The 57,671-nt window shown below is 41.3% G+C and carries 50 protein-coding genes, 1 pseudogene and 1 riboswitch (1 of these 52 running past the window's edge); of the genes and pseudogenes, 37 read left to right on the top strand and 14 right to left on the bottom strand.

The genetic code is table 11. The annotated features are described in order from the left end of the window. Positions 1–545, top strand: partial view of an aminotransferase class I/II-fold pyridoxal phosphate-dependent enzyme gene (locus FWJ32_RS09550; RefSeq protein WP_149545730.1) — the 3' portion only. The gene continues 631 nt to the left of window position 1, outside the view; 545 of the gene's 1,176 nt are visible here — the last part of the coding sequence; its start codon lies off the left edge, out of view; the stop codon is at positions 543–545. Here FWJ32_RS09550 and FWJ32_RS09545 read toward each other — a convergent pair. Then, the gene (locus FWJ32_RS09545) at positions 499–1,278 is read right to left on the bottom strand and encodes a patatin-like phospholipase family protein (protein ID WP_149545729.1); all 780 of its coding nucleotides are present in this window, start codon (positions 1,276–1,278) and stop codon (positions 499–501) included. The two genes, FWJ32_RS09550 and FWJ32_RS09545, sit on opposite strands and share 47 nt — an antisense overlap. Positions 1,279–1,529: 251 nt before the next feature. On the opposite strand from FWJ32_RS09545, the gene FWJ32_RS09540 reads away from it, so the two are divergent. Next, positions 1,530–2,957 (top strand): ADP-ribosylglycohydrolase family protein, encoded by a 1,428-nt coding sequence (locus FWJ32_RS09540; protein ID WP_149545728.1) that lies wholly within the window; start codon positions 1,530–1,532, stop codon positions 2,955–2,957. 168 nt (positions 2,958–3,125) lie between these two features. On the opposite strand, the gene FWJ32_RS09535 is transcribed toward FWJ32_RS09540, so the two are convergent. The 3 genes from FWJ32_RS09535 to FWJ32_RS09525 form a co-directional block, all read right to left on the bottom strand. Continuing rightward, positions 3,126–4,343, bottom strand: coding sequence for an aspartate kinase (locus FWJ32_RS09535; RefSeq protein ID WP_149545727.1), 1,218 nt, complete (start codon positions 4,341–4,343; stop codon positions 3,126–3,128). A 183-nt stretch (positions 4,344–4,526) separates the two neighbouring features. Next, positions 4,527–5,390: a DNRLRE domain-containing protein gene (locus tag FWJ32_RS09530; protein WP_149545726.1), complete on the bottom strand. Its 864-nt coding sequence runs from the start codon at positions 5,388–5,390 to the stop codon at positions 4,527–4,529. Between the two features lie 88 nt (positions 5,391–5,478). Next, the gene (locus tag FWJ32_RS09525) at positions 5,479–5,763 is read right to left on the bottom strand and encodes a hypothetical protein (protein ID WP_149545725.1); all 285 of its coding nucleotides are present in this window, start codon (positions 5,761–5,763) and stop codon (positions 5,479–5,481) included. A gap of 111 nt (positions 5,764–5,874) precedes the next feature. Here FWJ32_RS09525 and FWJ32_RS09520 point away from each other — a divergent pair, with 111 nt between their 5' ends. Further along, positions 5,875–7,260, top strand: a complete 1,386-nt coding sequence (locus FWJ32_RS09520; protein WP_149545724.1) for a GntP family permease — start codon at positions 5,875–5,877, stop codon at positions 7,258–7,260. Positions 7,261–7,290: 30 nt separating this feature from the next. On the opposite strand, the gene FWJ32_RS09515 is transcribed toward FWJ32_RS09520, so the two are convergent. Both FWJ32_RS09515 and FWJ32_RS09510 read right to left on the bottom strand, forming a co-directional pair. After that, positions 7,291–7,512 carry a sulfurtransferase TusA family protein gene (locus tag FWJ32_RS09515; protein WP_149545723.1) on the bottom strand — a complete coding sequence of 74 codons (222 nt, stop codon included), beginning with the start codon at positions 7,510–7,512 and terminating at the stop codon, positions 7,291–7,293. A 9-nt stretch (positions 7,513–7,521) separates the two neighbouring features. Beyond that, entirely contained in the window at positions 7,522–8,415 is an 894-nt protein-coding gene (locus tag FWJ32_RS09510; protein WP_149545722.1) for a LysR family transcriptional regulator, read from the bottom strand. Positions 8,416–8,704: 289 nt separating this feature from the next. Between FWJ32_RS09510 and FWJ32_RS09505 the strand changes: the two genes are divergently transcribed. The 5 genes from FWJ32_RS09505 (at position 8,705) to FWJ32_RS09485 (ending at position 12,699) form a co-directional block, all read left to right on the top strand. Beyond that, complete coding sequence (locus FWJ32_RS09505) at positions 8,705–9,361, top strand: YeeE/YedE thiosulfate transporter family protein (RefSeq protein WP_149545721.1); 657 nt, start codon at positions 8,705–8,707, stop codon at positions 9,359–9,361. Positions 9,362–9,365: 4 nt separating this feature from the next. After that, complete coding sequence (locus tag FWJ32_RS09500; protein WP_149545720.1) at positions 9,366–9,593, top strand: sulfurtransferase TusA family protein; 228 nt, start codon at positions 9,366–9,368, stop codon at positions 9,591–9,593. Between the two features lie 21 nt (positions 9,594–9,614). Then, positions 9,615–10,151, top strand: a complete 537-nt coding sequence (locus tag FWJ32_RS09495; RefSeq protein WP_149545719.1) for a YeeE/YedE thiosulfate transporter family protein — start codon at positions 9,615–9,617, stop codon at positions 10,149–10,151. 49 nt (positions 10,152–10,200) lie between these two features. After that, positions 10,201–11,445: an NAD(P)/FAD-dependent oxidoreductase gene (locus FWJ32_RS09490; RefSeq protein ID WP_149545718.1), complete on the top strand. Its 1,245-nt coding sequence runs from the start codon at positions 10,201–10,203 to the stop codon at positions 11,443–11,445. Positions 11,446–11,559: 114 nt separating this feature from the next. Beyond that, the gene (locus FWJ32_RS09485) at positions 11,560–12,699 is read left to right on the top strand and encodes a glycerate kinase (protein WP_149545717.1); all 1,140 of its coding nucleotides are present in this window, start codon (positions 11,560–11,562) and stop codon (positions 12,697–12,699) included. 327 nt (positions 12,700–13,026) lie between these two features. Here the strand turns inward: FWJ32_RS09485 and FWJ32_RS09480 are convergent, their stop codons facing one another. Beyond that, positions 13,027–13,305, bottom strand: coding sequence for a transposase (locus tag FWJ32_RS09480; RefSeq protein ID WP_149545716.1), 279 nt, complete (start codon positions 13,303–13,305; stop codon positions 13,027–13,029). A 242-nt stretch (positions 13,306–13,547) separates the two neighbouring features. Here FWJ32_RS09480 and FWJ32_RS13525 point away from each other — a divergent pair, with 242 nt between their 5' ends. After that, complete coding sequence (locus FWJ32_RS13525; RefSeq protein ID WP_203227657.1) at positions 13,548–13,706, top strand: hypothetical protein; 159 nt, start codon at positions 13,548–13,550, stop codon at positions 13,704–13,706. A 45-nt stretch (positions 13,707–13,751) separates the two neighbouring features. On the opposite strand, the gene FWJ32_RS13720 is transcribed toward FWJ32_RS13525, so the two are convergent. Beyond that, a complete protein-coding gene (locus FWJ32_RS13720; protein WP_275266289.1) occupies positions 13,752–13,877 on the bottom strand; it encodes a hypothetical protein in 126 nt (41 codons plus the stop codon). 872 nt (positions 13,878–14,749) lie between these two features. Between FWJ32_RS13720 and FWJ32_RS09470 the strand changes: the two genes are divergently transcribed. The 10 genes and pseudogenes from FWJ32_RS09470 (at position 14,750) to FWJ32_RS09425 (ending at position 25,694) form a co-directional block, all read left to right on the top strand. Beyond that, the gene (locus tag FWJ32_RS09470) at positions 14,750–15,184 is read left to right on the top strand and encodes an SPASM domain-containing protein (RefSeq protein ID WP_149545714.1); all 435 of its coding nucleotides are present in this window, start codon (positions 14,750–14,752) and stop codon (positions 15,182–15,184) included. Further along, the gene (locus FWJ32_RS09465; RefSeq protein ID WP_149545713.1) at positions 15,168–15,482 is read left to right on the top strand and encodes a PqqD family protein; all 315 of its coding nucleotides are present in this window, start codon (positions 15,168–15,170) and stop codon (positions 15,480–15,482) included. The genes FWJ32_RS09470 and FWJ32_RS09465 overlap by 17 nt, the downstream gene beginning before the upstream one ends. Continuing rightward, positions 15,469–16,830, top strand: a complete 1,362-nt coding sequence (locus FWJ32_RS09460; protein ID WP_149545712.1) for an MATE family efflux transporter — start codon at positions 15,469–15,471, stop codon at positions 16,828–16,830. The genes FWJ32_RS09465 and FWJ32_RS09460 overlap by 14 nt, the downstream gene beginning before the upstream one ends. Positions 16,831–17,057: 227 nt before the next feature. Beyond that, positions 17,058–17,668 (top strand): annotated as a pseudogene (gene istA, locus FWJ32_RS09455) (IS21 family transposase); the annotation flags it as partial. A gap of 334 nt (positions 17,669–18,002) precedes the next feature. Next, the gene (locus FWJ32_RS09450; protein ID WP_149545711.1) at positions 18,003–19,031 is read left to right on the top strand and encodes a sugar phosphate isomerase/epimerase family protein; all 1,029 of its coding nucleotides are present in this window, start codon (positions 18,003–18,005) and stop codon (positions 19,029–19,031) included. An 8-nt stretch (positions 19,032–19,039) separates the two neighbouring features. Next, a complete protein-coding gene (gene xylB, locus FWJ32_RS09445) occupies positions 19,040–20,527 on the top strand; it encodes a xylulokinase (RefSeq protein WP_149545710.1) in 1,488 nt (495 codons plus the stop codon). 85 nt (positions 20,528–20,612) lie between these two features. Beyond that, on the top strand, positions 20,613–21,737 hold the full coding sequence (gene xylF, locus FWJ32_RS09440; protein WP_162523587.1) for a D-xylose ABC transporter substrate-binding protein: 1,125 nt from the start codon (positions 20,613–20,615) through the stop codon (positions 21,735–21,737). 57 nt (positions 21,738–21,794) lie between these two features. Further along, a complete protein-coding gene (locus tag FWJ32_RS09435) occupies positions 21,795–23,318 on the top strand; it encodes a xylose ABC transporter ATP-binding protein (protein ID WP_149545709.1) in 1,524 nt (507 codons plus the stop codon). A 1-nt stretch (position 23,319) separates the two neighbouring features. Next, positions 23,320–24,489: a sugar ABC transporter permease gene (locus FWJ32_RS09430; protein WP_275266288.1), complete on the top strand. Its 1,170-nt coding sequence runs from the start codon at positions 23,320–23,322 to the stop codon at positions 24,487–24,489. Between the two features lie 11 nt (positions 24,490–24,500). Continuing rightward, entirely contained in the window at positions 24,501–25,694 is a 1,194-nt protein-coding gene (locus FWJ32_RS09425; RefSeq protein ID WP_149545708.1) for an ROK family transcriptional regulator, read from the top strand. Positions 25,695–25,784: 90 nt separating this feature from the next. Here FWJ32_RS09425 and FWJ32_RS09420 read toward each other — a convergent pair whose 3' ends face one another. Then, positions 25,785–27,350, bottom strand: a complete 1,566-nt coding sequence (locus FWJ32_RS09420; protein ID WP_149545707.1) for a tetratricopeptide repeat protein — start codon at positions 27,348–27,350, stop codon at positions 25,785–25,787. Positions 27,351–27,757: 407 nt separating this feature from the next. Between FWJ32_RS09420 and xylF (FWJ32_RS09415) the strand changes: the two genes are divergently transcribed. Genes xylF (FWJ32_RS09415) through FWJ32_RS09405 form a run of 3 tightly spaced genes read left to right on the top strand, consistent with a single transcriptional unit; the run spans position 27,758 to position 31,595 of the window. Then, positions 27,758–28,852: a D-xylose ABC transporter substrate-binding protein gene (gene xylF / locus FWJ32_RS09415; protein ID WP_149545706.1), complete on the top strand. Its 1,095-nt coding sequence runs from the start codon at positions 27,758–27,760 to the stop codon at positions 28,850–28,852. A 60-nt stretch (positions 28,853–28,912) separates the two neighbouring features. After that, the gene (locus tag FWJ32_RS09410) at positions 28,913–30,430 is read left to right on the top strand and encodes a xylose ABC transporter ATP-binding protein (protein ID WP_149545705.1); all 1,518 of its coding nucleotides are present in this window, start codon (positions 28,913–28,915) and stop codon (positions 30,428–30,430) included. A 1-nt stretch (position 30,431) separates the two neighbouring features. Next, a complete protein-coding gene (locus FWJ32_RS09405; RefSeq protein ID WP_149545704.1) occupies positions 30,432–31,595 on the top strand; it encodes a sugar ABC transporter permease in 1,164 nt (387 codons plus the stop codon). Between the two features lie 269 nt (positions 31,596–31,864). Here the strand turns inward: FWJ32_RS09405 and FWJ32_RS09400 are convergent, their stop codons facing one another. Beyond that, the gene (locus tag FWJ32_RS09400; RefSeq protein ID WP_238988847.1) at positions 31,865–33,100 is read right to left on the bottom strand and encodes a dicarboxylate/amino acid:cation symporter; all 1,236 of its coding nucleotides are present in this window, start codon (positions 33,098–33,100) and stop codon (positions 31,865–31,867) included. A gap of 353 nt (positions 33,101–33,453) precedes the next feature. On the opposite strand from FWJ32_RS09400, the gene FWJ32_RS09395 reads away from it, so the two are divergent. After that, positions 33,454–34,341 (top strand): CPBP family intramembrane glutamic endopeptidase, encoded by an 888-nt coding sequence (locus FWJ32_RS09395; protein WP_149545703.1) that lies wholly within the window; start codon positions 33,454–33,456, stop codon positions 34,339–34,341. Here FWJ32_RS09395 and murC read toward each other — a convergent pair. Next, on the bottom strand, positions 34,276–35,694 hold the full coding sequence (murC, locus tag FWJ32_RS09390) for a UDP-N-acetylmuramate--L-alanine ligase (RefSeq protein ID WP_149545702.1): 1,419 nt from the start codon (positions 35,692–35,694) through the stop codon (positions 34,276–34,278). The genes FWJ32_RS09395 and murC overlap by 66 nt on opposite strands. A 145-nt stretch (positions 35,695–35,839) precedes the next feature. Here murC and purR point away from each other — a divergent pair, with 145 nt between their 5' ends. The 6 genes from purR (at position 35,840) to FWJ32_RS09360 (ending at position 41,755) form a co-directional block, all read left to right on the top strand. Then, on the top strand, positions 35,840–36,661 hold the full coding sequence (purR, locus tag FWJ32_RS09385) for a pur operon repressor (RefSeq protein ID WP_149545701.1): 822 nt from the start codon (positions 35,840–35,842) through the stop codon (positions 36,659–36,661). Positions 36,662–36,767: 106 nt separating this feature from the next. Then, positions 36,768–37,046: a septation regulator SpoVG gene (spoVG, locus tag FWJ32_RS09380; protein WP_149545700.1), complete on the top strand. Its 279-nt coding sequence runs from the start codon at positions 36,768–36,770 to the stop codon at positions 37,044–37,046. Positions 37,047–37,176: 130 nt separating this feature from the next. Beyond that, the gene (glmU, locus tag FWJ32_RS09375) at positions 37,177–38,538 is read left to right on the top strand and encodes a bifunctional UDP-N-acetylglucosamine diphosphorylase/glucosamine-1-phosphate N-acetyltransferase GlmU (protein WP_149545699.1); all 1,362 of its coding nucleotides are present in this window, start codon (positions 37,177–37,179) and stop codon (positions 38,536–38,538) included. A gap of 11 nt (positions 38,539–38,549) precedes the next feature. Next, a complete protein-coding gene (locus FWJ32_RS09370; RefSeq protein ID WP_420837948.1) occupies positions 38,550–39,500 on the top strand; it encodes a ribose-phosphate diphosphokinase in 951 nt (316 codons plus the stop codon). A 180-nt stretch (positions 39,501–39,680) separates the two neighbouring features. Beyond that, positions 39,681–40,352 (top strand): response regulator transcription factor, encoded by a 672-nt coding sequence (locus FWJ32_RS09365; RefSeq protein WP_149545697.1) that lies wholly within the window; start codon positions 39,681–39,683, stop codon positions 40,350–40,352. Further along, positions 40,349–41,755, top strand: coding sequence for a sensor histidine kinase (locus FWJ32_RS09360; RefSeq protein WP_149545696.1), 1,407 nt, complete (start codon positions 40,349–40,351; stop codon positions 41,753–41,755). Before FWJ32_RS09365 ends, FWJ32_RS09360 begins: the two co-directional genes overlap by 4 nt. Positions 41,756–41,868: 113 nt before the next feature. Here the strand turns inward: FWJ32_RS09360 and FWJ32_RS09355 are convergent, their stop codons facing one another. Next, positions 41,869–43,002 carry an aldo/keto reductase gene (locus tag FWJ32_RS09355; protein WP_149545695.1) on the bottom strand — a complete coding sequence of 378 codons (1,134 nt, stop codon included), beginning with the start codon at positions 43,000–43,002 and terminating at the stop codon, positions 41,869–41,871. A gap of 340 nt (positions 43,003–43,342) precedes the next feature. On the opposite strand from FWJ32_RS09355, the gene FWJ32_RS09350 reads away from it, so the two are divergent. Then, positions 43,343–44,515 carry a S1C family serine protease gene (locus tag FWJ32_RS09350; protein ID WP_238988846.1) on the top strand — a complete coding sequence of 391 codons (1,173 nt, stop codon included), beginning with the start codon at positions 43,343–43,345 and terminating at the stop codon, positions 44,513–44,515. 165 nt (positions 44,516–44,680) lie between these two features. On the opposite strand, the gene FWJ32_RS09345 is transcribed toward FWJ32_RS09350, so the two are convergent. After that, complete coding sequence (locus tag FWJ32_RS09345) at positions 44,681–45,214, bottom strand: folate family ECF transporter S component (RefSeq protein WP_149545693.1); 534 nt, start codon at positions 45,212–45,214, stop codon at positions 44,681–44,683. Between the two features lie 73 nt (positions 45,215–45,287). Beyond that, positions 45,288–45,383, bottom strand: a riboswitch (THF riboswitch). 66 nt (positions 45,384–45,449) lie between these two features. Continuing rightward, positions 45,450–46,571, bottom strand: a complete 1,122-nt coding sequence (locus tag FWJ32_RS09340; RefSeq protein ID WP_149545692.1) for a helix-turn-helix domain-containing protein — start codon at positions 46,569–46,571, stop codon at positions 45,450–45,452. A gap of 182 nt (positions 46,572–46,753) precedes the next feature. On the opposite strand from FWJ32_RS09340, the gene FWJ32_RS13345 reads away from it, so the two are divergent. From FWJ32_RS13345 to FWJ32_RS09310, 7 genes are all read left to right on the top strand, one after another. Continuing rightward, positions 46,754–46,891 carry a hypothetical protein gene (locus FWJ32_RS13345; RefSeq protein WP_162523586.1) on the top strand — a complete coding sequence of 46 codons (138 nt, stop codon included), beginning with the start codon at positions 46,754–46,756 and terminating at the stop codon, positions 46,889–46,891. Positions 46,892–47,298: 407 nt separating this feature from the next. Further along, positions 47,299–47,853 (top strand): aminoacyl-tRNA hydrolase, encoded by a 555-nt coding sequence (gene pth, locus FWJ32_RS09335; RefSeq protein WP_149545691.1) that lies wholly within the window; start codon positions 47,299–47,301, stop codon positions 47,851–47,853. A 12-nt stretch (positions 47,854–47,865) separates the two neighbouring features. Next, positions 47,866–51,369 (top strand): transcription-repair coupling factor, encoded by a 3,504-nt coding sequence (gene mfd / locus FWJ32_RS09330; protein ID WP_149545690.1) that lies wholly within the window; start codon positions 47,866–47,868, stop codon positions 51,367–51,369. A gap of 40 nt (positions 51,370–51,409) precedes the next feature. Beyond that, a complete protein-coding gene (locus FWJ32_RS09325) occupies positions 51,410–52,387 on the top strand; it encodes a peptidyl-prolyl cis-trans isomerase (RefSeq protein WP_149545689.1) in 978 nt (325 codons plus the stop codon). Positions 52,388–52,426: 39 nt separating this feature from the next. After that, positions 52,427–54,391 (top strand): sigma 54-interacting transcriptional regulator, encoded by a 1,965-nt coding sequence (locus FWJ32_RS09320; RefSeq protein ID WP_162523585.1) that lies wholly within the window; start codon positions 52,427–52,429, stop codon positions 54,389–54,391. A 207-nt stretch (positions 54,392–54,598) separates the two neighbouring features. Beyond that, complete coding sequence (gene iadA, locus FWJ32_RS09315; RefSeq protein ID WP_149545687.1) at positions 54,599–55,762, top strand: beta-aspartyl-peptidase; 1,164 nt, start codon at positions 54,599–54,601, stop codon at positions 55,760–55,762. Positions 55,763–55,787: 25 nt separating this feature from the next. Further along, positions 55,788–57,431, top strand: a complete 1,644-nt coding sequence (locus tag FWJ32_RS09310) for a peptide ABC transporter substrate-binding protein (RefSeq protein WP_149545686.1) — start codon at positions 55,788–55,790, stop codon at positions 57,429–57,431. Positions 57,432–57,671 lie beyond the last annotated feature (240 nt).

Genomic DNA, 57,671 nt, shown 5'->3' with positions numbered 1-57,671 from the left:
ATAAAAGGAGTCCCAGCTTCCTCGAGGTGGACGGGGCAAAGGACATAGGAGTTGAACTGTTTTCACTGTCTAAGATATACAGTATGGCCGGCTGGAGGGTAGGATTTGTGGTGGGAAACAGGGAACTTGTCAAGGCGGTTGAGAGTCTTACAGTGCAGTATTTTGCGGGTGTGTTTTTACCTGTCCAGGAGGCCGCCGTAAGTGCACTGAAAAGTCCATATGAGGAGATACAGAAGGTGGTAAGTATATACCAGGACAGAAAGGAGGTCTTTACAGGGGTTTTGAAGAGTCATGGAGTAGAATTTTTCAACCCTGGGGGGACTATTTACGTGTGGTACAAGATACCGGATGATGCTAGCAGCATGACGTATGCCGCTGAGCTTCTGGACTCAAAGGGTGTGATTGTTGCGCCAGGTATAGGGTTTGGGAGGGGTGGAGAAGGATATGCCAGGGTTTCCCTGACCAAGGATGTGGGGATATTAGAAGAGGCTGCTGGACTTATTGGTTCTTTTCAAGAAGAGAAAACACGGCGGGGTCGACTTTAGAAAGGAAATCTTCCGTGGTCTCTTCACCTATCTTTATACAGTCCGCTGCCTTCTCAAATTGGTTTGGCCTTATGGCGCTTACATCAGGTTTTATTATCAGGTCAGCCTTAATGGGGTTTAACTCATGCAGTTTCTTTTGCATGGTGTCTATGGACAACAGTATTATCTCAAATAGATTGGTTGGTTTTGAGTTGGTGAATGAAAAGCCAACGTCTACTGCAATGGTCAGGTCAACCTCCATCTCATCCAGGAGGTCTACCGGTACATTATCCACAAAACCACCATCAACCAGGATTCTATCCCCGAGGGATACAGGCTCAAATATTCCCGGTATGGCTGTACTGGCCCTTACGGCAGTATGTATGGGGCCATCTTTAAATATGTAGGGACTGGATGTCATGACATCAGTGGCTACAGCTATAAAAGGTATGGGCAAGTCCTCTATGTTTTTTCCGCCAGTCAGTGTGTAGATGAGGGACTCTAATTTTTTGCCGGACATTATGCCGGTCCTGGAAAGGGAAATATCCATCCATTGCCTGGGGCTGATGTTTATCGCCAGTTGTTCTAAAACAGATGCGGATATACCGCTGCAGTATATAGCCCCAAGCAATGCCCCCATACTGCATCCTGCCACGCAATCTGGTTTTATTCCATGTCTTTCAAGAGCCTTTAGTACACCTATGTGAGCATATCCCCTGGCAGCACCACCGCCAAGGGCTAATCCTATTTTCATATGTACGCCTCCTTTATTTCCATTTTAACACTTATTGGTCCAGGATAGGAAGGGCACCCTGTAGATTTATTTAAAAATTTACCTGTATTTGCTGTGTATCCTCATATGAGCCTTAAAATAATCTGCAGGATTCTTGGGAAAAGACCGGTAGACATCATTGCTGCATATAACGAATATGGTAAAATATCTGTGGTGCTGCAAAGGTGTTCTACGCACTTTTAATAAAAAATATTAGGAGGATTTGATTGCGGATGATTGATAGATATGAAGGGTGTCTGGTCGGCCTGGCCATTGGAGATGCATTGGGGATGCCTGTAGAACTTATGGGGGTAGATGAGATAGAAAGGACATATGGACACATAGAGGACATGGTGAATGCAAAAGCGGGGTTGAACTCGGGGCTTTTAAGGGGACAGTATACGGATGACACTCAGATGACCATTGCCTTAGCAGAGGCTATAATAGAGGCCGGTTATGTGGAGCAGTACACGGTATCAGGGAGGTTTGTTAAACTTGATGGTAAGCTTATAGGGCCTGGCCTCGGGTGCATGACGGGCATAAAGAACATGGAGAGGGGTGTACCGTGGGACAGGGCAGGTAGCGACAGCGCAGGGAATGGGGCCGCTATGAGGACAGCACCCGTGGCTTTATTCTATCATGGCGACCCAGACAGGATAATTCGAGCCACAAGGGTCCACAGCATCATGACCCACCGTGATGAACGGGCCGTAGAGGCAGCCGTCATAACATCTCTTACCATAGACTATCTTTTAGATGGCAGAGACCCTGATGAGCTTATAGGATATGTGCTAAAGTTTGCAAGAAATGAGGAAATAATAGAAGAAATAAAGAAGGTAGATTCCATAATCAAGGGCGGTATTGACGAAGGTAAAGCCATAAAGCAGTTTAATATTTCAGGATACTCTGTGGGCACATTGGGAGCTTCCCTGTATATATTTTTAAGGTACAGAAAAAGCTTTAAGGATGCTGTATTGATGGCTGTCAATATGGGAGGTGACTCAGATACCATTGCATCCATAGTGGGTGCATTTTCAGGTGCATATAACGGGATATATGCTATACCGGACAAATGGATTTCAAGTTTGAAAGACTCAGGGTATATAAGGAGTCTTGCCGATACCCTCTATGACTTGAGCCTAAACCCATATAAGCCAGTGCCTGATGTATTGGACTACAACCTCAAGGTCATCTTTGTAGGCTATAACCCAGGGCTGGAGTCTGCAAAAAAAGGCCACTTTTATGCCTCAAATACAAACAGATTCTGGAGAGTGCTCTATGAGAGCGGTATACTTCCCGAGCCATTGACCTATGAGGATGACTGGCGTATGGCAGAATATGGTTACGGGCTTACAGATATAGTGAAATACTGCACAAGAGAGGCTGCAGAGATAACAGACGATATGTATGAGAGAGGAAAGAAGAGGCTTTTGAGAATTTTAAACCAGTACCGGCCGAAGGTAGCCTGCTATAACGGCAAAGGAATATATAAAAAGCTGATGGGGCTTACTGAGGTGGACTATGGGCTTCAGAAAACCAGTGCTGTACCAGGCATAATAGACTATGTGGTTCCATCCACCAGCGGCAGGACAGGGGTAAAGTGGGAGGATAGATTGGGGTATTTTAAGGAGCTTAATAAAATAATTAAGCTGTTGAACTGATGGCATGGCATATAACATCCAAGGCAGCCGTAAAACGAGTCTATGATACTCTTAATGAGATGACAAACGAAGCCGAGGCAGCAGGCAAGGACGCCGAATGGAGGCGTACCCGGTGGAGCGCAGACACAAATCGTACTAAAGGCTGCCCAATGCCGGCAGCCTATAAACTTATATGTTTTCCAATTCAAAGACGCTATGCAGCTTTCTAACTGCTTCTTCTGCCCTATCCTCCCTTACAAGACAGGACACCTTGATATCCGATGTGGTGATGAGTTCTATGTTTATGTCGAGCTCATAAAGTGCCTCAAACATTTTGGCTGCCACTCCTGGATGATTTATCATGCCTGCACCTACGATGGAGACCTTGGCCAGGCCGTCTTCAAAGTTTACGCCATCAGACCCCAGCTCCTCACTGACCTTTTTTAATACTTCCCTGGTTTCACCCAGGTTTTCCTTTGCTATGGTAAACGATATATCTGTCTTTCCCTCTCTGGTCATGTTCTGGACTATCATATCAACATCTATGCCCTTATCTGCCAGTGCAGAGAAAATCCTGTAAGCTACGCCAGGCCTTGATGGAATCCCATAGACCGAGGCCTTGGCCACATTTTTGTCGCAGGCAACCCCCGAGACTACCCTCTCATTTTCCAGTTTCATGTTTGTCACAATGGTCCCCTCCTTTTCATTAAAACTTGACCTTACCATTAGAGGCACATCATACTGCCAGGCCAGTTCTACCGACCTTGGATGCAATACCTTGGCACCTAAGGTTGCCAGCTCAAGCATCTCCTCATAGGTGATGGTGTCCAGTTTTTTTGCGTTAAAGACAATCCTGGGGTCGGAGGTATATACGCCTTCTACGTCTGTAAGTATTTCACACATCTCAGCCTTAAGTACAGAGGCTAAGGCTACAGCTGTGGTGTCAGAGCCGCCTCTACCGAGGGTGGTAATATCGTTAAATTCGTTTACCCCCTGAAAGCCTGCCACAATAACTATACGCCCTCTTTTTAATTCCGCTAAGATCCTTTCAGTATCAATGTCTACAATCCTTGCCCTAGTGTGAATATTGTCAGTATGTATACCAACCTGGGCAGCTGTAAGTGATATCACGTCCTCCCCCATGGACTCGATGGCCATAGCCAGCAGGGCAATGGAGACCTGTTCCCCCGTGGAAAGGAGCATGTCCAGCTCACGGCTGGGCGGATCTGGAGTTATCTGATGGGCCAGGTCAATAAGGTCGTCAGTAGAATCCCCCATAGCTGAGACTACAACCACAATGTTCTTACCTGCTCTCTTGAGGTTTATAATCCTGCCTGCCACATTCTTAATTCTTTCCGGTGTTGCAACAGATGTCCCGCCATACTTTTGCACTATAATATTATCCATGATAATCACCTTATAACTATAAACTGTGATTAATATTTTATCATAGCATAGAAAAAAAGTGAATATCCTGTGGATAACCCTGTGAATATTGTTGAAAACCCTGTGGATAAGATTGACGAAACCATGTAGATTGGCAAGTGGAAATTGTGGAAAGTGAAATAAAGGGATGGAAATTTTCCACCCCTATACCTGAGTCTCTAACCATATAACTAAAGTGGTTGGTACACCCGGTGTACCCGACCTGTAGGCAATCCTTGAATAGTGGGACAACCGATCAATGATGAGGCTTACCGTCTCTCCGGCAGCTACCGTAATGTCACCTGTAACCGTATCCCATCTAACGTTATCTGCAGAAAGCTGGATATTTACAATTGCAGGATTTGCCCCGGTGTTTGATATAAAATAGGTTACCCTGCTTACAGTAGATATATCCCTGGATGTGGTGTAGGCCAGGGTATTGCCGGTGGTTACTGTTTCACTTACCTCGTTAAACTGTCTTGCAGGGATTATGAGCTCTTCTCTGCAGGTGTAGGTCACTGTTAGGTATGGCCTCAGGTCTGGGTTTGCATCCTCCTCTGAGGTAATAAACCTCTTGGTTTCAAAATCTGTGGTCTCGGGCGTCCTGAGGAGCATACCATAGTTGGGATATACACCGTTAAACCAGTTAGACACAAGGTTTGTAATATCCCACTGGTACCAGCCTATATTCCTTAACTGTGTTGTGCCACCGTGTGCAAATGGGTCATAAGCGGGGGCTGTGTTCCATGTCACCAGGTTTTCAGCCCAGTTCTGGGTAACCCTGTATGGTGTCACAAAGGCTGATACCGTAGCATTTGTAACCTCATTCACATACAGGCTTAGTGTGGCACTGGTTATATTTGCACAGTTAGTTAGACCGGAAAGGTCAAACTGTATTAGATCACGGTATGCCGAACCATCATAATATCTTCCAACCCACATGGTAGGATCATTACCTGTATTGGTATTGGGGTAACCCGTTTCTAAAGCTGCGTCTTTTATGGCTGGCTGGATTACGAGTACTGGCATATATAACAACCTCCTTAGATATAGCTTTCCATATAATATATGAAAGATATATCGAGGAGGTTAAAAAAATATGGCCTCAGTGTCGCCTCTACTTTTTACCAGCCCTTATTAAGACATAATCCCATATACAGAGAAGGGCGACAGATCCTATAATAGCGCCTGTAATACTAAAGCTGTGTACCTCAGGCTCAATGCCTTTAAAGAGGGTGTCGCCAAACCATGAACCGGCTATGGATACAATCAGAGGGCCGGCAAACCCACCGTAAATCTTTGTCAATCTATCTGTATAGTTTTTTCCTGCGTTTCTGTTTATAAACGGGTGTATGACGAGAAATATCAGCAAGCCTATGACAATCATCATGAAAAGATACATAATTATCCCATCCTTTCCGGTAATATTTATATTTTCATTGACCTGTTCTAATGCATGATATCCTGATGTATAATTATGATGTAGTTCAAACCTATAGGAAGGAGTGGTTATATGACTGCAGAACAGATTGCACAGATGAAAGAAGGAATGGTGCATGGACCATTGCTGCTTGTCTTTCTCATTCTTGCAATCGTTTTTATAATCTATTCTACGTCAAAATTAAAGCTGCACCCGTTTTTGTCATTACTCTTTGCTGCCTATGGTGTGGCTTTTCTATCGGGTATGCCTCTCAAGTATATAGGTACCATTATTTCCAGCGGTTTTGGCAACCTGATGACCAGTATAGGCCTTGTAATAGTTTTTGGTACAATTATAGGAACAGTCATTGAAAAATCAGGTGCTGCACTTAAGATGGCAGATACCATACTGGGTGTAGTTGGTGAAAAACGCTCAGCGTTAGCCATGACTATAATTGGCTACATAACCAGCATACCGGTGTTCTGTGACTCTGGTTTTGTAATCCTTACACCTTTAAATAAGGCACTGGCCAAGCGAGCTGGTGTACCCCTTGCCACCATGGCTGTAGCACTATCCACCGGTCTCTATGCTACCCATACATTAGTTCCACCTACACCAGGGCCAATAGCAGCAGCAGGCAATGTGGGAGCAGACTTAGGACTTGTAATACTTATTGGTCTTGTTGTAGCTATACCTGCTGCCTTGGTTGGGCTATGGTGGGCAGGTAGAGTAGGCAAGACTATAGAGATAGAGGGAGAAAAAGAAAGCTTAAACTATGACGAACTTAAGAAGCAATATAAAAATCTTCCCAACGCATGGCTGTCCTTTGCCCCTATCGTAGTGCCTATAATACTTATTGCGTTATCCTCAATAGTGAATTTTACAAAATACACCGGCCTTGGAAGCCAGCTTATAATCTTCTTGGGAACGCCTGTAAATGCTTTAATGGTTGGTGTCCTGCTTTCCTTCCTGCTTATGCCAAACCTTTCAGAAGAGACTGTTACCGGTTGGATTGGCCAGGGCATGAAGGACTCAGTTAACATACTATTGATTACAGGCGCCGGCGGGGCACTGGGTACAGTATTATCCAATACCCCTATGGCTGATTACATCAAGTCCTTTGCCACAGGTGGGGTTATGACAGGAGCAATGGCTTTAATACTCCTCTTCATAATCTCAGCGCTTTTAAAGACTGCCCAGGGTTCATCTACGGTTGCACTGGTCACCACATCCAGTATGATGGCTCCAATGCTCCCTCAGCTTGGTATTGTGTCTCCGGTTGACCTGGCATTAGCCGTTATGGCTATAGGTGCAGGTGCCATGACAGTATCTCATGTCAATGACAGCTATTTCTGGGTGGTCAGCCAGTTCTCTGGTATGAAGGTAACTGATGCATATAAGGCACAGACCATGGCGACACTCTTAGAAGGTCTGACAACCATAGCGGTTACGCTGATATTGTTCTTTATAATAGGATAAAAACAGTGAGGTGGTGGACTTTTGAGCCCATCACCTCTTTTCAATGTATATTTCCCACACGCCGTTTATGACTTCCTCTATCTCGACTTTCAGCCTTCTATGTTTCAAGTAATCGGATATGCTGCTCAGGACACAACTGTGGTCGGTGACAAGTTTGATAGAATCACCATCCTTGAGGTCTTTTAAAATGCCTTTGAGCTTTAGCATAGGGACAGGACACATTTCACCAAAGCAATCAATATCATATCTCATATCTCTCACCTAACAAAAACTTTTTTTGCCATGCTCTTTAATGAAATTAATAAAGTTTAACTTCAGTGGGTCAGTAATCTTTTTGTTATATATCAGTGAATAATGGTACTTAAAAACCATATCTTCAACCTCAAGAATTATTAGGCTCTTGTTGTAGAGCTCTTTTTTAATTGATAGATACGGCATTATAGATATTCCCTCACCTGCGAGTACAGATGATTTAATCGCCTCAAATGAAGAGGACTCCATATGAATACTAAAAGAATAGATGTCAAGGGCATGTGAGGAAAAAACATTTTCAATGATTTTACGAAGATAACATTTTTTATCTATTATAAAAAGACTGTACTGTGTTATTTCTTTTTTACTGAGTATATTACTCTTTACAATTTCCGGATTAGCTACAAAATACATCCGTGAAGCACCCAGCGTCATGCAGTCTATATTTTCATTGGTGCATTCTCCCTCTATAAAGCCTATATCATACACGCCCTTCTCAATATTTTTTATTACATCATCTGTAAATGCATATTCTATATCAAAGTCAATCCCCTTGAATCTTCTTTTGAATTCATAAAGACTACAGGGCAGAGAATAGTGGCCAAAAGATGGGCAGGATATCACGGATATATTCCTTCGCGTGTTTATTAATGACTCAAGGTCTTTGTTCATGTGTTCATAGAGTTCCAGTATTTTCTGAGCGTATTCATACACTATATTACCGGCCTCAGTAGGTTTTGCACCCTTGTTGCTACGTTCCAATAGTTTTGTATTAAGTTCCTGCTCCAGGGATTTTATCTGCATGCTTATGGCAGGTTGAGAGAGGTAAAGTTCTTTTGCAGCGGTAGATATACTTCTATAATATACGGTTTTATAAAAAGCCTGGAGGCTGGCAAGGTCCATATTTATACCCCCAATCCATGATATGATAATGACATATCAATCCTAAAAATATTATATATTATTTTAGGTTTAAGCAAAACTTCAATTTTATTGGCAATAGCATATATAATGCCACTGTAATAAATAATGATACGTATCTATTATATCGAACATAACTGTCTTGCTATAAGATATGCTTATGCAGTATTAGTTAAATTTATAACAATTATACCAATCCCCATGATACAATTATATCGAAGGATAGATAGACTCTAAAATGATAAAAAAATAACAAAAAGGAGGGCGCGAAATGGAGGATGTAAAAAAACCCAAAAGAAAGAAGAAAAACCAGGTGCCAGCAGGTATAGGGTTGCTAATTGTTCTTGTGGTGATAGGTATCGTGCTGGCAGGCATTTCACCAATGCTAAGCATTTACTGGATTTTTGGCATTTCCTTTGGGTTTGTGCTTCAAAAAGCAAGGTTTTGTTTTACAGCTGCGATGAGAGACCCTGTACTGACAGGAAGTACATCACTCACAAGAGCCGTCATTGTTGCCTTGATGCTGGCCACTATGGGGTTTGCTGCAATTCAATACAGTGCTGTATCCAAAGGGCTTCCTATACCAGGCAATATTGCTCCTGCAGGTATTTTTACAGCTATAGGGGCTACCATGTTTGGCGTTGGAATGGTTATAGCAGGAGGATGTGCCTCTGGCACCCTGATGAGGGTTGGTGAGGGTTTTGTACAGCAATGGATAGCATTAGTATTTTTCATAATTGGTTCAATGTGGGGTGCCCATGATTATGGTTGGTGGTCAAAGGTATTCTTCTCCAAATCGCCTGCAGTTTTTTTACCCAACATATTTGGTTGGGCACCGGCATTCTTTGGCCAACTTATAGTATTAGCAATACTCTTTGCTGTTGCTGAATGGTATGAAAATAAAAAATTAGGTTCTGAGGAGGAATAAATTTATGGCAGAATACAGATTGGATTGTCTTGGAGAGGCTTGTCCTGTACCATTGATTAAAACACAAAAGAAGATGGAGCAACTTAAGGTTGGTGATACGCTTATTGTGGAAATAGACCACAGTTGTGCTATGAAAAACGTCCCGGAGTGGGCCAGGAAAGTCGGATATAATGTAGAGATAGAGGAAGTTGACGATGGGGAATGGGAGATATATATAGAGAAAACTAAATAATATTTAGAAGGGTGTGGTAACATGAATTTTACAAACTCACCTTTGTATAAAAAGATATTTAAGGATGCATGGTCATATTGGACCGGTGCAATTCTTCTGGCGATACTCAATACTGCAATGCTTGCAATATCAGGGAAAGCATGGGGTATTACAACAACATTTGCATATTGGGGTGCCTGGATATCAAAGTTGTTTGGAGCAGATGTGTCCGGGTGGGACTTCTTCCAGATAGAAGCAAACGCTAAAGCACTTAGCCAGTCAGCATTTACCAACACGGGTTCTGTTCAGAATATAGGTATTATTCTGGGCGCACTATTGGCTACGCTTCTGGCATCACAGTTTAAAATCAAAAAGTTGAAATCATATAAGCAGGTTATTGCAGCGGCGTTGGGTGGTTTGCTTATGGGTTATGGTGCAAGGATTGCATTTGGATGTAATATAGGTGCCTTCTTTAGCGGGGTAGCCTCAATGTCTTTACATGGATGGATATACGCTGTTTTTATATTCTTAGGAGCATGGATAGGAAGTAAACTGCTTGTCCGCTATTTTATGACTTAAAGGTGGGATATCCACCTTTCCTTTTTAATATTTTGTGGGGGTGTAATACATGGAGAAAAAGAAGGAATTTTATGATGTGGTGGTTATCGGAGGCGGCCCGGCTGGCATGACGTCTGCCATATACTGCGGCAGGGCAAGACTGAAAACCCTGCTTATTGAAAAATCACTTATGGGAGGCCTGGCCACCTATACCAGTGAAATAGAAAACTATCCAGGGTTTCCTGAATCCATAAGTGGGAATGACCTTATGAAACTCTTTGACAAGCAGGTTAAAAAATTTGGTGTAGACATAAAATTGACCGATGTGAGAGAATTGAGGTTGGAGGATAGATATAAGGTTGTATCAACATTCAGGACCGATTATTACGCTAAAGCAGTTGTGATCGCTACTGGCGGGAAACCAAGGCTTACGGGGGCCAGAAACGAGGAAAAGTATCTTTATGACAAGGGAATTTCATTCTGTGCCACATGTGATGCAGCATACTATACAGATAAGGATGTCATGGTCATAGGCAGTGGGGACGCAGCCATAGAGGAGGGTATGTTCCTTACAAAGTTTGCCAGACAGGTAAATGTATCGGTTATACATGATGAAGGGATAATGGACGCAAATAAGGTGGCCCAGGAGAAGGCATTGAAAAATGGAAAGATGAAATTTTACTGGAATACGGTGGTAGACTCTTTTGAAGGAGAAGAACGACTTGATAAGGTTGTACTCAAAAATCTAAAGACAGGAGAACTGATACCTGTAAAGGTCGATGGGTGTTTTCTTTTTATAGGCTATGTTCCCAATACGGAAATCTTCAAGGGAATAATCGATATGACTGACAAAGGCTATATAAAGACAAATGAACTCATGGAGACAAATGTAGAAGGGATTTATGCCGTGGGGGATGTAAGGGATAAATTTTTAAGGCAGGTGGCGACATCTGTAGGTGATGGTGCAACAGCGGGTGTTATGGTGGAAAAATATATTGAAGAGACCGATTACTTTGAAAAAGAGGTATTTGGCCAGAATATACCGGTGATGGCATATGTATATAATGCAGTGGAAAGTAGTGACAGAGAATATCTCATTAATCTTGAAAGGCTGGAAAAAAAGTTTGAGGGTAGGATAAAACTCTGCCGATTAGATATTTATAAGTCCAACATGCCATTAAAAAGGCTTAAGTGCGAAAAGAGTCCATGTGTGGTGCTTATAAAAAATGGCGATATTATAAAATATGAATATGACATTGACCACGTAAAAGATGATTTAGAGGCACTCATATCAAATGAAATAAGCATCAGTTAGAGTTTATAGGGATAGGTAAACAGCCTATCCTTATTTTTTATGAAGGATTTTTTATTGTAGTGTCGAATAGTAAAGGTATCAGAAATAGACTATAGGAAGGCGGCATAGAAGGTTATGAGGGTCATCATTTCACCGGATTCATATAAGGGGAGCCTTACATCAAAACAGGTATGCAACGCCATAGAAGAGGGACTTAAAAGATCCGGAAGTTTTGATATAGTAAAAATACCCATAGCTGATGGAGGAGAAGGGACTGTGGATGCCTTCCTGTCTGCTGTGGGTGGAGAACTTGTAGAGGTTACAGTAACAGCCCCACTGGGAGACAGACAGAAGAGCTTTTACGGGATACTTAAGGATGGTACATGCGTTATAGAGATGGCAGCAGCGTCGGGGCTCAGTATGGTAGCTGAAGATAGGAGGAATCCTCTTGTGACCACCACATACGGGACCGGGGAGCTTATAAAAGATGCATTGGATAGGGGATGCAAGAACTTTATTATAGGAATAGGGGGAAGTGCCACCAACGATTGCGGAGCAGGTATGCTTCAGGCTTTGGGTGTAAGGATAACAGATGAGTCTGGCAATGAGATTGGGTTTGGTGGAGGCGAACTTGGTAGGGCTGCATCCATAGATATTTCAGGATTGGATAAAAGGATAGCTAAGTGCCACTTTACGGTCGCCTGCGACGTGGATAACCCGCTCTGCGGCGAGAGGGGCGCATCTGCTGTATACGGCCCGCAAAAGGGTGCCACAAAAGAGATGGTAGCTTTACTGGATAGAAACCTTTCCCATTTTGCTGACCTCAGTGCAAATGCAATTGGTCGAGATTACAGGGACTATCCCGGCGCTGGCGCAGCAGGTGGCCTTGGCTTTGCATTTAAGGCCTTTCTGAATGCAGATATAAAGAGGGGCATTGATGTGGTCATAGAGGCAACCCATCTGGAAGATCTGATAAAAGATGCGGATATAGTTATTACAGGAGAGGGCAATACGGATTTTCAAACGGCCAGGTTTGGGAAAGCACCAGCAGGCATAGCAAAGATAGGGAAGAGATACGGCAAACCAGTGGTAATAATATCAGGCGGGCTTGGAGAGAGTTATAAAGAACTGTATGATGCAGGTGTGACGGCCTTGTTCAGTATAACAAGCAGACCCATGAGTCTCAAAGAAGCAATGGATAGGGGGTATGAACTAATTAGAGATAGGGCAGAGGATATAGGAAGATTAATAGCGAAATTAAAATTCCCGGGATAATCCCGGGAATTTTAATCACCCGCTTTTTATCTTTTCTATCATATCCCGTGTTAACCCCGGGAATTTTTGATATATGTAGTAATCTCTTTTATATACTCGAGGAAATCGTTCAGGTTATTTTGTAAAATCTTATTTATCAATTACTGTCAATTATATTTTATCATTTACATAGTGAAAAGCCAGGTACCCCTTCTCCTCTATTTGTAATACCATCTTTTTCAAGGGTTTTATAGAAAAATGTACTTTTTGAAACCCCTGCAATTTCAAGAAGGAAGTCTAAATTTATGCTCCTGACCCTAAAAGCTTCAATTATTTCAATCTTGTCACTTAACGTTGGCTCGTTTTTTTTAATAATTCTTTAAGATATGCTATTTCAAGGTCTTTATCCACTATTATAGAACGAAGCATAACATTTTCTTTTCTAAGTTTTGCCAGTTCATCTTCTGGATGTTCTTTACTATTTAAAAATTGTTTTCTCCAATAGTCGAGAGTAGCTTTTGATATACCATATTTTCTACATACAGGAATCTTAGCAGTAGAGGAACTTTCTGCTTCTGCTAATATAGCAAGCTTTTCTTCAATGGTAAAGTTTTTATGGGCTGCCATTGCTTTAGAACCCCTTCAAGAGAAATTTTATCATGTTATGCGTTTTAGTCCAATTCTCTTGAGGGGTCAGCAAGCACCCGATAATAATGCAGCTTATATTTGTAAGAATTTCTCTCAAAATCAGCCTTCTCGTCCTTAGACATAGAAGTAATGTTATAGACATAAAAAGGGCAACGCTTATTAACACAAGTATAAACAAAGAACTGTTGACGGTCACGCTTTTTCTGAAGAGGCTTACCACAATGAGGATACTTAAGCGTAAGCTTTTCCAAATAAGTTTTATCAGGGTAAAAAGTAGACCTGCCTACCTTACAACCAAGTTGACCTCTACCACCAGCGTTGTCATATATATACTCATAAGGAACGCCACAAATAGGGCACACAACAGAATCAGGAGGTAAGAACTTGCTTCTTCTATTAACAGGTTTAATGGGTTTATCGTGTTCTTAAAAATACTCATTCAGTAGCTGCCTATAATCATACAACTGTCGCTTTTCAACTATAGGCATAGCATCAACCTTAAGCTTACGGTACCTCTCTGAAACAGGATTATCAGAAGGAGAATTAACCATAACGATATCAACTCCATCACTCCCTCATGTAGTTTATTACATGAGGAAAATTCTATCTTAAAGTGGAGGATTTTTCAACTGAAATACTGGGTTTAGTGTAACATAAACAACATTCTGGCAATAGTCTTTTTACCATAGCCCTTGAAATACAGATTTCGTATCGTATACCATTGCTCTATATTGATCAACCCTTTCTCCTCCCCTTATATTATGCTAAGGAGAATATATGTTTTTTATTTTGAGGGGTCAATATTTATTGTAAATCAACAACGGCAATCAAAACCGTGCCGCCCGTAATAATCACTTCCAGCTATAATCTTGTCATGGTCTATTATTGATGTTCTGGCACATATCTCTTCTCTTTGACTTCTTACCTGTTATCCTCATCTGTCTTTTCAAAGAAGCAGCGGAGCGAGAATAGGTTCAGCGTCTTATTGAATCTCTTCAGCCTGGTAATGGATTTAACCTTGGATATATCATCTATTCCATTTTTATGAATAAAAGCTTATCTACAAAATAGCTGGATTTATAGTATAATTATACTTTGATTATGTAAAATATAAGATTTATAAATATATAAAAAATAAAGAAAAATAAAGAATACAGAAGATATACGGGTTTATATAATACAATTTAATCATATTTGAATATTGAACAGATCTGGTAACTATGCTAAATTCCTATTTAGGATAATTAAATCTATTCAATAATTAGATACATCATTTCCGCGAGATTGCAAGATAATATTTAAACAATACTTAACTTCTAAGTCAATTATGCAGGGCTAAATTTAAAGCTTTACCATGGTATAAATTAAAATAAGCAAAAATCGGCCGATTTGACACTACTTTTAATGAAAGGGGGAAAATTTAATGAAAAAGGCATACAAAAAACCGCTATATGAGGCTGAAATGATTGAAGATATAAATCTTTGGATTTCAACTAATTTAGTTAGTACACTAAATGAAACTGAATTTGGTTGTACAGCAGGAAAAGATAATTTTTATATAGATGATTTTGGAAATGTTTATGGCTGTAGTATGATGGCCACTTATACCGAATTAAAGGCAGGTAATCTAAAAGAAGAGCCTTTATATGAGATATGGAATGAATCAACTGTCTTTAAAAAATTAAGAGAGATTAATTTGCAAGATGTGTTGGGGAATTGTAAAAATTGTAAATTACTGTTAACATGTAAAGCAGGATGTAGAGCATGTGCATTTTCATTTCATAATGACTTAATGTCTTCGGATGAGAGATGCCCAATATGTAAGAAGGAGTTGATACTAAATGATGATAAAAGTTGAAAACTTAGGTGTTCCGTTTTCAATGAGGATAGAAGAAGATGAAACTGGGCTAATATCTACTAATGGCGGAGTTTATTCGGTCGATCAAATTTCTGCTTTTATTTTAAAAGAAATAAATGATGGTATATCTGTTTCAACAATATTATCAGATATTATGATTGAATATGATGTAGGGCTGATAGAATTAAAGAAAGATATTAGAGATTTATTTCTAACATTACAAAAATTAGAGATTATTTCTGAAAATGTTCTTCAGAGGATTCTCGTGGAGTTAGAAGAAAAAAATGACTGTAAATAAAGAAGACATATCAATAATAAATAGAATGGCAATACCTGTAATATCTACATTTGCGATTGAGACAATTTTTACTATTACAGATAAAGCTATAATAGGAAGAACATCAGTAGAAGGCTTTGCTGCAGTGGGTATAGTTTCTTCTTTACTATATGTGCTAACTGGAACATTTGGCATGCTATCTATGGCATTTAATATTATCTTTGCAAAGTCATTTGCAAAGCGTGATAGGGATAAATATTCACAGATATTCAATACATCATTGTCCCTGAGTATTGTTATCGGTTTTGCATTTGGTATCCTTGGAATTATATTTGGGAGAACGATTTTTCAAAAGTTTTATAATCTGGAAGGAAGTACATTGACATATGCTTGTGACTATATGAATATAGCAGGTTTTAGCTTAGAATTAAATTTGATAATTTTTATTTTTTCTGCGTACTTTAAAAATCTAAAAAGAACAACCATGTTTATGTATGGTACTATAACTGCGATAATAGTTAATCTTGCTTTAGATTATATTTTAGTATTTGGTAAATTTGGTTTTCCAAGGCTTGGAGTTAAAGGAGCTGCCATAGGTTCCGTAGTTGGATTGTTGAGCAGTATAGTGATTTATATAATAGGTTTTTTGAAGCATACTGACTTTAGCTATAGCTTTTCAATATCAAAAACAGTGAGTAGAAACCTTATTAAATTATATTTGCCATTATTCGGACAAGATTTCATTGAGTCTTCGTTGTTTATAATGATAATTACAGCATTAGTAGCAAAACTTGGAGTTTATGAAGTGGCAACCTATAATTTAATAGATTCAATTAATAGTATTTTATTATTACCAGTATATGCATATTCAGGTGCAGCGCTCACACTAACAGCACAGGAATATGCAAAGAACAACACCGGAAAAATGAAAAGCCTACCAATAATAGCAAGTGTTTGCTCATACATTTTCGTCTTAATTATAGGTCTAATATTAATCTTGTTTCCCATGGCAGTATTTACACTAATTACAGATAACAGTAAGCTGATTTTGATGTCGAGTGATTATATAACTGTAGCAGTTTTTCCTCAGTTATTTAATGTAATTAATCAGATATACAAATATTGTTTGCAAGGGATTGATCAAGAAAAGTGGGTTTTTATTTATTCCTTAATTGTTTCCTCAATATCAGCCCTTATTCTTTGGAGTATTACTGAATATACAGGTTATGGATTATATGGAATATATTTGGTGTTAGGGTTATCTTATTTTCTATTAGGATTGGGTTATTTCTTGAAATACATTAAGACAATAAAGGGTATTATAGTTCTAACAGATCAGAGCACTTTTAACCCCGACTTTGACAGATAAAGTACCTCAAACATAGTATTTCTAGGAATATAAAAGCGCATTACAGCCTGCTGAGAATGAATATTTCAAGGTAATGAATGAATACCAGCGAAGTGAGGGATACATTCTACTACAATATTTTACTGGTCACTAACGGTATATAATTGATCTAGAAGTAACGAGAGGGAATTGACCCACCCCTGGCGAAATACCCCTCTGATATATCACAAAAGATCGGAGGGGAATATATGATAAAGAGTGGATCTATTATCATGTTACACGAATTAAAAGCAGAAGGCAAGAGCATTCGTGCAATTGCAAAAGAAACAGGACATCCGAGAAATACAATGAGAAAATACCTCAGGACAAATGATATACCGGAAGAAAGACCACATCCTAAGAAAGGGTCAAAGTTAGACCCATACAAAGATATTATCAAAGAACTGATAGGCCAAGGTATATTTAACTGTGAAGTTATCTATGAAAGAATCCAAAAAGAAGGCTATGGTGGTGGCCGTACCATCCTAAGGGACTATGTGAGGGAATTTAGACCTCCAAAACAAGCTATCGCTGTATGCCGTTATGAAACCAAGCCTGGGCAGCAGACGCAGGTCGACTGGAGTGAATACACTTACATTGAAGAAGAAATAGGGGAAATACGTAAACTTTATGTATTTGTTATGGTACTTGGCTACTCCAGGGCAATATATATATAGAATTTACAAACCGCTCAGATGTCAATACTTTTATACGCTGTTTGACTCATGGTTTTGAATACTTCGGTGGGGTAATCGATATAACCCTTACTGATAGAATGAAAACCGTGATACTGGGCACTGATGCAAACAAAAAACCTATATGTTATTTCTCAAAATAAATTGGTCCAAAACTATCAAAATTTTTCAGATTAAATAATCCTGTGATAAAATTAATGCTAAAGTAATGTGAGAAATAATTCTCACGTTGGTTTAGCATTAATTTTATGCAGATGATTTTCCATGTAGAGGATACTGAAGAATATTTGCATAAGAGCAAGGACTACAAGTTCCCGGAGCCTCCGGGCATATGCCCTCATCCTGAAATTCCCGGGATAATCCCGGGAATTTTTTATTTTGAAGAAGGATTTTTTAATTCTATGGAGAATATAATATAATGTAAGTTTGTTGAGACAATAAACTAATGGAGGTGCCTGTATGGAAAGAAAGTTAAAAAATAGTGTTGGCATTTGGGCGTTTGGGCCGGTCGCTACCAGGTTTGTCCCTGGAGGCTACCACACAGAGGTAGTGGAAGAGTCAATGGAAGCAAAAACCGAAAGGGTGGTAAAGGGGTTAGAGGATTATATAGACGGTCTTGAGTATCATTATCCCAACGAGATCAATGAGAAAAATGTCGAAGCTATAAAGGACATAGTTTATGGGAATGGCAAGGATATATACTGTATTGCCTTGGGACATCATGTAAATGCAAGATATGCCCTTGGATCATTCATAAATCCTGATCCTGATATTCGGCATGAGGCTATAGATGTGGCAAAGGATGGTATAGACCTTGCTGCTTCACTGAACGCAAACTTTATAATATGGCCAGGCGGTGAGGGTTATAACTATCCGTTTCAAACTGATTATGAGAAGATGTGGAATGACTTTATTGACGCCATTGCAGAATTAACAGAACATGCAAACCAAAAGGGCGTTACTATATTTCTTGAACATAAAAACAGTGAACCTGCGATGAAGATAGCTATGAGAAATATCGGGATGGTGCTGTATGTTATAAATAAAGTGAAAGAAAAAGGGATAGATACAACCAGCCTGAAGGTTAATATGGACTGGCAGCATCTAATCATGAATGGAGAAAATCTTGCTGAATATGCCAGAATACTTGCTATGGAAAATAAGCTTGGACACCAGCATGCCAACAGTGGATGGGGTTCTTTTGATGATGACAACATGGTGGGGGCATTGTGCTTTATGGAGACCTTAGAGTTGGCTAAAGAACTCCAGTTAGTTGGCTATGGTAAAAATGGCGAAAGGATAGGATATGACCTATTCCCATACACAGAAGACCAAATTGAGGCAGTGAAGGAAAGCGTTATTCACTGGGAGTTTATATACGATCTGGCATCCAAGATTGATACAGATAGACTCTATGAGGCCAAAAAGCACAAGGATGCAGTTAAGGCTTATAGAGAGGTCTATAAAGCCCTGGGTGCAAAGATATAGGTGATATTATGTACTTCATGGGAATTGATATTGGGACTTCTTCAGTCAAGATAATCGTCATGGATGAGGATGGTAATATAAAGGCTGATGTTTCAAAAACATATCTTATATTTTACCCCAAACCAGGGTGGGCAGAGCAAAACCCGGATGACTGGTGGGAGCGTACTAAATCGGGTATACGAGAAGTATTATCAAAGACAGACATATCATCGGATGAAATAAAAGCCATTGGTGTTACAGGACAGATGCATGGACTGGTGCTTTTAGATTCGGAAAACGTTATTTTAAGGCCTGCTATCCTCTGGAATGATCAAAGGACTGAACATGAGTGTGAATATATTACGGATTGCGTAGGAAAAGAAAGGTTATCGGAATTGACGGGGAATAAAGCCATCACTGGATTTACTGCGCCAAAAATACTATGGGTGAGAAATAACGAAATGGAGATCTACAGAAAGATAAAACATATCCTTCTCCCGAAAGACTTTGTTAAATATAAACTTACGGGGGAATTTTCTACCGATGTATCAGATGCATCAGGTACTCTTTTATTTGACGTGAAAGACAGGAAATGGTCAAAAGATATGCTGGAAATATTGGACATACCAGAATCTTGGCTGCCACATGCTTATGAATCCATGGAGATAGCAGGGTATGTAACTAAAGAAGCCGCAGAAGAGACCGGACTTAAAACAGGTACATTGGTGGTTGCTGGTGGTGGTGATCAGGCCTGTGGAGCAGTTGGCACCGGCACGGTAAAAGAGGGAATTATATCTGTGTCACTTGGAACGTCTGGCGTAGTATTTGCATGCCAGGACGGGTATTCTGTCGATGAGATGAATAGGCTGCATACATTTTGCCATGCCAACGGGAAGTGGCATGTAATGGGGGTTATGCTTTCTGCGGCTTCATGCTTGAAATGGTGGGTTGAAAATAACGAACCTCATACATTTGAAGATCTAATTGGTGAGGCAGAAAAAGTTGAAGCTGGCAGTGATGGATTAATTTTTTTACCTTATCTTATGGGTGAAAGGACTCCATACAGTGACCCCTATGCAAAGGGATGTTTTATGGGTCTAAATATGATCCATGGCAGAGGACATTTAACAAGGGCTATAATGGAAGGTGTTGCTTTTGGATTGATGGATTCCATGGAAATAATCAGGAGCCTTGACATTCCGATCAGAGAGGTTAGATTAAGCGGTGGTGGCTCCAACAGTAAACTGTGGAGGCAAATAATTGCTGATGTTTTTGAAACAGATGTAAGTGTGTTAAGCTCATCTGAGGGTCCCTCATATGGTGCGGCAATTTTATCTGCGGTTGGATATGGGTTTTATGATACAGTTGAAGAAGGGTGCAAAAGGACAATAAATATTTCTGAAACCGTTTCTCCCTGTGATGAAAACGTCAACATTTATAACAAAATATATAATATTTATAAAGGTATGTATGCAAAGCTTAAAGACACTTTTTATGAAATTTCTAACCTATGTTGAAGGGAGGGATTGAAATGAGGGAAATATAAGACAGCAGAGAACTGACACAAAGTAATAAAAATTAAATGTTAGAAGGGGTGTAAAAATGTTGAGGAAAACCTTATCAAGAGTTTTGCTTACAGTTTTGTTGGCTTCACTCTTTATTTTTTCAGTAACAGGGTGTACTACAACAGCAAACCAAGAGAATAGTAACAATAATTCAACACAGGATCAGACGCAAAGCCAAAACAATTCAAACACAACAGAGCCGGAAAAAATAAAAATAGGTCTTAGCATGGATGACTTGAGGTTGGAAAGGTGGCAACACGATAGGGATCTTTTCGTTCAAAAGGCAAATGAGCTTGGGGCAGAGGTATTGGTACAGTCCGCTAATGGCGACGATGCAACACAGTTTTCACAGGCAGAGAATTTAATTTCTCAGGGTGTAAAGGTTTTGGTGATAATTCCGCATAATGGCGATGCTATGGCTCCTATAGTAGAGGAGGCACATAAGGCAGGGGTAAAGGTGTTGGCATATGATAGACTTATAACCAATTCGGATGTTGATTACTATATTTCCTTTGATAATGTTAAAGTAGGAGAACTGCAGGCAGATGCAATAGTTAAGCAGGTACCAAAAGGCAATTACTTCCTGCTGGGTGGTTCGCCAACAGATAACAATGCCAAGTTATTGAGGCAAGGGCAGATGAACATTTTACAGCCACTGATTGATAAAGGAGATATAAAGGTTGTAGGAGACCAGTGGGTAAAAGACTGGCTGCCAGAGGAAGCATTGAAAATTGTGGAAAATGCCCTGACAGCCACTAACAATAAAATTGATGCGATTGTCGCTTCTAATGATAGCACCGCAGGGGGAACAATTCAAGCGCTTGCTGCACAAAAATTAGACGGTAAAGTAGCTGTTTCTGGACAGGATGCAGACCTTGCTGCATGTCAGAGAATAGTTGAGGGCAAACAGACAATGACCGTATATAAACCAATAAAACAACTGGCTACAAGAGCTGCGGAGGCAGCGGTTGCCATGGCAAAGGGAGAAACGATAGAAACAAATGGTTCAGTAAACAATGGAAAGATTGATGTCCCATCAATTCTCTTGACGCCTGTTGCTGTAGATAAGGACAACATGGTTGATACGGTAATAAAGGATGGTTTTCAGAAATTAGAAGATGTTTACAAAAACGTTCCCAGGGAGCAGTGGCCAAAACAATAAGCAAATAAGGGGGAATGTTTAGATTCATTCCCCCTTCTTAAAAAGGTGGTGAATGCATTGAGTGGATATATACTGGAAATGAAAAATATATCAAAAGAATTTTCTGGGGTAAGGGCTCTTAATAATGTCTGTCTTAAGGTAAAGAAAGGAGAGATACATGCCCTTTGCGGCGAAAATGGTGCTGGCAAATCTACCCTGATGAAAATATTGAACGGCATATACCCATATGGTTCGTACAGCGGTGAAATAATTTATAACGGTGAGAAATTGATCTTGCGCAGCATAAGGGATGCTGAGAAATATGGTATTGCAATTATACATCAAGAGCTTGCTTTAATTAAGGAACTCTCAGTTGCAGAAAATATTTTTGTTGGTAACGAACCCAATAATAGTGGGATTATAAATTTTAACGAGATGTATGACAAAACTCTTTCACTGTTAAATGAGCTCGGCCTTAATATAAATCCATATACAAAAATAAAAAATCTTGGGATAGGTCAGCAGCAGATGGTCGAAATTGCAAAGGCTTTATCAAGGAAAACAAGTTTACTGATTCTCGATGAACCAACCGCCTCTTTGACTGACCCTGAGGTAGAAATATTAATGGGCATTTTGCGCCAACTTAAAATCAACGGGGTAACCTGTATATATATTTCTCATAAACTGGATGAAATTTTTAAAATAGCTGACAGTGTAACAGTACTAAGAGATGGAAATACTGTGGGCTCTGCTGAAATAGAAGACATTACAGAGGAAGAAATAATAAGGATGATGGTTGGTAGAGAGATAACCGACCTTTTTTTCAGAGAAGAACACATAATAGGCGAAGAAATACTAAAGGTTATGAACTTCAATGTCTATGATATAACACACATAAACAAAAAAATTGTTGATAGTGTAAACTTTACACTAAGGAAAGGCGAGATACTCGGTATAGCAGGTTTAATTGGTGCAGGTAGGACAGAATTGGTATCCAGTATATTTGGGTCTTATCCAGGAAGGTTTTCAGGTGAAATATATCTGGAAGGTAGGCCTGTTAAAATCCAGGGTCCTGTTGATGCCATGAGAAATGGTATTTTAATGGTACCCGAGGATAGAAAGCGGCAGGGATTGGTCAGGTCCATGAGCGTAAAAGAAAATATAACATTGGCTACTTTGGATAACTATAGGACGCTTCTCGGTAAAATTAATGAGGTTGAAGAGATTGTTAACACAAGAAAATATATTAATAAACTGAGGATCAAGGCGGTTGATTTTAATTTCTCGGTTAATAAACTGAGCGGAGGGAATCAACAAAAAGTCGTTCTGGCAAAAACATTATTAGCCGACCCAAAGATATTGATCCTTGACGAACCGACAAGAGGTATTGATGTTGGAGCTAAATATGAAATATACAGGCTAATGTTTGAACTGGTAAAATCAGGTATATCCATAATAATGGTTTCTTCAGAGCTGCCAGAAATCATAGGGATAAGCGACAGGATACTGGTTATGCATGAAGGTAAAATTACAGGTGAATTTGTAAATGAAAATGTAACGCAAGAGATGATCATGAAAAGTGCAATAGGGGGTGCAAGTTAAATTGCTCAATAATGAAAAGAAGGTAAAGAATATTAATGAGGATAACAGGCTTGGTTTTAAATTGGATATTAAAACCTATGCTATGGTGATTGCACTATTAGCAATATGGATAATCTTTTCTGCTACAACGCATGGGTCTTTTTTAACCCCAAGGAACCTTTCAAATCTTTTCAGGCAGATGGCTATAACAGGAATACTTGCAACGGGTATGATTTTTGTAATAATTGCCGGGCAGATAGACCTGTCTGTAGGGTCTATGATGGGCTTATTAGGTGGTATTGCTGCTATTCTCAATGTCTGGTATAATGTAAGTGGAATTATTTCCATATTGATAACTCTGGTTATCGGATTATTATTTGGACTTTGGAATGGCTATTGGGTAGCATACAGGAGGGTCCCGGCTTTTATTGTGACGCTTGCCGGTCAGTTGATTTTTAGAGGTATACTTATTGGGATAAGCAGGGGGCTGACTATAGCACCTCTAAGCCCGGATTTTCGGTTTCTTGGCCAGGCGTATTTTACAACTGTAAGCGGGTATATCTTGGGAGCCATTGCAGTAATTGCGCTTATTTTTAATATGATAAACAATAGAAAAGCCAAGATGAAACATAATCTTGATATGCCACCGTTAATGATTGATGTGCTGAAGCTACTTGGTTTTTCCGTCATAGTGTTTGTTTTTATTTTGGTTTTAAATATGTATGAGGGTGTTCCCGTACCAGTATTTATACTTGTGGTATTGGCATTAATTTTTACCTATGTATTGAATAAGACAGTATTTGGCAGGAGGGTCTACGCAATTGGTGGCAATGTGGAGGCAGCAATACTTTCGGGAATAGACGCAAAGAGGATTACGCTCATAATTTTTGCAATTAATGGTTTAATGGCAGCAACCTCGGGTGTACTTCTTACATCAAGACTGAATGCTGCTTCTGTGGCTGCGGGTCAGAATGCAGAGCTTGATGCAATCGCAGCATGTGTAATTGGCGGTGCCAGCCTTATGGGCGGAATTGGAACGGTGAGCGGTGCCATAATAGGTGCCCTGGTAATGGCAAGCATTGATAATGGGATGAGCATGTTGAATGCCGCTCCATTCTGGCAATATGTGGTTAAAGGTCTTATACTTTTGATAGCGGTATGGATAGACATGGAGGCAAAAAACAAGGAATGAAAGGTGAATAAATGGTTACAGGTGATCAGCTTCTTGTAAAGCAGCTAAATAAGTCAATTGTATTAAATGTAATAAGAAAAAAGCATAATATATCACGGGCAGAGATTTCTAACATTACAGGGCTCAATAAGTCCACTGTTTCTTCTCTGGTAGATGAACTTATCACGGAAGGGTTTGTTGTAGAAAAGGGACCGGGAATTTCAAAAGGCGGCAGAAAACCCATACTGTTGAATATAAACAACAATGTTGGGCATATAATAGGTATTGACCTCGGGGTAAACTATATACTCATAATATTGACAGACTTATCTGCCAACATTATATGGCAAAGACGTATAAAACTTAAAGCTAATGAGACAGAGAAAGAGATAATTGATAAACTGATAACCCTGATACAAGAGGCGATTTCTGCGTCCACAAAAACATTAAAAGGGATACTGGGAATAGGAATTGGAGTACCGGGCATTGTTGACTTTAAAAATGGTATTGTGCTCATGGCACCAAACTTACGGTGGGAGAATATTAAGTTAAAGGCTATTATAGAAGAAAGGTTTGGCATAACGACTTATATAGACAATGAGGCAAATGCAGGAGCTATTGGTGAAAAATGGTTTGGGGCAGGTAGCAAGGTTACAAATTTAGTATACGTGAGTGCAGGTATAGGTATTGGTACAGGAATTATCATTAATGATGAACTCTATAGGGGGTCTAATGGTTTTGCAGGAGAGATGGGCCATATGACCGTTAATTTTAATGATCATGATTGTAGGTGTGGTAACATTGGATGCTGGGAGAACTATGCCTCAGAAAAAGCGCTGTTTAGTTATTTAAAGGATATAGCATCAGAAAATAAGGCGGTTCAGTACAAAGACATTGAGGATTTATCAGTATTCGACGTTATGGAAAATGTAAGAAAAAATGACCAGATTGCCGTTAGGGCTTTAAGAGAGGTTAGTAAAAATCTGGGCATAGGTGTGGTGAATGTTGTAAATACATTTAATCCGGATCTGGTTATAATAGGTAATACACTTTCGCTTGGCGGAGATATAGTCTTGGAAGAGGTTAAAAATATTGTAAATGAGAGATCATTTATTTCCAGCTACTATGATATAAAGATAAGGCTTTCTAAACTTGGCATGTATTCATGTGCTATAGGGGCAGTATCTCTTGTGATTTCAAAGCTGTTTGCATCGCCTCAAATTTAATCATAAAAGTCCCGGGGATTAAGCCGGGACTTTTGATATAATTTAGTTATCTCCTTTACAAATCATTTTATTGCCTTTTGGATCCCCAGCTCAACTACCTGCCTGTATTTTGTTTATCATATCACCGTCAGGATATTCTTGCAATATACGGGTAAAGTATGAATTATTACCTGTTATGAAGCCCAGGGCATACAGGGCGTCATCTGCCATGGTGCTGTGGGGATATTCGTCTACAAAGTATTCAAATGATTTAATAGTATTTTCTTTGTATTTATCATACAGGCCGAGAAGCTGTACCTCTTGACTGTAATTCATTAGATGGGAATAGCATAAGGCTATACTGTAGTCTACCTTTTCTCTAAGCTGGGGTGTGGGGTCTTTGCTTTTTAAGACATCAAAGATGGACAGGGCCTGGCCATAGTTGTTAAACGACATGAAATATTCTGTGTATACATCCTTTTCTTCAGGCACTACCTCATTAATATGCCCTAACCACATATATGTCTGCCTTTCTCCATTCCATATGTGGTTATAAAATACACTTTCATTGTGATAAATAAAGGAAGCCATAGAGTATAGAGAGTCATTATCGCCCTTTTCTCTGTAATTTGCCAGTAACTTATACTGATCTGACTGTATCTTTACGTTTTCCCAGAAGTTATCCTCATATATGTCGGAAACTTTGCGGTTAATGGTGGCTATATCTTTGTTATTATATTTGCTGATAAATCTGTCAAGAAGTTCACTGGCCGTGGCAAATTTGCCATCTCTTGCAGTTTTAACGGCCTTAGTGTATTCAATCATCGGCTTTATTTCTTCAGGCACAGCGTTGCTGTTTAAAGCGCTTTGAAGGTCATCAACGCTCATTTTTACATCCAGTACGTACTTTAGTCTGCCCTCAGCGTCGTAGCGTATATTGTCGCCGTCAGGCAGTGTGGTGGCACTGTATAGATACTTCAAAGCGAGCGGGTAGTTACCCCTTATCTCATAGTTTCTCCCAAGCCTGTATGCTGCATCATCAGCTGCTGGATGGGCAGAATATTTATTGAGAAAGTCAAGTAGCATAGTTATCTCCATATCAGGGTTGTATGACCTGTTGCCATAGGTGTAAAAAGACCATTTTAATGAATTCATAAGGTCTATCATGAAATAGGGTTTACCGGTTATATTTTCATATTCCCTTACTCCATTTGCGAGGAAGCTATCAGGATACCGGTTTAAAGCATCCTTCAATATGTCCCATGGGAAAGGAGTCGTCTCATACCTGAAGGTGCCGAACTGATTTGTGCTGTCAATCAGGCCTTTAAGGGAATCCCTTTCACCGAGGAGGTATAGTTTTATGTATGCAAACTGGGAAAACTTGGGTTTATCATTGGATGCAATGTTGTGCAGTAAATCCTTAGCCTTATCTTTTTGCCCTGAGCTAAACACCCTTTCTATGATGGCCTCTTTTGATAAATCGTTGTCTATTTTCCAGTAAAAGTCCATGAACTCGTCAACTGTATAATGTGACAGGGCTTTATAGGCTTCATCGAGAGTCTTTGCCTCGTTTAAAGCTTTAAGGGTGTCAAAATGTTGGTCGGCAGCAAAAGTCGGGAATAAGGGGGAAAGGACAAGCATAAAGAGTAAAATGATTGATATTGTGATCTTTTTCATAATAAGCTATCGCCTCCAGTACCAATTATACTACTGAATATCAAATAAAAAGTTAACAAATGGTTAAAAATTAACGCTAATAGCAGAAACGGCTTCCGTCACAAAATTATTTTTATGTGGCAACCTTAAAGAACAGGTACAGGGTAGGGGTGATATCTGCTGTGGGATTTATATGAAGAGGCCCTCTAAACGGAAATGATGGTGAGTTTTTAGTTTCAGACCTGGCTGAAAATAGTCATGGACCTATAGCATAGAAATAATCATCTGTCTTAAAGCAGACATTTGAGACACATTTCCCGCAAATATCTGCTACACCATTGAGACACATTGTGGCACGGCTTTTGCTATGTATAATAACGTATTCCTGATTGCAGGAAATTAAATTAAACCAATTAAGGAGGTATAGTATGTCAAAGGTAAAAAGGGCGTTGGTTTTATTATTGGTGCTTATAATGACCGTTTCACTGGTTGCCGGTTGTGGTGGCTCTAACACAAATACACAATCTAATTCCTCTACGGAGACACAGCCTAATTCAAGCAGTAATACAGAAACTGCTAAGAAGATAAAGATAGGTTTCTCTCTGCCAACCTTAAGAGAGGAGAGGTATCAGAGGGATAGGGACGCCTTTGTGGCAAAGGCGGAGTCACTGGGAGCAGAGGTCCTTGTACAGGCTGCAAACAATGACGAGAACGTACAGAACAGCCAGGTGGAAAACCTTATCACACAGGGAATAGATATACTGGTCTTAGACCCGCAGAATGCTGATTCTGCCGCAGCACTGGTGGAAGAGGCCCACAAGGCAGGCATAAAGGTGATATCCTATGACAGGCTCATTAGAAATGCCGATGTGGATATTTACCTCTCCTTCGACAATGAGAGGGTAGGAGAGATGCAGGGTGAGTTTATAACCAACCTGGTGCCAAAGGGCAACTACTTTGTGTTTGCCGGTGCACCGACTGACAACAATGCAACACTTTTCAAGAAGGGTGCTATGAAGTATATCCAGCCCCTGGCAGATAAGGGCGATATAAAGATAGTATTCGATCAGGCCATAAAGGATTGGGACCCCAATGAGGCATTAAAACTTGCAGAAAATGCCCTGACGGCTAATAAGAACAATGTCCAGGCTGTGCTTGCCCCTAACGACGGTACAGCAGGCGGTATTATCCAGGCTTTAGCAGCGCAGGGCCTGGCCGGAAAGGTACCGATCACAGGACAGGATGCAGAACTGGCAGCAATAAAGAGGATAGTGGCAGGAACTCAATCCATGACCATATTCAAGGACGTCAGGAAACTTGCTGAAAAGTCTGCAGAGGTTGCGGTAGCACTGGCACAGGGCAAAGAGGTAAAAGACCTTTCTGAAGCCAACAAGACCGTAAACAACGGGAAAATGGATGTACCGTCAATACTGCTCGACCCTGTAGTGATCACCAAGGACAATGTAGACAGTGAGCTTATAGACAGTGGCTGGTTCACAAAGGACCAGGTCTATAGCAATTAGTATAATAAGGGGCGGGTTTTAACCTGCCCCCCTTTTTCCAATTTAAAAGCGAGGGATATTATGAGCGAATATATTCTGGAAATGAGGAATATAACCAAAGAGTTTCCCGGTGTCAGGGCGCTGGACGATGTTTCTCTTCGGGTAAAAAAAGGTGAAATCCATGCTCTATGCGGTGAGAATGGGGCAGGCAAGTCAACCTTGATGAAGATATTGAGCGGCGCCTATCCATATGGGACTTACGAAGGAGACATTATAATCGATGGCAAGGTCAAACAGTTTCATAATATAAAAGAGAGTGAAAAAGAAGGGATAGCCATAATATATCAGGAGCTCACACTGGTAAAATATATGACGGTTGGAGAGAACATCTTCTTAGGTGAGGAACCTGTAAAGAATGGTGTAATAGACTGGATGAAGGTCTATGCAGATACCACAAGAATACTTAAAGAGCTGAAATTAGATATAAACCCCTATGAAAGGGTAATGAACCTTGGCATAGGACTTCAACAGATGGTTGAAATAGCCAAGGCTATATCCAAGAACGCCAGGATACTCATTCTGGACGAACCAACATCAGCGCTTACAGAGGCTGAGACGGAAAGGCTGTTTGAGATTCTAAGAAACCTTAAGAACAATGGCGTTACCTGTATATATATTTCTCACAAAATAGATGAGATATATGAGATTGCTGATTCTATAACAATACTTCGAGATGGCAAAACGATAGAGACTGAAAAGGTCTCGAACATAGATGAAAATAAGATTATCTCCCTTATGGTGGGCAGGGAACTTACTCAGAGGTTTCCCAGGGTGAAACATACCCCCGGGGATGTGGTGCTTGAGGTAAAGAACTACACACTATACGACCCGGAGATACCGGACAAAAAAATCATAGACAATGTCAGTTTCATTGCCAGAAAAGGCGAGATACTGGGGTTTGCAGGTCTTATGGGTGCAGGGAGGACAGAGCTTGCCTCCAGCATATTTGGTGCATATCCAGGTAGGAGTGAAGGGGAGATATATATAAACAGCAAATTGGTCTCGATAAGAAGCCCACAGGAGGCCATAAAGAATGGCCTTGCCTATCTTTCGGAGGACAGGAAAAGATATGGACTTGTATTGCTTATGGATGTACAGGAAAATATAGCACTACCGAACTACAGGTTGATATCAAGGAATGGGGTTATAAATAATAACGAAAAGGTGAAGTATGCTGATAAATATGTTAGGGAGCTTGGGATTAAGACGCCTACACTGGCCCAAAAGGTAGCAAACTTGAGCGGTGGCAATCAGCAGAAGGTAGTTCTGGCTAAATGGCTCATGTCCGATCCTAAAATCCTGATACTGGATGAACCTACGAGGGGAATAGACGTCGGTGCCAAGTATGAGATATACAACATTATGAATGATCTGGTGGATATGGGTGTATGTGTCATAATGATCTCCTCTGAGCTACCGGAAATCTTGGGTATGAGTGACAGGATATATGTATTACATGAGGGGAAAATAAATGGTGAGTTTAATATAGATGAAGCGGATCAGGAAAAAATAATGTACTGTGCTACTGGAGGTCATTGATATGGTTGAAAATATGAAGCATGATAGGACGGAAAAACTGAAAAGGCAATTCAGGCTTGATGTAAGGTCTTATACAATGATTATTGCCTTATTGGCTATCTGGATTGTATTTACATTTCTTACAGATGGTAGCTTTTTGACACCAAGAAACCTTTCTATGCTCTTCAGGCAGATGGCTATTACAGCCACGTTAGCTGTGGGTATGGTACTGGTGATTGTGGCGGGCCACATAGACCTCTCCGTAGGTTCTGTGGCAGGATTTACAGGGGCAATAGCTGCAATACTGCAGGTGACTTACCGCTGGGATACTGTGCCGGTCATAGTTGTAACCATACTGGTAGGCCTGGCCATTGGTGCATGGCAGGGCTTCTGGATAGCCTACAGGGGTGTTCCAGCCTTTATTACCACACTGAGTTCCATGCTTGTCTTCAGGGGAGGCATACTCCTCATAACTAAGGGTGTGACGATTTCACCTATGAAGGCGGACTTTCGTTTTATTGGGCAGGGGTATATACCGCCTCTATACAGCATCATGCTTGGAATAGCTGCAGGGATACTTTATGTATTATTTGAATTAAACAACCGGAATTCTAGGATAAAGTACGGCCTGCCTGTTGCAGGGTGGTATCAGGAACTAATGAAGGTTATTGGTGTACTGATCCTTATAGCAGTATTTATTGGGGTTATGGTTTCATACGAAGGAATACCTATACCGGTAATTATTACTGCAGTACTGGTCATGATACTGACATTTGTAGCCAATAATACCACGTTTGGGAGATATGTCTATGCCATAGGCGGTAACAAAGAGGCCACAGTATACTCAGGCATAAATATAAAAAAGACTAATATGACCATATTTCTGATAATGGGATTTTTATCAGCCATGGCGGGCATAATACTGACTTCAAGGTTAGATGCAGCAACTACCAGTGCGGGGACTGGCTTTGAAATGGACGCTATAGCCTCTTCTATCATTGGTGGTGCCAGTACCCTGGGTGGTGAGGGTACTGTGCCGGGAGCCATAATTGGCGCCCTGGTTATGGCCAGTATAGACAACGGCATGAGTCTTATGAATATTGACTACTCTGTATTAACAATAGTTAAGGGTCTCGTACTGGTTATTGCCGTATGGGTAGATATAGCAACAAAAAAGCGAGGTTAATACTCCCCTTCTATTTCAGGGTGCCATAAGGCACCCTTTTCATCTCCATGCAGTTATACATGTTACGTTAGAGGTACAGAATGGAGTGGTCTACAATTTTATACTAACACCATTTTATATAAAAACAGACACAAAATACAAATTATGTACTTTGTGTCTGTTTTTTACTGAAATTCTTAATATAAACTCTTTACCGGATGAGCCAAACAGTTTAAAATTAATAATCTAAAAACTTCCCTATGATGTGACCCCTTTATACCGGAATTTTACTATGTACGGGGAGTGTATTTTCTGGTATCTTTGAGTTCTCCTTCAGTAGCAGCTACAACAACTGAACAGGAAGCATCGCCAATAATGTTTATGCAAGTCCTTATCATATCGAGGATTCTGTCTATGCCCGCTATCAGAGCACTGGCTTCCAGTGGCAATCCTACTGACTGGAGTACCATGGTTAGCATTATAAATCCAGCACCGGGTACGCCGGCGGTACCGATTGAGGCTAATGTGGCGCTTAAAATTATGGTTATCTGCTGGGCTATCGAGAGTTCGATCCCGTACACCTGAGCCACAAACAGGGCGCACACACCCTGATAGAGGGCTGTGCCGTCCATGTTGATGGTGGCTCCCAATGGGAGCACAAAGGATGTTATGGAACGGGATACGCCCAGGTTATCTTCAGTGTTCCTCATGGTGACAGGAAGAGTGCCAGAGCTTGAACAGGTGGTAAATGCTACCATGGCAGCCTCAGATATTCCCCTGAAAAAGTGTATGGGGTTCATCCTGGCAAACACCTGAACTGAGAATCCGTAGACTATTACTGCATGTATGATACACCCGGCATATACAGCCAATATAACCTTTAAAAGCGGTATAAGGACTGCTGGACCATTGGTGGCAACTACAGGTACCATCAGTGCAAAGATACCAATAGGTGCATACTCCATAATGATGGCAGTAATCTTATACATCACCTCGGCCAAGCTGTCAAAAACTTCATACAGAGGCTTACCCTTTTCGCCGGCCAGTGTAATGCCAATGCCGAGAAAAATTGCAAATACTATAATCTGAAGCATATTGGCCTTGACCATGGCGTCCACGGCATTAGTAGGTACTATGTTTAGCAATGTGGTAACTATGGATGGCACTTCCCCGGGTCTTACCTCTGTCCCGGTGGGCAATGAAAGTCCGATACCGGGCTGGAATATATTACCCAGCAACAATCCGATGAGTACGGCAAAAGCAGTAGTGACAAGAAAATATACTATGGTCTTTATACCTATTCTGCCAAGCTTTGCTACATCACCCACGCTGGCAGCACCTACCACGAGAGAGCTCAATACTAATGGGACTATTATCATTTTAATAAGGTTCAGGAATAGGGTACCGAAGGGCTGAATATAGGTGGTGGCTATGTTTGGAGCTCTCATAAAAAAGATACCGACGATAATACCCAAAATAAGTCCTATAAAAATCCTGGTTGTCAGACTGATCCTTTTTTTACTCAAAACAGTGCCTCCTTTCCTGTTTCTATTCTAATTATATGAATGATGTGATATTTTTACAAGTTGAATCTGCTGCATAACCTGTTGAGCATGGAGTCAGTAGGGTTGACAGGAGGGTTTGTGAAGATATTATTAATGGTAGCAGGATCTTACCGCAGAAGGTAAAGGTACAGCAGGAAAGATCTTGGTGCCTCCTGTCTGCTGCCCGGGAAAAATCGGACAGGGCAGATTTACTCATGGCTGTAAGGATAACGAAGGCAAAAAATATCTACATTGAGAGACCTCCTGAGGGCCTCTTTGCAGTTGTTTTCTGTTATAATTAAATAAAGCATACAGGTATAGAAAGGGATGGATACATGAGCATCAAGAAGGTAAATATTTTTTATTTGATTGTCCTTTTGCTCTTTATGACTGTGGGTTATCTGGTACAAAGCTGGAATCTGATGTATGGACTTATTATAACAGAGGTTGGACTGGTGCTTATCCCAAGTCTTGTCTTTCTATTTATATCCAATGCGAAACCTGCTGAATTTATTAGATTCAGAGGACTGAAGTTTTCTCTTGTTCCATATGTCGTAGGTATAATGATCTCGGGCTGGTTTATAGCCGAGTTTATTGGCATAGTAAGTACGTTCCTTTTATCCAAAATAATTAATATACCTCCACAGCCTCTGCCTCCTCCTAAAAGTGCGGTGGACCTGGTTGTAGGGCTTTTGATAGTGGCTGGCCTGGCCGCTTTCTGCGAGGAGATTCTCATGAGAGGTGTCATATTCAGGGTCTATGAAAGAAAGGGAGAGACTTTTGCCATAATAATGTCCGGCTTCTTGTTTGCCATATTGCATCTTAACCCCACCAATTTTTTTAGCATATGGTTTTTGGGGATTATCCTGGCATACATGGTATACAGGACTGACTCGATCTTTGCCGGAATGATAGCCCACTTTACCAATAATGGCCTGGCCCTCATCATCCTCTACCTTGTGACAACGATGCTCGGGGGAGAGTTACCTCCTGTGGAAGCCGGCCAGGCCGTAGTGACGCCAGAAGTGCTGCTGGCATGGGTGGTTATCGTCATCCCATTTATAATACTGTTTCTGTTTCTCCTCAGGGGTTTCAATAAGCGCACTGCAAACATTATGAGGGCAGATGTACAGATTGATGGAACTGCGGAGGAGTTATCAGACTACTGGCCCATAGCTCTTGCTGCTATTGTGTATGTTGTAAGATGCTCCTTTTTTGTTTAACAGCATATCACCCAATTTTGTAATATCACCGGCGCCTTGAGTGATTACCAGGTCACCCTCTTTTATATTATCCAGAAGATAAGAGGCTATATCCTCGAATTTCTTCATATATAAAGCATCAACCCCGTTAGCAGCCAACTTTTCTACCAGGTCTTGAGGTTTTACAAGGCCGTTATCCTTTTCTCTGGCAGCATATATGTCTGTGACTATGACATAATCAGCATCGTAAAAAGACTCAGCAAATTCATTTAACAGGGCATACGTCCTGGTATACGTATGTGGCTGGAATATGCACCATATCCGGTTGTGAGGATAATTTTTTGCTGTCTTTAGTGTTGCCTTTATCTCTGAGGGATGGTGCCCGTAGTCATCTATTACAGTGGCACCATCCACCCTGCCCTTTACCTCGAACCTCCTATGGGTCCCTGTAAACTCATCAATGTTTGCTTCAATGACCTCTATGGGGACTCCAACAGCAAAACACACCGCAGTTGCTGCCAGTGCATTGTATATGTTATGTTCGCCCGGAATGCTAAGTTTCATATGCCCTATTCTTTCGTCTTTATAGATCACATCAAAAGATGAACATCCGCTTTCATCAAAGGAGATATTATCCGCCTTCCAATCGTTTTTTGATTGCAATCCAAAGGTCAATGTATTACAATTGACATAAGATAATAGGGTAGAGGCTGCATTGTCACCACATACCACAAGATACCCATCGGGTGGCAGGAGTTTGGCAAACTCGATAAATGAGTGGATTATGGATTCAATATGCTTGAAGTAGTCCACATGGTCCCACTCTATATTTAGCACTACGCCTATATAAGGGTGGAATTTTAAAAAGCTATCCTGATACTCGCAAGATTCGGCCACCATGTAGGGGCTGTTTCCAACACGGACATTTCCGCCAAGAATATCAACTTCTCCCCCCACCAAGACGGTAGGGTCCAATCCTGCTCTTGTAAGGACCACAGATATGAGGGATGTGGTGGTCGTCTTTCCATGGCTTCCGGCTACAGCTATCGACCTGGGGTAATTGAGCATTATCTCACCAAGCAAGGTGGCCCGGTCTATAATTGGTATCCCAAGCTCTTTTGCTCTGACAAGTTCCGGGTTATCCTGCTTTACAGCTGCAGTGTACACTATCAGGTCGCTACCTGCTATATTTTCTGGCTGATGACCTATATGTACGGTAATGCCATGGCCAATCAGTTTTTCAGTAAGGTTTGAGGCCTTCAGGTCAGAACCTGATACCTTGTGGCCTTTTGACTTTAAAAGTATGGCCAGGCCGCTCATGCTGATGCCACCTATACCCACAAAATGTATATTCTTAAATTGGCTTAGTTCCATATTATCACTCCCAGAAGATTTATATGACTTCTATCATAATCTTTGCCATTTATTCTAACAGCTATTCTTGAATAAGGAAATACTACAAGATTATTATATTATAATGCAGGAAAATATGATAGTCTACATTGATTGGAGGGTGAAAATGAGCGAATATAAAAAAAGTGAGAGAGTAGCAGCTATTGTCAGGATGCTGACAGATAGCCCAAACAGGTTATTTAACCTTTCATATTTTATGGAAATGCTTAATGCGGCCAAATCTTCAATAAGCGAAGATTTAGATACAATAGATAATGTATTTAAAAACTTGGGTTTAGGGGAACTGGAGACCGTCACCGGGGCGGCGGGTGGCATACGGTATATCCCTCGAAAAGATAAAAGCAAATACAGAGAATTCATTGATGGATTATGTATAAATTTGTCAAAAGTGGAAAGAATAATACCTGGGGGTTTTCTATATACAGCAGATATCTTGTATACCCCCTCTATATGCTCTGAGATAGGTGAGGTGCTTGCTTCATGCTTTGCCAGCAAAAAGCCAGACTATATAGTGACAGTGGAGACAAAGGGGATACCACCTGCGTTTATGACTGCAAGAGCCCTTGGTGTGCCTCTTGTCATATGCAAACATGATAACAGGGTTACGGAGGGGTCCTCTGTCAGCATAAATTATATTTCCGGGTCGACGAAAAATATACGTACCATGTCCCTATCTAAAAGGTCCATGGAGCCCAACTCCAAAGTGGTAATCATAGATGACTTTATGAAAGGCGGCGGTACAGCCAGAGGCATGATGAATCTCATGAAGGAATTCAATGCGGAGGTTCTTGGCATAGGCGTGGTTATTGCGACAAGAGAGCCGAAGACAAAACTGGTGGATGACTATGTCTCTCTCATTGAACTGGTTGACATAGATGAGGAAAAAGGTACTGTAGAGCTTAAATGTGGCAACTGGGAGAGATTATAATTCAGAAAATTTTTAGCTTCTTGAAGGATTTATAGTATTTATATCGAATATATAACTATGAAACATATATATTACGATAAGATAACTGACGGAAGGTGGTGAACTCATGAAAGTCACTGACGTAAGGGTGAGGAAGGTTACCAACGAGGGAAGAATGAGGGCAGTAGTATCCGTTACCTTTGACAATGAATTTGTTGTACATGATATAAAGGTAATCGAAGGTAATAACGGCCTCTTTATTGCCATGCCCAGCAGAAAGACACCCGAGGGAGAGTATAAAGATATAGCTCACCCAATAAATTCAGAGACCAGAGCTAAGATACAGGATGCTATTCTTAGCGAGTTTGAAAAAGTGGCTTCTCAAGAGGTTCAAGAAGTCGAATAGCTATTATTATTTAGGAGCGGGGACAGAAGTCCTCGCTGTTTTAATTTTATCAATTAGACTTTGCAGATTTACACTATATATATTATAATATTTTTGGGTCTACTGTATACATAGATGAAGGGAGATTTTTATGAGAGATGTATATGCCCTTATCCTGGCAGCAGGTCAGGGTAAGAGGATGAAGTCAAAACATGCAAAAGTGATGCATGTTCTAAATGGAAAACCTATTATAGATTATTGTGTTGAGGCTGTTACGGGTATTACAAAAAATGTTGTTGTGGTGGTAGGCTCTAAGCGTCAGGAGATTATGGAATATTTAGGTGAAAGGGTAAGGTTTTGCATACAGGAAGAACAGCTTGGTTCAGGGCATGCTGCAAAGGTTTCCATGGATTTATTTCCTGATGAGGGTACAATCATGGTACTGCCGGGGGATGTCCCCCTTATAAAAAAAGAAACGCTGGCCTCACTGCTTGAGTATCATAGAGAGGGACACTATGCGGCTACGATCCTCTCCTGCATAATGGAGGACCCATCGGGGTATGGACGTATTGTGAGGGACAATGATGGGAATGTGCTTTCTATTGTGGAGGACAGGGATGCTTCTGAGGATATAAGGAAGATAAAGGAGATAAATTCAGCTGTCTATTGTTTTGAACTCAAATATCTTAAAAACGCTTTAGAAAAGATTAATAACCACAACGACCAGGGGGAATATTATCTTACAGATACCATTGCCATCATTAAAAATGAAAACGGCAGGATAGGAGCCCTTATGGGCAACGCAGACGAGCTTTCCGGTATAAATGACAGGGTACAGCTTGCAGAGATGGAAAAACGCATGAACGATGCCATATTAAAAAAATTGATGAGGGACGGGGTCACCATTATGGACCCTGATCATACCTATATCTCCGGGATGGCTAAAATAGGAAAGGATGTGGTCATATACCCAGGGACTGTAATAGAGGGATCATCTATCATAGGCGAGGACTGCGTTATAGGGCCATATACCAGGATCATCTCCAGCAGAATAGGTAAAGGGACAAACATAAGTTATTCAGTTGTAATAGAAAGTACCATAGGCGATAATACAAATGTTGGGCCATTTGCTTATCTGAGGCCAAATTCCAATATAGGGGACAGGGTAAAGATAGGAGACTTTGTGGAGGTAAAGAACTCCAATATAGGAGATGGTACCAAGGTCCCGCACCTGGCCTATGTGGGTGATGCTGATATTGGCTCTGGCGTGAACTTTAGCTGTGGGGCAATCACAGTTAATTATGATGGGAGGGTAAAACACAGGACAAGGGTTGCTGATAGAGCCTTTATAGGTTGCAATGTAAACCTTATTGCACCCGTAGAGATAGAAGAAGGCGCTTTCGTTGCTGCAGGTTCCACAATTACGGAGAAGGTGCCACAAAAGGCCCTTGGTATAGCAAGATGCAGGCAGACCAATATTGAGGGATGGGTCATCAAAAAATTTAAGGAATAGGGGGTTTAATCTTGCGCGGGGATGGAGTAATCAAGATATTTGCTGGAAACTCTAACAGAAAATTTGCCGAAGACGTGGCAAAACTGCTGGGGCTTCCATTAGGCGCTGCGGAGGTATCCACATTCAGTGATGGTGAGATAAGTGTAAAGATAGATGAGAGTGTCAGAGGGGCCGATGTCTTTGTAATACAGTCCACCTGTGATCCGGTCAACAATAACCTCATGGAGCTTCTTATAATGGTGGATGCATTCAAGAGGGCTTCAGCAGGAAGCATAACAGCAGTTATACCCTATTACGGCTATGCGAGGCAGGACAGAAAAGCGAGGGCGAGAGATCCAATAACGGCAAAACTGGTTGCCAATCTTCTTACAGTGTCCGGTATAGACAGGGCGTTGACCATGGATCTGCATGCCGGACAGATACAGGGCTATTTTGACATACCGGTAGACCATCTTACCGGGATACCAACCCTGGCACAGTACTACATAGATAAGGGTTTCTGTTCCAAGGATATTGTGGTGGTATCCCCGGACCATGGAAGCGTGGGCAGGGCCAGAAACTTTGCAGAAAAGCTCAACGCACCCCTGGCTATAATAGACAAACGTCGTCCCAGGGCCAATGTGGCCGAGGTTATGAATATAATAGGTGATGTCAAGGGGAAGATAGCCATACTGGTAGATGACCTTATAGACACCGGGGGCACAATAACTCTTGGAGCACAGGCCCTTATAGATGAAGGGGCAAAAGAGGTATATGCATGTTGTACTCATGCGGTATTGTCTGGCCCGGCTATAAAAAAATTGGATGAATCACCTATAAAGGAAATACTAATTACAGACACCATACCTCTTACGGAGGACAAGCTTATACCCAAGATAGAGGTTGTCAGCGTGGCTCCGCTGTTTTCAGAGGCCATAAGAAGGATATATGAGCACATGTCAGTAAGCACATTATTTGACTAAAGTATATAAGGCGGCAAAATGCCGCCTTTTTGAATAGACATTTCTTTATCAAAATATATATGGCAAGGATATTCCTGACGTACTTTATAGGATTATCACAAGGAATACAATTTTGCATAGAACGGTGGTATAATTATAATATTTAAATCAGGGAAAAGATTGATAGCAGGGGGAAATATTATGAGGATTATGGTGGTAGACGACGATAAGAATATATTGGAATTGGTCTCCATATACCTGGAGAAGGAGGGATTCGAGATAATTAAGGAGGTGGATGGCGCTGAGGCATTAAGGGATTTTAAAGCTGCCGCACCTGACTTAATCGTACTGGACCTGATGCTGCCAGGTCTTGACGGCATGTCCTTCTGCAGGGAGGTGAGGAGTATATCCGATGTCCCCATAATCATGCTGACCGCTAAAGGAGAGACGTTTGATAAGATTACAGGTCTTGAGAGTGGTGCTGATGACTACATAGTGAAGCCTTTTGAACCCAAGGAACTGGTGGCCAGGGTGAAGGCGGTCCTCAGGAGATATGAGCCCAAGGACAGTGAAGAGGTGGTGTCATACCCTGGTATTATGGTGAACAAAACCCAGTACAGATTGTTGGTGGATGGTGAAGAGGTTAAGGTTGCTCCAAAAGAACTGGAACTGTTATATTTCCTTGCGACACACCCCAATCAGGTATTTACAAGAGAGCAGCTTCTGGATACTGTTTGGGGCTATGGGTTTTATGGGGATTCCAGAACGGTGGATGTTCATGTGAAAAGGCTTAGAGAAAAGATACCGGATACGAAAGTATATGCCCTGAAGACTGTATGGGGTGTGGGGTACAAGTTTGAGGTGAAGCCATGAGGAGAGGCAGGCTGTTTTATCAGTTACTAAGTACCTATATGGTTATACTCCTCCTTACTATAACCATATTGGCAGCCATGTTTTATCAACTTTTACAGAATTATTTCTATAATCAGACTGAGACCATGCTCCTGGACAGGGCAAGGGAAATAAACATAATTTTAAATGATTACAGCAAGCATATAATAGACAGTGAAACCCTTACCTATGAGCTTCAAACCATAGACCGTTCAACAAATGCCAGGATATGGGTTGTTGACTCCAGAGGGGTAATCTTCACAGAAACGGGGCCTATTGGAGAAAGGTTTGGAGGCATAAGGCTTACAGAGGATGAAATAAAAAATGTGCTGAAGGGTCAGACCGTTGTTAAAAAGGGGTATTTTGGCGGCAGGTTTCCAACTCCTATGCTTACAGTGGGCATACCTATAACTACGGAGGAAAAGATAACGGGGGCCATATTTATGCATGCCCCAATATATGAGATAAATCGTACTATGATGGGTGCTTTTCACTTGGCTATAATTTCTGCAATCATTTCTGTATTTATTGCTGGTTTACCAATATATTATGCCTCAAGCAGGATGTCAGTACCGTTAGTGGAGATGAGCAAGGCTGTATCGAGAATATCCTCAGGTGACTTTGATGTGGAGCTTAATGAAAATAGGGATGATGAAATAGGGGAGCTGGCACATGCGTTTAACCTTATGGCCAGAGATTTGAGGAACCTGGAGGAGATGAGGAGGAGCTTTGTGGCAAACGTCTCTCATGAACTGCGGTCTCCACTGACATCAATAAGGGGTTATATAACAGGTATACTCGATGGCACTATAGAGGAAAAAGACAGGGAAAAGTATTTAAATATTGTGCTTCAGGAGTCTAAGAGGCTGACGACATTGATAAATGACCTCCTTGACCTTACCCAGATACAGTCAGGGCAGATACCTTTAAATCTATCGGAGTTTGATATAAATGAGGTTGTGAGAATTACAGTGATTAAATTAGAGTATAGGCTCAATGAAAAGAATGTAGATTTTGTTCCTGAATTTGAAAATGATAGCCTAAAGGTATGTGCAGATAGGAACAGGATTGAGCAGGTTGTATATAACCTTATGGATAATGCCATAAAATATTCTAAGGAAGGCGGCACTGTATGGATAAAGACATTTAAGAGAGACGGCAAGGCCTATGTATCGGTTAAGGATAATGGGGTTGGCATAAAGGAAGAAGACCTTCCCTATATATTTGAAAGGTTTTATAAGGGGGACAAGGCCCGTACTGACACATCAAGTGGACTGGGCCTGTCCATAGTTAAGTCTATAATAGACCAGCACGGCGAGACTATAGAAGTGAGGAGCAAGGTGGGTGAAGGTACAGAATTTGTCTTTACACTTAAAGCAGCATAATTGCTACTTTAAGACATCAGGATACAACCCCTTAGATATGTTTTAAAGTTTAACTTGACGTTACAATCTGAAATGAGAAGGAGCAAAATGTAAAACTCCTTCTCATTTTTTCATTATGCCATCTCAAAATAATCTGCAACTTCTTTAAGATAATCAATTATTGTAAGATGCTGTGGACATGCGCTCTCACAGGTACCACATTCAATACAGAAACTTGCTTTTGCATCATTTAAGTTTTCATAATTCTTGCGGTTGGCTTCATAAGTGTTATGCATATGAGCCTCATTGTAAAGTTCAAAGTTTCTCGGTATATTTACTCCATTTGGACAGGGCATACAGTAGTTACACCCTGTGCAAGCAATTGGGGAAAGCTCTTTGTATTTGTCTCTAACTCTATTTACAATCTCAAGTTCCTCTTCTGTAAGGGTATTTACTCCTGACCTTTTTGCATTTTCTATATTTTCTTTTAGCTGTTCAAAGGTGCTCATACCACTTAATACAACAGAAACTTCTGGCTGATTCCACAGCCATTGAAGCGCCCATTCTGCAGGAGTGCGTTTTACTTTTGCGGAATTCCATATATCCATCACAGCTTTTGGAGGATTAGCAAGTCTACCTCCCCTTATAGGCTCCATTATGACAACCCCTAAACCTTTTGAGGCAGCATATCTTAGTCCCTTTTCTCCTGCCTGTATATCTATGTCCATATAGTTATATTGTATTTGACAGAAATCCCATTTGTCATAATAGTCTATAATTTCTTTGAATACGAGATACTTATCGTGAAAAGAAAATCCTATGTATCTTATTTTTCCCTCTTGCTTTTTCTTCTCTGCCCAGCTTAAGGCATCAACTCTTTTCATGTTCTCCCATCTGCTTTTATCTAAAGAATGTAAGAGATAAAAATCAATATGGTCTGTCTGAAGCTTTTTAAGCTGCTCATTTAAATATTTGTCCAAGTCTTCTTCCGCATTTATTAACCAGGTAGGAAGTTTTGTCGCAAGAAAAGTCTTTTCTCTATAGCCATCTTTTAAAGCTTTACCTGCCACTATTTCACTGTTGCCTCCATGATACGGCCATGCTGTATCAATATAATTCACACCATTATCAATGGCATACCTTATCATCCTTATCGCTTCAGCCTCATCTATTTTGCTGTTATCATTATCAATTACAGGAAGCCTCATTAAACCAAATCCCAAAGCAGATAGTGCTACATTTAGTTTGCCAAGCTGTCTGTATTGCATAACAACCTCTCTCCTTTATTAAGTGTTTTAATTTATTATATCACAGTTAACTTTGTAAACAAAAACCATTTTGCATTCTACTTGTTTAATGAAACAAATTGATAAAGTCACATATGCCAATCATGTATGGGTACCTCTTAAAGCAGTTCAATCTTGACGATAAAACAGTTTTATCAATGGGGTAGGGTTTGCCACCTCCTTTTTGTTACATTTATTTAACACTTTGTTAACAACTTCTTAAAAATTAACTGTTACAATAATAATTGAAGCGTAGGTCAACACTATGCTATCCCCCTGGGGGCTTTGCCCCCCTCCTTTTAAAAACTCTGGAGGTGATATTATGGACAATAATGATGATATATTCAAGGTTGTAGATAATGAGGTGAAGAGAAAAGACAGGTTTCCCTGGACAGTCATCATAGTAGTTGCCATAGTGTCCGCAATGCTGGGCGGCCTTATAGTTACCTATGCAGTGCCCAGGAATTATGACTCTGCTGTGGCTGCCACCGATGTCACTATACCGGAAGACTCTGTTTCTGACCTTATATCCAGTGTGGCTGAGAAGGTAAGTCCGGCCGTGGTCAGTGTAAGCAATATGGCATTGGTGAACAGCAATTTTCAAATAAAATATGTAGAACAAGGAAGTGGCACTGGTGTCATATTTGATAAGAATGGCTATATAGTCACAAACAACCATGTTGTAGAAGGGGCTAAGAGGATTGAGGTGGGCCTTACCAATGGCAAGAAGGTTGTGGCGAAGTTGATAGGTACTGACTCCAAGACGGATCTTGCGGTTTTGAAAATAGATGAGACAAACCTTCCTGTAGCTACATTTGGTGATTCAGATAAAATTAAAGTAGGTCAATTGGCCATAGCCATAGGTAATCCTCTGGGTGAACAGTATGCAGGTACAGTGACGGCAGGGATAATAAGCGGCATAAACAGGGTTTTGAATGTGGGCGATACCAAGCTCAAGCTTATACAGACAGATGCTGCTATAAACCCAGGTAACAGCGGCGGCCCTTTAGTAAACAGCAAGGGTGAGGTTATAGGTATAACAAGTGTAAAACTGGTATCGACTGGTGGGAGCAGTAATCCTTTTGATATCTTTGGATTTGGTACGCCCTCAGGCAATCCGGTAGAGGGTATGGGGTTTGCAATACCCATAAACGACGCTAAACCAATAATAAACCAGCTTATCAAAAATGGATACGTAGAGAGGCCATTAATGGGTGTGGCAGTGCAGGAGATAAGCTCTGACGATGCCAAAATATACAACCTGCCTGTGGGGCTATATGTAGCGCAGGTACAGCCCGGTGGGCCTGCTGAGACTGCTGGTATAATGCCGGGTGATGTGATAACGGCTGTAGATGGTAAGAATGTGACGACCCTGGATGAACTTCAGCAAATTATATACCAGCATAAGGTTGGCGATACCATAACAGTAACCGTGGTAAGAAATGGTAAAAGCATGAACATGAAGGTTAAACTGGCATCCTCAATAGGAAGTTAATTTTAGAAGCATCTCTTTAAGGCAGTGCTCAGATCGATGACAAACCCCACTTTTTATACACATAAAAAGTGGGGTTGCTTTGCGTTTGGATATGATTTATAATCTGCTAAACATCGGATAAAAGTCATGAAAAAGGGGAGGCTACTTGCCCTTATATAATTTTGCCTATCTTGTTTTAAGACCTGGTATATATCTTACCAGCGAGTATATAAGATAGGAATTTACCGGTATCATGATCATCCTGGCTGTTATCCTTGCAGGGAGGAGCACCGATATGGCTCTGTGATACATGATGACAAGCCAGGTGGTATCCAAAAAGAGCGATGTTATTATGTCTGAGATTGCTACGGCAATGATGATTTTTGTAAATTGATAGCTCTTATTTCTGTCGATAAGTCCCAGGAATATCGCAGGCAATGCACCTGATAAAGCTGCTGTTAATGTGAAACCGGGAAAGAATGGCCCGTTTGGAAAGAGCATATACCCTATGACATCTGATGCGGCTCCTACAAGGGCACCAAGGCCAGGCCCCAGGACAATGCCGGATAGAATTATAGGTATTCCGCCGAAACCTATCCTCACTCCCTGTATACCAGCTACAGTTATCATAAAGCTCATGGTCCTTGTAAGGACAATGCTCAAGGCTATAAATAACCCGGCATAGGTAATGCCCTTTGCCGAGAGAGCACTTCGGTTCATTCTGACACCTCCTTTCTCTTTAGCTGTAGGCAATTTTCGTTGCCACACTAAAGAGAAAGGAGTCTCTTAATGTGGCAGCGGAATGCGGCATCAACACCGCAGGGCGAAACCTTTCGTTCAGGAGCAACATCCCATCTCCTGACACTTGACGCGTGATGCCTACTCTGCCTCTTTTTTAATTATACCAGAATACAGCTACAGTTTCTATAATTGATTATATATTAACAATTATGACTCAGCGACTTCTCTTGTCTGCCGTTTCTATCTCTCTTATCAGCATCTTTATCTTTTCTTCTTCCTGACAGTCTTGATGGTTTAATACCTCCAGTGCAGTCTTTGCATAACCCAATGCCTCGTTTGGACGATTGAGTTTCAGATATATCCTGGCTATGCTGTTCAGGTTGTAAGCCATAAAGGTATTATTGTTCAATTTTTTATAGAACTCATAACTGCGCCTGTAATATTTCAATGCCCTATCCATATCGCCCATCAGATAATAGGTCTCGGCAAGGTGGTTGTAGACCAGGGCCAGGCCTCCCCTATCCTCAAAAATGAGACATCCTCTCAGGAATTTATGGAAATAATTGATAGCCTCTAGATGGCTTCCCGTATACATGTCTGCAAGGCCTATAAGATCAAAGGCATCTATTTTCCTATATGAGTAATTAATTTGATTGCAAATTTCTACATATTTAAGCGCGTAAAATTTAGCTGCATAGTAATTTTTCACAGCGAGCAGGGAAGATGCAAAATCAAATAAGGCGTTTGGAGTTATCATAAAAAACTCATTTTCAAATGAATAGGGGTCATTGATTAATTTTTTAAAAAGCAAAGAGGCTTTTCCTAAATTGCCGGCATACCAGTATGACTTGGCGAGATAAAATATCTTTATCTTCTGCACCATGCTGTCATTACTGCCTACTACATGATTCAACCTTTCAATGGCCTTATCGTACTTTTTTAGATTAAATAAAATAACGCCGGCCAACAGGTAGATAAAATCAGTGGTATACGACTGTGCATATGATGTTGCCTCCTCAATTAGGCTCTCTATATACTTTTCAGCCAGGTTGTAGTCTGATGAGATATAACTTATCAGAGTGCTTACAAATAGGTCAAGAAGGTTGTTGCCTTCACAATGAGAGGGTCCTGTCTCAAAATTAAAAAGCTGACTCAGAGTGATGTTGAGACGTTGAGCAATTATCTCAAGCTTTTCTATAGACGGATTAACCTCTCCTTTTTCCAGCTTGCTTATGTATCCCGAAGAAAGACCCTCGCTTATATCCTTCTGCGTGAGCCCATTCTCTTCACGGATACGCTTGACCCTTTCACCCAAAATTTTCTTATTTATAGTCAATCCCCCCTTTGGATAAATTATACAATAAATATGAATATAAAAAAAGATGAGCGCGATTCAAGTTTTCAAGTCATAGGGCTGAGTCACATTCAAATTATTATTATTAATCAAAATTTTATAAAAAAGCATTGACAAATATACACTTGTGATATATTATGAGTTCAAGAAGGGAAGGTGATAATATGGGGAAAAAAGGTATTACGGGTTTGATTGTCCTAACACTTCTTGTCGGCGCAGGATTTTTTCTCAATTTGTTGCCTTTAAGTAATTTGCTGGCAGATGTTATTATAATAATCCGCAGTGCGGGTATGCTGGCATAACATGCCAAAAATAGAGGGCAGGTAACCTGTTCTCTTTTTTTTTGTAATCAAGCAACTTGACTTATCTGAAAAATTATGTATGCATAGTACATAGGGATGACAACGCAAAAATCTTTATTTGCGCTATCAGTTATTTTTACGTCTCCATCTTTGACCATTATCATAGATAAGAGCTGCCACTCCCAAGCTGTAAAGACACCTATCCAGATTATGTTTGGTGACACCTCCCTTTGAATTACCGTACAGGTAAAGGAAGTCATGAAGGAGAATTCAACTATTGATATCAGGATAAATAAAAACTTTTTTTGTTATGGTTATGTGTGACTGCATCTTGTTAAAATGGAGAGATAAACTGTGATTAAATATCTTGACTTCTGGTGTATAATTATATATACGGAGGTGGATTGATGAGAGTCGTTGTAGGGATAGGAAACCCCGGCAGAGAGTATGCAATGACAAGGCATAATACAGGCTTTATGGTTGTAGATGAACTGGTCAATAGATATAATGCTGGTTTTAGGGAAAAGTTTAAGGGACTTATCGGCGAAGCCGTTATAGGCAGTGAAAAGGTTTTGCTGGTAAAGCCTGTGACATATGTAAACAGTTCAGGACACTGTGTACTTGATATATTGAACTTTTATAAGCTTACTCCTCAGGACCTTATTGTGGTCTACGATGATATAAACCTGCCGTTGGGCAAGGTGCGCATAAGAAGGAAGGGCAGTGATGGGGGACATAATGGAATGAAGTCCATAATATATAATATAAAAAGTGAGGAATTTCAACGGGTAAGAGTTGGAATTGGTTCTCCAGAGACGGATTTGGTATCCCATGTGCTGGGCAGGTTTACTGAAGAAGAATTGGCAGTGATGAGGGTGAGCATAAAAAAAGCGGCAGATGCCATAGAGTGTATAATAAAAGAGGGTATTGATACGGCCATGAACCGATACAATCCAGATTAGCGGGGTGGTAATTTGGCATTTAATCCATTTTTGCGGTTGTCTTCCTACGAGAGGTTAAGGGATGCCATCAAATCAGGGGAAAGCCCTATAGCTGTTTCAGGCCTTACCCCTGCACAGACCGTGCCATTGATAGCTGCTTTAAATAATGAATACAAAAGGCAGGTCCTTGTAGTAACTGAGAATGAGAACGAAATGAGAAAAATCTATGAGGATCTCCTTTTTTATTTAAAAAACACGGTATACATGTTTCCAAAAAGAGATCTTATTTTTTACTCCGTGGTGGCCAGCAGTATGGACATAACAGCAAAGAGGCTGGAGACTTTAAGCCACATCGTAAAAGGGGAAGATGTGGTGCTGTGTACATCTATTGAGTCACTGCTGCAAAGGATAATGCCTCCGGAAGTGTTTTTGAAGTCTGTAATGCATATTTCTGTTGGCGATTCCATGGATATGTATGAGCTGATTGATCGGCTTGTATACCTCGGGTATGAGAGGGAGTCTCTGGTGGAAGGGAGAGGGCAGTTTGCTGTAAGGGGTGACATAATAGACATTTTTCCGATGGATACTAAAGAGGCAGTGAGGATAGAGTTTTTCGATGTTGAGGTGGACTCCATAAGGTACTTTGACCCTCTTACCCAGAGGTCTACTGATGAGATGAGAGAGGTGTACTTAACACCGGCTAGGGAGATAATAGCCGGGCCTGAGGATTTTAAGAGGGCTTATAAAGAGATGTCATATGACCTTTCCTCACAGATGGGAAGACTGAAGCTTCCCAATGTACAGGATAGGCTTAGGAAGAAGATAGAGGAGAGGCTTATAAACTTCAACCTGGGCACCTATTTTGAGGGTATGGAGCAGTACATGCCTTACTTTTACAGTGAATTTTATAGCCTTGTGGATTATTTGTCCGATGATGCCATTGTAATCCTTATAGAACCCTCCAGACTGTCTGAAAAGGCGGAGCTGGAGCATAGAGGTTTTGGCGAGACATTGACCGAGCTTTTGGGAAAGGGTGAGGTACTCCCAGGCCAGGCCAACCTGATGATGACGATGAATGGAATCCTATCTTCTGCAGAAAAGAGGATACTTATAACATCATCAGTTTTCCGCAGAAGTTCTGTAATAAAACCAGAGGTTAATGTAGACTTTATTGTAAAGGGTATGCACCCATTTCACGGCAGGCCTGAACTTATCAGGGATGAGGTTATGGGGTGGAGGAAAAAGGCATATACGGTAGTATTGCTCTCGGGTAATAGCGACAGGGGACACGCACTTACAAAGAGCCTTAATGAATTTGGCATCTTTTCCTATTATGCTGAAGATATGGATGGCATAGTGGCAAATGAGATAAACATTGTGCCCGGAAGTGTTTCAGAGGGGTTTGAGATACCTGGGGCAGGCTTTGCTCTGGTATCAGACGTAGAGCTTTTTGGGGTGGCCAGGCAGAGGGTCTTGCCCTCAAGGAGGCAGCAGAGCAGGAAACTGGAACTTTCAGATTTAAAGCCGGGGGACTATGTGGTGCATGAAAATCATGGTATAGGCAGGTTCCTTGGGATAGTTACAATGAAGGTGGACGGTGTGACGAGGGACTATCTGAACCTGGAGTATGCGGGGTCGGATAAACTGTATGTACCTGTTGAACAGATGGACCTGGTGCAGAAATATGTGGGTGAGGAGGGCAGGGCTCCCAAGGTAAACAGACTGAGTGGCGGAGAATGGCAGAAGACGCGGGACAGGGCCAAAAAAGGCATTGAGGAGATGGCAAAGGAACTTGTCGAGCTGTATGCAGTGCGCCAGACTATAGAAGGTTATGCCTTTTCCAAAGATACACCGTGGCAGAAGGAGTTTGAAGAGAGGTTTCCCTATGAGGAGACGCCTGACCAACTGCGCTCAATAGAAGAGGTAAAGGCTGACATGGAAAAGCCACGTCCCATGGATAGGCTCCTCTGTGGTGATGTGGGCTACGGAAAGACAGAGGTGGCGATAAGGGCGGCCTTCAAGGCGGTGATGGATGGAAAACAGGTGGCGTACCTGTGTCCTACCACCATCTTAGCTGAACAGCAGTACAACAACTTTGTGGAGAGGTTTAAAGACTTTCCTGTCTCTATCGATATGCTCAGCAGATTCCGGACGCCAGAACAGCAGAAAGAGACATTGGAAAGGTTAAGGACTGGAGATGTGGACATCGTCATAGGTACCCACAGGCTTTTACAGAAGGATATAAGGTTTAAAGACCTGGGGCTTCTCATTATAGATGAAGAGCAGAGGTTTGGGGTAAAACATAAGGAGCTTCTTAAGAAGATAGCCAAAAATGTGGATGTGCTTACCCTGTCTGCCACGCCCATACCGAGGACGATGCACATGTCTTTGATTGGCCTTAGGGATATGAGTATAATTGAGACCCCTCCAGAGGAACGGTATCCCGTGCAGACGTACGTGCTGGAGTATAATGATGAGGTGGTCAGAGATGCCATATTAAAGGAGATTGGGAGGGGAGGACAGGTATACTTTCTATACAACAGGGTTTATGACATAGCCAAAATGGCAGAGCGGCTCAGAAACCTCGTGCCGGAGGCCAGGGTATGTGTGGCCCATGGAAAGATGTCTGAGAGGGAACTGGAGAAAGTGATGAAGGCCTTTTATAACAGGGAGTACGACGTTCTGGTCTGTACCACTATTATTGAGACGGGACTTGACATACAGAATGTAAATACAATTATCATAAAGGATGCAGACAGGATGGGCCTGGCCCAACTCTACCAGTTGAGAGGCAGGGTAGGCCGTTCCAACAGGTTGGCCTATGCCTATTTTACTTATGATAAGGATAAGGTGCTTTCAGAAGAGGCTGAGAAAAGGCTCAAGGCCATAAGAGAGTTTACAGAGTTTGGATCAGGATTTAAATTGGCCATGAGGGACTTAGAGATAAGGGGTGCGGGAAACCTGTTGGGGCCTGAGCAGCATGGGCATATGATGGCTGTTGGTTATGACCTGTACTTTAAGATGATGGAAGAGGCCATAAGGAAACTCAAGGGAGAAAAGGTAGGCAGAGAGGTGGATACTACTATAGATCTTGATGTAAATGCCTATATAGACGATGAATATATAGGAGAGGAGGCACTCCGTATAGAGATGTATAAAAAGATGGCATCTATAGAGTCCCCAGAGGATGTGATAGATATACAGGAGGAGCTTATAGACAGGTTTGGGGATATACCTGGACCCGTTTTAAACCTCATAAAAATTGCATATATGAAGTCTATTGCCAGGCTACTTAAGATACCATCCATAGAACAGAAAGGCGACAGCATCATAGTGAGGATTTCGGAGGAAAAAGGGTCAGATATTGAGTATATAAGCAAGGTGATGGCGAAATGCATGGACGTTCTTTATTCAGCTACGGAACCCCCATATTTTACCTTGAAATTAAAAAGCAGGCGTGAAGATGAGGTTTTGAGCAGACTGGAGGATTTCTTAAAGGTATTAAAAGAAATAGAGGATTTGAAGGTTGCAGTGTGATGGTGTATAATAGAGTCATTACTAATGGGGAGTGGTGGGATTGAAAAAAAAGATACTTTTATTAGGTCTTGTGTTTGTCTTGGTTATGGGGTTGGCTGCATGCTCCAGCAAGCCGCAGGACAAGGTTGTTGCAACAGTAAATGGAGAGGATATAAAGAAGTCTGCCTTTGATGAGACACTTAATAACTATAAGAAGTCCTATGAGGCACAACCCAATGTGGATGAGAAATATTGGGAGACAGAGTCTCAGGGCAAGAAGATGATAGATATATTAAAAGAGAATGTCTTAGATGAGATGATATATGAGACAATATTAAACCAGCAAGCCAAGAAGAATAATATAGATGTCAATTCCAAGGAATTTCAGGATGAGCTGAAGTCCCACATCGATTCAGTTAAAAGTGCCTTTGGTGGTGATGAAAAGTTCAAGGAATACCTGGACAGCCAGAAGGTATCTGAAGAGTTTTATACGAGCCTGATGCGGGTACAGCTCCTTCAGTACAAGCTGTGGGAAAAGACCACAGCAGACGTCAAGGTGACCGATGAAGAGGTAAGACAGTATTTCAACCAGCACCAGGCGGATTACAAGACCCAGCCCGACACGGTGACTGCTGCCCATATACTCATAACAGATAAGGCAAAAGCGGAAGAGGTGCTTAAAAAGGCAAAAGCTGGGGAGGACTTTGCCGCTCTGGCCAAACAGTATTCGGAAGACGAGGCTACAAAGGATAATGGAGGAAGCCTTGGGGAGTTTACCTATTACGAACAGCCCACAGAGATAAGCATAGCTGCTTTTGCTTTGCAGCCTGGCGAGATATCCAGCCTCATAAAGGCAAACGATGGTTATCATATTATAAAGGTTTCTGATAAAAAGGTATATCCGGTAAAGCCATTTGACGAGGTAAAGGCTGAGATTAAAGACCTTGTGCTTTCCAATAAAAGGGATGAAAAGTTCAGCCAGTTGATTGAGGATTGGAAGACCAGTGCTGATATAAAGAAGTATCCTGAGAATATGTAGGCTACCATAATGGTAGCCTTTCTAAACAAGGAGGTTTTTATGGGGGTTACTGTGTTAAGCCAGGGGGAAAACACATTGAAAATACTGATAAGGCAGCTAAGGGATTTTATTGGAGATTCCATCGAGATAAAGGGCTTATCAGTAGAGGGGGGCATACCTGATTCATTGTGTGACGACCTTATACTTATAAGTAGCGATGCTGTTTATAATGCTGTTATAGGTCATATAGAGGAAGGTACCCCCATTATTGTGGCAAGGAGATCGATAAACTACAAGGAGCTAAGCAGGCTCTTTGCCGTACCACCTGGAAGCAGAGTACTTTTGGTCAATGACCTTGAGGCGTCAACAATGGAGACCATAGAGCTATTAAAAAATTTGGGTTTTGATTACCTTAGTTTTATACCATACTGGCCAGGCCGTCAAATAAGCGAGGGCTTTGACTATGTGGTGACACCTGGTGAACCGCAGCTTGTACCCGAGGGTATAAGGTCCTTTATAGATATAGGTGTAAGGACGCTTGACATATCCACCATATATGAATTGCTTCAGCGCTTTAACCTTTTAAATATAAAGAGCAATATGGTTTCCGTAAAATATATAAAGGATATAGTGGAGATAACAAGAGAGGCTACCTATAACTCGCTGCAGCTGGAGGCTGTCTTAAATACGATTGATGAAGGCATAATGGTGACAGGTAATAATGGCTATATAGAGTTATTAAACCCTGTGGCGAAGAGGTTTATTGGAGATATAGATCTTAAGAGTATGCCTCTACAAACAATAATGGCGAGATTGGGCATTAGAGGTGGTTTGCTTGACGGAGGGGTGTATAACTTTAATGGCAGGGAGGTCGTGATAAGCTCAAAGCGTTTGGGGGAAATGACCCTGTATGCCTTAAAGGATGTGTCAGAGATAAGGGAAATGGAGAGGAAGCTGCGCCTGAAGCTTGCAGAACACGGCAATATAGCTAAGTATACGGTACGTGATATAGTTACCGAGAGCAGGAGTATGACAAATACAGTAAAGTTGGCGGAGAAAATAGCTAAGAGTGACTCCACTGTATTGATCCTGGGGGAGTCGGGCACAGGCAAAGAACTTGTGGCCCAGGCAATACACAATATGTCAGAGAGGAAAAATATGCCCTTTGTAGCTGTTAATTTTGCCTCCATACCTTCAAATCTTCTGGAAAGTGAACTTTTTGGGTATGAGGAGGGTGCCTTCACAGGAGCTAAGAGGGGAGGGAAAATAGGCCTTTTTGAAGAAGCTCATGGCGGCACAATTTTCCTGGATGAAATAGGAGATGCACCGCTGGAACTGCAGGCAAGACTGCTGCGTGTACTCCAGGAAAAACAGATACGGAGGGTGGGAGGCTTAAAGGTCATACCCATCGATGTAAGGGTGATAGCAGCCACCAACAGGGAACTTGTAAAGCTGATAGAGGCAGGAAAGTTCAGGGAGGACCTTTATTACAGGTTGAATGTTCTCCTTATCAGGATACCCCCATTGAGGGAAAGAGTTGAAGATATTTTCCCGTTAATAAGACATTTCATGATAAAACGTGGCAGGCATCTCAGGATCAGCAGAGAGGCCATGAAACTTATTGAAGAATATCCATGGCCGGGTAATGTCAGGGAACTGGAGAACGTGGTAGAGTATCTCTGTACAGTAAAAGAGGATGACCTTGTTGAGATAGACGACCTGCCGCAATATATGCGTCCGGTTCATACAGAGAAGACGGAAATTGACAGGATATTGAGCAGAGAAGATATCTATACGGATTCTATCCGTGTCTTGAACCTTCTAAGAGAAAAGCCAATGGGCAGGCGGACCCTGTTTAAAGAACTATCGGACAGCGGGGTCTACATAAGCGAATACAGGTTAAGACATATAATGAAGAGACTTAGAGACCTGGGCCTTATAGAAATAAAGAGGGGCATAGAGGGTACAGAGATAACTGAAAAGGGAATAAAATATTTGACTGACAACAGTAATGGGATGAAATAAATATGATTTCACCCCATTACTTTGCCGGATTTAAGGCGGTTTGGTTTGGCATGAAATTTGCTTATAGTGATAGGTAGCTTAGAAAGGGGGGGGTACTGCTGTTGACATAGTCTGACGATATTGTAAAACTTGCAGGTACAGGTGCTTTTATAGCTTTATCTTTAGCATTTCACCAGGAGAATTCTGGCATAGAAAGGGCGCATAATTATGTTCAAACTGCTAAAGAATGCCCATGTTTTTGCCCCGGAAGATTTAGGTATTAGAGATATACTCATAGCAGGTGAGAGGATAGCTTTGGTGGAAAAAGATATAAACATTACAGGGCTGGAGATTGAAGAATATAACTTGAACGGTAAGACGGCCCTGCCTGGGTTCATAGATCAGCATGTGCATATAATAGGGGGAGGCGGAGAGGCAGGCTATGCATCCAGGACACCAGAGATAATGCTGTCCGATCTCACCACCTCCGGCATAACCACTGTGGCCGGGCTCCTGGGTACTGATGGGATTACAAGACATATGGAAAGCCTTCTGGCTAAGGCAAGGGGTCTTGAGTCAGAAGGGCTTACCTCATATATCTATACGGGATGCTATCAGGTACCTACATGCACAATAACGGGCAGTATCAGGAGTGATATCATCCTGATCGACAAAGTGATAGGGGCAGGTGAGATTGCCATATCCGATCATCGTTCCTCCCAACCTACTATAGAGGAGTTAAAACGGATTGCGGCAGAGGCCAGAGTAGGAGGTATGCTCTCAGGTAAGGCCGGCATAGTGCATTTGCATGTAGGCAGCGGTGAGAGGGCATTATCCATGCTGTTTGAGATAGTGGAGGATACAGAGATACCTGTAACGCAGTTTGTTCCAACTCATATGAACAGGAGCAGGACTCTGCTGGAGTGTGGTATAGGTTGGGGGAGGATTGGCGGATATATTGACATCACTTCAGGAGTATCACCAAAAACTGACGCAGACGGATCGGTAAAGCCGTCAGAAGCAGTGAGGACATATCTTGAGAACGGTATACCATTGGAGAATATCACTATGAGCTCTGACGGGAACGGAAGTATGCCTCTCTTCAATGAAAAGAGAGAGGTAAAAGGGCTCATGGTGGCGGACTGTCATACGCTCTATGAGGAGTTTATATGCATGGTGAGGGATGGCATGAATATGTCAGAAGCAGTCTCAATAATAACAGCCAATGTGGCGAAGAGGCTGAGGGTATACCCTGAAAAGGGGAGCATATCGGCAGGTTCTGATGCTGATATTGTAGTTTTGGATGACAGCATGGGTATTGAGATGGTATTTGCAAGAGGCAGGCTGATGGTGGAAAATGGCCAGGCCGTAGTTAAAGGTACATTTGAATAGATGGTAACAAGGAGGGGTAAATTTAATGAGGAGGATTTTTATATTTCTGATTGTAACAATTCTTTCCATAACCCTTGTGGCAGGATGTTCTGCAAACCAACAGGCACCTGAGAAAAAACCACAGGAGACTCAGCAGACGGAGCAGGTAAAGGATACGCTTGTATACAACCTTGGTGCAGAGCCACAGAGTGTGGATCCTGCATTTTGCAGCGAGATTCCCGGTGATCAGGTGATATATAACAACTTTGAGGCACTGGTAAGACATAATGAGAAAAATGTCATAGAACCTGCCATAGCTGAGAAATGGGATGTATCTCAAGATGGACTTATATGGACATTCCATATAAGGCAAAATGCAAAATGGTATGACGGCAAGCCGGTGACTGCTAATGACTTTGTGTATTCATGGAAGAGAACATTGGACCCCAGTGTGGGGGCACACTATGCGTATAACCTTTTCTATGTAAAGAATGCAGAAGAATACTATAACGGAAAAGCAAGCTGGGATGATGTGGGTATAAAAGCCTTAGATGACAAGACGCTGCAGGTCACCCTGAAGGCTCCTACTGCATATATACTCCAGATATTTTCGAGGCATGAGCTTGTACCTGTAAGACAGGATATGGTAGAGAAAGACCCTGAGGGATGGGCCATGCATCCTGAGACCTATATTGGCAATGGACCATTTCAGATGGTCAAATGGGTGCATAATGACACTATCGAATTTGTAAAAAATCCTAACTACTGGGATGCGCAAAATGTAAAACTCAATAAGCTGATTTTCACTGAAATAGCTGATGAAAACACTGCCCTTTCTGCCTTTGAGTCAGGTCAGGTAGACCTTATGGACAACCCACCGGCTCAAGAACTATCCAGGCTGAAGGATGAGGGCTATTTGATATCTGTACCTACCATTGGTACCTATTATTTGAGCTATAATGTAAACAAAAAACCCTTAGATGACCCGAGGGTGAGGGAAGCTCTGACGCTGGCTATTGACAGAAAGGCGATAGTGGAAAACATAACAAAGGGCGGCGAAGTTCCTGCCGGTGCATTTGTACCCTATGGCCTCCCTGATGTTGATCCATCTCAGGACTTCAGGAAAGTTGGCGGGGACTTCTATGATACAACAAAAGCCAACGTAGAAAAGGCAAGGGAGCTATTAAAGGAAGCGGGTTATCCGGATGGCAAGGGGTTCCCAAAGCTCACATATACATTTAACACCAGTGAAACGCACAAACAGATAGCTGAGGCTATACAGCAGATGTGGAAGCAAAACCTTGGTATAGATATTGAATTAAAACAGGAGGAATGGAATGTATTTCTTGACACGAGAAGGCAGGGAGATTTTGATATAGCCAGGGATGGATATATTGCCGATTATATAGATCCTCTTGGTATGCTTGAACTTCTGTCGACAGGAAGTGCGAACAATAATCCGCACTGGAGCAACAAGGAATACGATGATTATGTCAATATTGCCAGGACCCAGTCTGACGAGAAGGTCAGAATGGATGCCATGCACAAGGCTGATGCACTCCTTATGAAAGAATTTCCTGTAGGGCCTATATATTTCTACTCTGAAAATTTGGTTGTAAAGCCAGGACTGACGGGCTATATTGCCACCCCATTGGAGTTTAAATTTTTCAGGTATGCATACTGGAAGTGATGAAAGGGAGTGTCGCAAAACACTATTTAAGTGTTAGCGGCACTCCCCTTTTTTGGATAAAAAATAAAAAACAGCTTCAAAATTTTAAAGGGAACATGGGCTTTCCCCCCGGTTAGCTGTTTTTGGGTATACTTAAATAAGCCCCCTATGGTAGGGCTTTTTTTGAATATATTAGGCTGTTTTTAGCTCGTGAAGCGGTTTTCCGATGCGTTCATTTTGTATCTTTGCATGCAACTTGTT

The sequence above is a fragment of the Calorimonas adulescens genome, assembly GCF_008274215.1.
Classification (GTDB): domain Bacteria; phylum Bacillota; class Thermoanaerobacteria; order Thermoanaerobacterales; family UBA4877; genus Calorimonas; species Calorimonas adulescens.
This window is presented reverse-complemented; position numbering and strand designations above follow the sequence as displayed.

What these genes read in the sequence shown, in the direction of transcription:
- FWJ32_RS09320 (WP_162523585.1), top strand. Translation starts at nt 52,427, where the DNA reads ATGGGGGTTACTGTGTTAAGCCAGGGGGAAAACACATTGAAAATACTG.
- FWJ32_RS09535 (WP_149545727.1), bottom strand. Translation starts at nt 4,343, where the DNA reads ATGGATAATATTATAGTGCAAAAGTATGGCGGGACATCTGTTGCAACA.
- spoVG (WP_149545700.1), top strand. Translation starts at nt 36,768, where the DNA reads ATGAAAGTCACTGACGTAAGGGTGAGGAAGGTTACCAACGAGGGAAGA.
- FWJ32_RS09410 (WP_149545705.1), top strand. Translation starts at nt 28,913, where the DNA reads ATGAGCGAATATATTCTGGAAATGAGGAATATAACCAAAGAGTTTCCC.
- FWJ32_RS09365 (WP_149545697.1), top strand. Translation starts at nt 39,681, where the DNA reads ATGAGGATTATGGTGGTAGACGACGATAAGAATATATTGGAATTGGTC.
- pth (WP_149545691.1), top strand. Translation starts at nt 47,299, where the DNA reads ATGAGAGTCGTTGTAGGGATAGGAAACCCCGGCAGAGAGTATGCAATG.
- FWJ32_RS09465 (WP_149545713.1), top strand. Translation starts at nt 15,168, where the DNA reads ATGATGATAAAAGTTGAAAACTTAGGTGTTCCGTTTTCAATGAGGATA.
- FWJ32_RS09485 (WP_149545717.1), top strand. Translation starts at nt 11,560, where the DNA reads ATGAGGGTCATCATTTCACCGGATTCATATAAGGGGAGCCTTACATCA.
- FWJ32_RS09520 (WP_149545724.1), top strand. Translation starts at nt 5,875, where the DNA reads ATGACTGCAGAACAGATTGCACAGATGAAAGAAGGAATGGTGCATGGA.
- FWJ32_RS09420 (WP_149545707.1), bottom strand. Translation starts at nt 27,350, where the DNA reads ATGAAAAAGATCACAATATCAATCATTTTACTCTTTATGCTTGTCCTT.
- FWJ32_RS09505 (WP_149545721.1), top strand. Translation starts at nt 8,705, where the DNA reads ATGGAGGATGTAAAAAAACCCAAAAGAAAGAAGAAAAACCAGGTGCCA.
- purR (WP_149545701.1), top strand. Translation starts at nt 35,840, where the DNA reads ATGAGCGAATATAAAAAAAGTGAGAGAGTAGCAGCTATTGTCAGGATG.
- FWJ32_RS09515 (WP_149545723.1), bottom strand. Translation starts at nt 7,512, where the DNA reads ATGAGATATGATATTGATTGCTTTGGTGAAATGTGTCCTGTCCCTATG.
- FWJ32_RS13345 (WP_162523586.1), top strand. Translation starts at nt 46,754, where the DNA reads ATGGGGAAAAAAGGTATTACGGGTTTGATTGTCCTAACACTTCTTGTC.
- FWJ32_RS09490 (WP_149545718.1), top strand. Translation starts at nt 10,201, where the DNA reads ATGGAGAAAAAGAAGGAATTTTATGATGTGGTGGTTATCGGAGGCGGC.
- FWJ32_RS09360 (WP_149545696.1), top strand. Translation starts at nt 40,349, where the DNA reads ATGAGGAGAGGCAGGCTGTTTTATCAGTTACTAAGTACCTATATGGTT.
- FWJ32_RS09500 (WP_149545720.1), top strand. Translation starts at nt 9,366, where the DNA reads ATGGCAGAATACAGATTGGATTGTCTTGGAGAGGCTTGTCCTGTACCA.
- xylF (WP_162523587.1), top strand. Translation starts at nt 20,613, where the DNA reads ATGTTGAGGAAAACCTTATCAAGAGTTTTGCTTACAGTTTTGTTGGCT.
- murC (WP_149545702.1), bottom strand. Translation starts at nt 35,694, where the DNA reads ATGGAACTAAGCCAATTTAAGAATATACATTTTGTGGGTATAGGTGGC.
- FWJ32_RS09460 (WP_149545712.1), top strand. Translation starts at nt 15,469, where the DNA reads ATGACTGTAAATAAAGAAGACATATCAATAATAAATAGAATGGCAATA.
- FWJ32_RS09355 (WP_149545695.1), bottom strand. Translation starts at nt 43,002, where the DNA reads ATGCAATACAGACAGCTTGGCAAACTAAATGTAGCACTATCTGCTTTG.
- FWJ32_RS09530 (WP_149545726.1), bottom strand. Translation starts at nt 5,390, where the DNA reads ATGCCAGTACTCGTAATCCAGCCAGCCATAAAAGACGCAGCTTTAGAA.
- FWJ32_RS09495 (WP_149545719.1), top strand. Translation starts at nt 9,615, where the DNA reads ATGAATTTTACAAACTCACCTTTGTATAAAAAGATATTTAAGGATGCA.
- FWJ32_RS09345 (WP_149545693.1), bottom strand. Translation starts at nt 45,214, where the DNA reads ATGAACCGAAGTGCTCTCTCGGCAAAGGGCATTACCTATGCCGGGTTA.
- FWJ32_RS09395 (WP_149545703.1), top strand. Translation starts at nt 33,454, where the DNA reads ATGAGCATCAAGAAGGTAAATATTTTTTATTTGATTGTCCTTTTGCTC.
- FWJ32_RS13525 (WP_203227657.1), top strand. Translation starts at nt 13,548, where the DNA reads ATGAGGATACTTAAGCGTAAGCTTTTCCAAATAAGTTTTATCAGGGTA.
- FWJ32_RS13720 (WP_275266289.1), bottom strand. Translation starts at nt 13,877, where the DNA reads ATGGTTAATTCTCCTTCTGATAATCCTGTTTCAGAGAGGTACCGTAAG.
- FWJ32_RS09510 (WP_149545722.1), bottom strand. Translation starts at nt 8,415, where the DNA reads ATGGACCTTGCCAGCCTCCAGGCTTTTTATAAAACCGTATATTATAGA.
- glmU (WP_149545699.1), top strand. Translation starts at nt 37,177, where the DNA reads ATGAGAGATGTATATGCCCTTATCCTGGCAGCAGGTCAGGGTAAGAGG.
- FWJ32_RS09450 (WP_149545711.1), top strand. Translation starts at nt 18,003, where the DNA reads ATGGAAAGAAAGTTAAAAAATAGTGTTGGCATTTGGGCGTTTGGGCCG.
- FWJ32_RS09525 (WP_149545725.1), bottom strand. Translation starts at nt 5,763, where the DNA reads ATGTATCTTTTCATGATGATTGTCATAGGCTTGCTGATATTTCTCGTC.
- FWJ32_RS09405 (WP_149545704.1), top strand. Translation starts at nt 30,432, where the DNA reads ATGGTTGAAAATATGAAGCATGATAGGACGGAAAAACTGAAAAGGCAA.
- iadA (WP_149545687.1), top strand. Translation starts at nt 54,599, where the DNA reads ATGTTCAAACTGCTAAAGAATGCCCATGTTTTTGCCCCGGAAGATTTA.
- xylB (WP_149545710.1), top strand. Translation starts at nt 19,040, where the DNA reads ATGTACTTCATGGGAATTGATATTGGGACTTCTTCAGTCAAGATAATC.
- FWJ32_RS09425 (WP_149545708.1), top strand. Translation starts at nt 24,501, where the DNA reads ATGGTTACAGGTGATCAGCTTCTTGTAAAGCAGCTAAATAAGTCAATT.
- FWJ32_RS09310 (WP_149545686.1), top strand. Translation starts at nt 55,788, where the DNA reads ATGAGGAGGATTTTTATATTTCTGATTGTAACAATTCTTTCCATAACC.
- xylF (WP_149545706.1), top strand. Translation starts at nt 27,758, where the DNA reads ATGTCAAAGGTAAAAAGGGCGTTGGTTTTATTATTGGTGCTTATAATG.
- FWJ32_RS09470 (WP_149545714.1), top strand. Translation starts at nt 14,750, where the DNA reads ATGAAAAAGGCATACAAAAAACCGCTATATGAGGCTGAAATGATTGAA.
- FWJ32_RS09545 (WP_149545729.1), bottom strand. Translation starts at nt 1,278, where the DNA reads ATGAAAATAGGATTAGCCCTTGGCGGTGGTGCTGCCAGGGGATATGCT.
- FWJ32_RS09540 (WP_149545728.1), top strand. Translation starts at nt 1,530, where the DNA reads ATGATTGATAGATATGAAGGGTGTCTGGTCGGCCTGGCCATTGGAGAT.
- FWJ32_RS09350 (WP_238988846.1), top strand. Translation starts at nt 43,343, where the DNA reads ATGGACAATAATGATGATATATTCAAGGTTGTAGATAATGAGGTGAAG.
- FWJ32_RS09480 (WP_149545716.1), bottom strand. Translation starts at nt 13,305, where the DNA reads ATGGCAGCCCATAAAAACTTTACCATTGAAGAAAAGCTTGCTATATTA.